Origin of the sequence: cf. Phormidesmis sp. LEGE 11477, from assembly GCF_015207105.1 — a bacterium.
In the GTDB taxonomy this organism is placed as follows: domain Bacteria; phylum Cyanobacteriota; class Cyanobacteriia; order Phormidesmidales; family Phormidesmidaceae; genus Phormidesmis.
The window spans coordinates 1-57,671 of the sequence record NZ_JADEXO010000018.1 but is presented as its reverse complement, the minus strand read 5'-3'; the positions used below and the strand labels follow the sequence as shown (position 1 = coordinate 57,671).

General features: G+C 49.7%; 45 protein-coding genes, 1 tRNA gene and 1 riboswitch (1 of these 47 running past the window's edge). Of the genes, 23 read left to right on the top strand and 23 right to left on the bottom strand.

The window, feature by feature from the left end:
• Positions 1-288 carry the final stretch of a calcium-binding protein gene (locus tag IQ256_RS07965; protein WP_193855007.1) on the top strand. The gene continues 936 nt to the left of window position 1, outside the view, so the window shows 288 of its 1,224 coding nt (coding positions 937-1,224); its start codon lies off the left edge, out of view; the stop codon is at positions 286-288.
• Between the two features lie 77 nt (positions 289-365).
• Here the strand turns inward: IQ256_RS07965 and typA are convergent, their stop codons facing one another.
• On the bottom strand, positions 366-2,159 hold the full coding sequence (typA, locus tag IQ256_RS07960) for a translational GTPase TypA (protein WP_193855006.1): 1,794 nt from the start codon (positions 2,157-2,159) through the stop codon (positions 366-368).
• Between the two features lie 383 nt (positions 2,160-2,542).
• Positions 2,543-5,509 (bottom strand): Ig-like domain-containing protein, encoded by a 2,967-nt coding sequence (locus IQ256_RS07955; RefSeq protein ID WP_193855005.1) that lies wholly within the window; start codon positions 5,507-5,509, stop codon positions 2,543-2,545.
• A 402-nt stretch (positions 5,510-5,911) separates the two neighbouring features.
• Here IQ256_RS07955 and IQ256_RS07950 point away from each other — a divergent pair, with 402 nt between their 5' ends.
• Together IQ256_RS07950 and IQ256_RS30335 are read left to right on the top strand one after the other, a co-directional pair.
• On the top strand, positions 5,912-7,039 hold the full coding sequence (locus tag IQ256_RS07950; RefSeq protein WP_193855004.1) for a glycosyltransferase family 2 protein: 1,128 nt from the start codon (positions 5,912-5,914) through the stop codon (positions 7,037-7,039).
• Between the two features lie 4 nt (positions 7,040-7,043).
• Positions 7,044-8,006 carry a polysaccharide pyruvyl transferase family protein gene (locus tag IQ256_RS30335; RefSeq protein WP_193855003.1) on the top strand — a complete coding sequence of 321 codons (963 nt, stop codon included), beginning with the start codon at positions 7,044-7,046 and terminating at the stop codon, positions 8,004-8,006.
• 108 nt (positions 8,007-8,114) lie between these two features.
• Here the strand turns inward: IQ256_RS30335 and IQ256_RS07940 are convergent, their stop codons facing one another.
• From IQ256_RS07940 to IQ256_RS07925, 4 genes are all read right to left on the bottom strand, one after another.
• A complete protein-coding gene (locus IQ256_RS07940) occupies positions 8,115-10,655 on the bottom strand; it encodes an Ig-like domain-containing protein (RefSeq protein WP_193855002.1) in 2,541 nt (846 codons plus the stop codon).
• Positions 10,656-11,446: 791 nt separating this feature from the next.
• Positions 11,447-11,854, bottom strand: coding sequence for a putative toxin-antitoxin system toxin component, PIN family (locus IQ256_RS07935; protein ID WP_193855001.1), 408 nt, complete (start codon positions 11,852-11,854; stop codon positions 11,447-11,449).
• Positions 11,854-12,093 carry a hypothetical protein gene (locus IQ256_RS07930; RefSeq protein WP_193855000.1) on the bottom strand — a complete coding sequence of 80 codons (240 nt, stop codon included), beginning with the start codon at positions 12,091-12,093 and terminating at the stop codon, positions 11,854-11,856. The genes IQ256_RS07935 and IQ256_RS07930 overlap by 1 nt, the downstream gene beginning before the upstream one ends.
• A 115-nt stretch (positions 12,094-12,208) precedes the next feature.
• Positions 12,209-13,126, bottom strand: a complete 918-nt coding sequence (locus IQ256_RS07925; RefSeq protein WP_228024673.1) for an ion transporter — start codon at positions 13,124-13,126, stop codon at positions 12,209-12,211.
• A gap of 170 nt (positions 13,127-13,296) precedes the next feature.
• Here IQ256_RS07925 and IQ256_RS07920 point away from each other — a divergent pair, with 170 nt between their 5' ends.
• From IQ256_RS07920 to IQ256_RS07900, 5 genes are all read left to right on the top strand, one after another.
• Positions 13,297-14,424 carry a sirohydrochlorin chelatase gene (locus tag IQ256_RS07920; RefSeq protein WP_228024672.1) on the top strand — a complete coding sequence of 376 codons (1,128 nt, stop codon included), beginning with the start codon at positions 13,297-13,299 and terminating at the stop codon, positions 14,422-14,424.
• A gap of 36 nt (positions 14,425-14,460) precedes the next feature.
• Positions 14,461-14,721: a regulatory protein SipA gene (sipA, locus tag IQ256_RS07915; RefSeq protein ID WP_193854999.1), complete on the top strand. Its 261-nt coding sequence runs from the start codon at positions 14,461-14,463 to the stop codon at positions 14,719-14,721.
• Positions 14,722-14,871: 150 nt separating this feature from the next.
• Positions 14,872-14,943: transfer RNA gene (locus IQ256_RS07910), tRNA-Lys, on the top strand.
• A gap of 279 nt (positions 14,944-15,222) precedes the next feature.
• Complete coding sequence (gene fba, locus IQ256_RS07905; RefSeq protein WP_193854998.1) at positions 15,223-16,302, top strand: class II fructose-bisphosphate aldolase; 1,080 nt, start codon at positions 15,223-15,225, stop codon at positions 16,300-16,302.
• 441 nt (positions 16,303-16,743) lie between these two features.
• Positions 16,744-18,246 carry a Rieske 2Fe-2S domain-containing protein gene (locus IQ256_RS07900; RefSeq protein WP_193854997.1) on the top strand — a complete coding sequence of 501 codons (1,503 nt, stop codon included), beginning with the start codon at positions 16,744-16,746 and terminating at the stop codon, positions 18,244-18,246.
• 82 nt (positions 18,247-18,328) lie between these two features.
• On the opposite strand, the gene IQ256_RS07895 is transcribed toward IQ256_RS07900, so the two are convergent.
• From IQ256_RS07895 to IQ256_RS07880, 4 genes are all read right to left on the bottom strand, one after another.
• Positions 18,329-18,733, bottom strand: coding sequence for a TIGR02588 family protein (locus IQ256_RS07895; RefSeq protein ID WP_193854996.1), 405 nt, complete (start codon positions 18,731-18,733; stop codon positions 18,329-18,331).
• The gene (locus tag IQ256_RS07890; RefSeq protein WP_193854995.1) at positions 18,730-19,644 is read right to left on the bottom strand and encodes a TIGR02587 family membrane protein; all 915 of its coding nucleotides are present in this window, start codon (positions 19,642-19,644) and stop codon (positions 18,730-18,732) included. The genes IQ256_RS07895 and IQ256_RS07890 overlap by 4 nt, the downstream gene beginning before the upstream one ends.
• Before the next feature lie 247 nt (positions 19,645-19,891).
• Positions 19,892-20,821 carry a DUF928 domain-containing protein gene (locus IQ256_RS07885; RefSeq protein WP_193854994.1) on the bottom strand — a complete coding sequence of 310 codons (930 nt, stop codon included), beginning with the start codon at positions 20,819-20,821 and terminating at the stop codon, positions 19,892-19,894.
• 11 nt (positions 20,822-20,832) lie between these two features.
• Positions 20,833-23,394, bottom strand: coding sequence for a CHASE2 domain-containing protein (locus IQ256_RS07880; RefSeq protein ID WP_193854993.1), 2,562 nt, complete (start codon positions 23,392-23,394; stop codon positions 20,833-20,835).
• A 705-nt stretch (positions 23,395-24,099) separates the two neighbouring features.
• On the opposite strand from IQ256_RS07880, the gene IQ256_RS07875 reads away from it, so the two are divergent.
• The 3 genes from IQ256_RS07875 to IQ256_RS07865 all read left to right on the top strand — a co-directional run bounded on the left by IQ256_RS07875 (position 24,100) and on the right by IQ256_RS07865 (position 30,444).
• Positions 24,100-25,116 (top strand): hypothetical protein, encoded by a 1,017-nt coding sequence (locus IQ256_RS07875; RefSeq protein ID WP_228024671.1) that lies wholly within the window; start codon positions 24,100-24,102, stop codon positions 25,114-25,116.
• A 238-nt stretch (positions 25,117-25,354) separates the two neighbouring features.
• Positions 25,355-28,162, top strand: a complete 2,808-nt coding sequence (locus IQ256_RS07870) for an S-layer family protein (protein ID WP_193854991.1) — start codon at positions 25,355-25,357, stop codon at positions 28,160-28,162.
• Between the two features lie 14 nt (positions 28,163-28,176).
• Complete coding sequence (locus tag IQ256_RS07865) at positions 28,177-30,444, top strand: CHAT domain-containing protein (protein ID WP_193854990.1); 2,268 nt, start codon at positions 28,177-28,179, stop codon at positions 30,442-30,444.
• Positions 30,445-30,522: 78 nt separating this feature from the next.
• Here the strand turns inward: IQ256_RS07865 and nth are convergent, their stop codons facing one another.
• The gene (gene nth, locus IQ256_RS07860; RefSeq protein ID WP_193854989.1) at positions 30,523-31,266 is read right to left on the bottom strand and encodes an endonuclease III; all 744 of its coding nucleotides are present in this window, start codon (positions 31,264-31,266) and stop codon (positions 30,523-30,525) included.
• A gap of 116 nt (positions 31,267-31,382) precedes the next feature.
• Between nth and IQ256_RS07855 the strand changes: the two genes are divergently transcribed.
• From IQ256_RS07855 to IQ256_RS07845, 3 genes are all read left to right on the top strand, one after another.
• A complete protein-coding gene (locus IQ256_RS07855; protein ID WP_193854988.1) occupies positions 31,383-32,339 on the top strand; it encodes an Rpn family recombination-promoting nuclease/putative transposase in 957 nt (318 codons plus the stop codon).
• Positions 32,340-32,619: 280 nt separating this feature from the next.
• Positions 32,620-33,579: an RpoD/SigA family RNA polymerase sigma factor gene (locus tag IQ256_RS07850; protein ID WP_193854987.1), complete on the top strand. Its 960-nt coding sequence runs from the start codon at positions 32,620-32,622 to the stop codon at positions 33,577-33,579.
• A gap of 160 nt (positions 33,580-33,739) precedes the next feature.
• Positions 33,740-34,576: a glycosyltransferase family 2 protein gene (locus tag IQ256_RS07845; RefSeq protein WP_193854986.1), complete on the top strand. Its 837-nt coding sequence runs from the start codon at positions 33,740-33,742 to the stop codon at positions 34,574-34,576.
• Here the strand turns inward: IQ256_RS07845 and IQ256_RS07840 are convergent.
• The 3 genes from IQ256_RS07840 to IQ256_RS07830 all read right to left on the bottom strand — a co-directional run bounded on the left by IQ256_RS07840 (position 34,521) and on the right by IQ256_RS07830 (position 37,711).
• Positions 34,521-35,750, bottom strand: coding sequence for a glycosyltransferase (locus IQ256_RS07840; RefSeq protein ID WP_193854985.1), 1,230 nt, complete (start codon positions 35,748-35,750; stop codon positions 34,521-34,523). The genes IQ256_RS07845 and IQ256_RS07840 overlap by 56 nt on opposite strands.
• Positions 35,751-35,778: 28 nt before the next feature.
• Positions 35,779-36,945: a glycosyltransferase gene (locus IQ256_RS07835; protein WP_193854984.1), complete on the bottom strand. Its 1,167-nt coding sequence runs from the start codon at positions 36,943-36,945 to the stop codon at positions 35,779-35,781.
• 457 nt (positions 36,946-37,402) lie between these two features.
• On the bottom strand, positions 37,403-37,711 hold the full coding sequence (locus tag IQ256_RS07830; RefSeq protein ID WP_193854983.1) for a hypothetical protein: 309 nt from the start codon (positions 37,709-37,711) through the stop codon (positions 37,403-37,405).
• Positions 37,712-37,833: 122 nt separating this feature from the next.
• Between IQ256_RS07830 and crtO the strand changes: the two genes are divergently transcribed.
• From crtO to IQ256_RS07810, 4 genes are read left to right on the top strand one after another with little or no spacing between them, the layout of a single operon-like run.
• The gene (gene crtO, locus IQ256_RS07825) at positions 37,834-39,510 is read left to right on the top strand and encodes a beta-carotene ketolase CrtO (RefSeq protein WP_193854982.1); all 1,677 of its coding nucleotides are present in this window, start codon (positions 37,834-37,836) and stop codon (positions 39,508-39,510) included.
• 51 nt (positions 39,511-39,561) lie between these two features.
• Complete coding sequence (locus IQ256_RS07820; protein WP_193854981.1) at positions 39,562-40,800, top strand: acyl-CoA dehydrogenase family protein; 1,239 nt, start codon at positions 39,562-39,564, stop codon at positions 40,798-40,800.
• Positions 40,791-41,534 (top strand): PIG-L deacetylase family protein, encoded by a 744-nt coding sequence (locus IQ256_RS07815; protein ID WP_193854980.1) that lies wholly within the window; start codon positions 40,791-40,793, stop codon positions 41,532-41,534. Before IQ256_RS07820 ends, IQ256_RS07815 begins: the two co-directional genes overlap by 10 nt.
• On the top strand, positions 41,534-42,133 hold the full coding sequence (locus tag IQ256_RS07810; protein WP_193854979.1) for an SAM-dependent methyltransferase: 600 nt from the start codon (positions 41,534-41,536) through the stop codon (positions 42,131-42,133). Before IQ256_RS07815 ends, IQ256_RS07810 begins: the two co-directional genes overlap by 1 nt.
• On the opposite strand, the gene IQ256_RS07805 is transcribed toward IQ256_RS07810, so the two are convergent.
• The 3 genes from IQ256_RS07805 to IQ256_RS07795 all read right to left on the bottom strand — a co-directional run bounded on the left by IQ256_RS07805 (position 42,080) and on the right by IQ256_RS07795 (position 44,629).
• Positions 42,080-43,357, bottom strand: a complete 1,278-nt coding sequence (locus IQ256_RS07805) for a glycosyltransferase family 2 protein (RefSeq protein WP_193854978.1) — start codon at positions 43,355-43,357, stop codon at positions 42,080-42,082. The two genes, IQ256_RS07810 and IQ256_RS07805, sit on opposite strands and share 54 nt — an antisense overlap.
• Positions 43,358-43,533: 176 nt before the next feature.
• Positions 43,534-43,857, bottom strand: coding sequence for a membrane protein insertion efficiency factor YidD (gene yidD / locus IQ256_RS30330; protein ID WP_193854977.1), 324 nt, complete (start codon positions 43,855-43,857; stop codon positions 43,534-43,536).
• A 274-nt stretch (positions 43,858-44,131) separates the two neighbouring features.
• On the bottom strand, positions 44,132-44,629 hold the full coding sequence (locus IQ256_RS07795; RefSeq protein ID WP_193854976.1) for a DUF4383 domain-containing protein: 498 nt from the start codon (positions 44,627-44,629) through the stop codon (positions 44,132-44,134).
• A 370-nt stretch (positions 44,630-44,999) separates the two neighbouring features.
• Here IQ256_RS07795 and IQ256_RS07790 point away from each other — a divergent pair, with 370 nt between their 5' ends.
• Positions 45,000-46,757, top strand: coding sequence for a D-alanyl-D-alanine carboxypeptidase family protein (locus IQ256_RS07790; RefSeq protein WP_193854975.1), 1,758 nt, complete (start codon positions 45,000-45,002; stop codon positions 46,755-46,757).
• Positions 46,758-46,776: 19 nt separating this feature from the next.
• Positions 46,777-47,175, top strand: coding sequence for a hypothetical protein (locus IQ256_RS07785; RefSeq protein WP_193854974.1), 399 nt, complete (start codon positions 46,777-46,779; stop codon positions 47,173-47,175).
• A 4-nt stretch (positions 47,176-47,179) separates the two neighbouring features.
• Here IQ256_RS07785 and IQ256_RS07780 read toward each other — a convergent pair whose 3' ends face one another.
• Positions 47,180-47,461 carry a hypothetical protein gene (locus IQ256_RS07780; protein ID WP_193854973.1) on the bottom strand — a complete coding sequence of 94 codons (282 nt, stop codon included), beginning with the start codon at positions 47,459-47,461 and terminating at the stop codon, positions 47,180-47,182.
• An 89-nt stretch (positions 47,462-47,550) separates the two neighbouring features.
• On the opposite strand from IQ256_RS07780, the gene IQ256_RS07775 reads away from it, so the two are divergent.
• Positions 47,551-48,048 (top strand): hypothetical protein, encoded by a 498-nt coding sequence (locus IQ256_RS07775; RefSeq protein ID WP_193854972.1) that lies wholly within the window; start codon positions 47,551-47,553, stop codon positions 48,046-48,048.
• A 457-nt stretch (positions 48,049-48,505) separates the two neighbouring features.
• On the opposite strand, the gene thiC is transcribed toward IQ256_RS07775, so the two are convergent.
• From thiC to IQ256_RS07760, 3 genes are all read right to left on the bottom strand, one after another.
• Positions 48,506-50,008, bottom strand: coding sequence for a phosphomethylpyrimidine synthase ThiC (thiC, locus tag IQ256_RS07770; protein ID WP_193854971.1), 1,503 nt, complete (start codon positions 50,006-50,008; stop codon positions 48,506-48,508).
• Between the two features lie 174 nt (positions 50,009-50,182).
• Entirely contained in the window at positions 50,183-51,799 is a 1,617-nt protein-coding gene (locus IQ256_RS07765; protein ID WP_193854970.1) for a Na+/proline symporter, read from the bottom strand.
• Positions 51,714-51,926 (bottom strand): hypothetical protein, encoded by a 213-nt coding sequence (locus IQ256_RS07760; protein WP_193854969.1) that lies wholly within the window; start codon positions 51,924-51,926, stop codon positions 51,714-51,716. The genes IQ256_RS07765 and IQ256_RS07760 overlap by 86 nt, the downstream gene beginning before the upstream one ends.
• A riboswitch (TPP riboswitch) is annotated at positions 51,913-52,017 on the bottom strand. (Overlaps the previous gene by 14 nt.)
• Before the next feature lie 1,068 nt (positions 52,018-53,085).
• On the opposite strand from IQ256_RS07760, the gene IQ256_RS07755 reads away from it, so the two are divergent.
• Both IQ256_RS07755 and IQ256_RS07750 read left to right on the top strand, forming a co-directional pair.
• On the top strand, positions 53,086-53,460 hold the full coding sequence (locus tag IQ256_RS07755; protein WP_193854968.1) for a hypothetical protein: 375 nt from the start codon (positions 53,086-53,088) through the stop codon (positions 53,458-53,460).
• A 228-nt stretch (positions 53,461-53,688) separates the two neighbouring features.
• Complete coding sequence (locus IQ256_RS07750; protein ID WP_193854967.1) at positions 53,689-56,202, top strand: filamentous hemagglutinin N-terminal domain-containing protein; 2,514 nt, start codon at positions 53,689-53,691, stop codon at positions 56,200-56,202.
• Between the two features lie 168 nt (positions 56,203-56,370).
• Here IQ256_RS07750 and IQ256_RS30325 read toward each other — a convergent pair whose 3' ends face one another.
• Both IQ256_RS30325 and IQ256_RS07735 read right to left on the bottom strand, forming a co-directional pair.
• Positions 56,371-56,748 (bottom strand): DUF3368 domain-containing protein, encoded by a 378-nt coding sequence (locus IQ256_RS30325; protein WP_370623374.1) that lies wholly within the window; start codon positions 56,746-56,748, stop codon positions 56,371-56,373.
• A gap of 262 nt (positions 56,749-57,010) precedes the next feature.
• Positions 57,011-57,671, bottom strand: a 661-nt coding sequence (locus IQ256_RS07735) for an Ig-like domain-containing protein (protein ID WP_228024670.1), incomplete at its 5' end; no start/stop codon positions are given.

Below are 57,671 nucleotides of genomic sequence, written 5' to 3'. Positions count from 1 at the left end.
TTTTCTAACGGCAGCGGCAGCGATCTGTTTGTCTTTGGCAGTGGCGATGGAACAGATACCATTCTCGACTTTGAGGTCGGCATCGACCGGATCGGCCTCGTCGAAGGTGAATTGTTGCTTACTGACTTGACGCTGACGCAAGACGGAGCGAATACCCTGCTGGGCATGACGAGTAGTGGCGAAACTCTAGCGATTCTTAACGGCGTACAGGCGTCGGCGCTGACGGAAAGTAGCTTTGCGATAGTTGCCGATGTCTCAACCCCGGAAGAGACAATGGCTTTGATCTAAACGCTACAGCTTAGCCGCCGTCAGAAACTGTACGGCGGCTAAGTTTTTCTTACTCTACTAGCGCTATCTACTTAAATTTACCGCTTGGCCAGCTTTTTCTTACCAACCTTCCGCAGTCGAATCGACTCTGGCGTTACTTCGACCATTTCGTCAGGGCCGATGTACTCTAGCGCTCGCTCTAGGCCCATCTCCATCGGCGACTGTAGCTGAACGAGTTCATCGCCGGATGCCGCCCGGTGGTTGGTGAGCTGCTTGGCCTTACAGATGTTGAGTTCTAAGTCTTGAGGACGGTTGTTCTCACCGACAACCATGCCCTTGTAGACCTTGGTACCCGGCTCAATAAAGAATGTGCCTCGATCTTCTGCGTTCTTCAGCGCGTAGAAAGTGGCCACGCCTTCTTCAAACGAGATCAGCACGCCATTGCGACGAGTCTCAATATCACCCGACATCGGACGGTATTCTAAAAAGCTGTGGTTCATGATGCCCGCGCCCCGAGTCACACGCATGAATTCGCCCCGAAAGCCAATCAGTCCCCGAGCTGGCACGACAAACTCTAGCTGAGCCCGCCCGTCGCCTGACACCATCATGTCCTGTAGTTCAGCTTTACGCTGGCCCAAGCGCTCCATGCAGCCGCCTACGGCTTCTTCGGGCACGTCTAGGACTAGTTGCTCGTAAGGCTCACACGGAGATCCGTTCACTTCGCGATAGATTACCTGCGGCTGTGAAACTTGGAACTCGTAGCCTTCACGGCGCATGGTCTCAATCAAGATACCAAGGTGCAGTTCACCTCGACCCGAGACGGCAAAGCGATCGGGAGAATCGGTGGGTTCTACGCGCAGGGCCACGTTGGTTTCTAGTTCGCGAAAGAGGCGATCGCGCAACTGACGAGAGGTCACAAAATCACCCTCTTGTCCCGCAAACGGCGAGTCGTTCACTGCAAAGGTCATCTGCAAAGTGGGCTCGTCTACCTTGATTAGCGGCAGCGCCTGTGGATCGCTAGCGCAGGTGATCGTTTCACCGATGTTGGCATCCGCAAAGCCTGCGACAGCGACTAGGTTACCGGCAGTCGCTTCTGGAATCTCCACTCGCGATAGACCTTGAAAGCCCATCAGCTTCGAGATTTTACTTTTGACGATTTTGCCATCTTCTTTGACCAGGGCACACTGCTCACCCTGACGAATGGTGCCGTTGTGAACCTTACCAATTACAATCCGGCCCAGGTAGTCAGAATAGTCGAGCGTGGTCACCTGAAGCTGCAGCGGCTTTTCAGGATCGCCTACTGGGGGAGAGACGTGATGAATAATCGACTCGAACAAAGGCTTCATGTCTTTGTCTTCGTCTTCCATTTCGTCTTTAGCAAAGCCAGTTAGACCAGAGGCAAACAGATACGGGAAGTCGCACTGGTCATCGTCTGCGCCTAGCTCAATGAAAAGATCCAACACTTTATCGACAGCGGTGTGGGGGTCCGCTCTGGGTCGATCGATCTTATTAACTACAACAATCGGACGCAGCCCTTTTTCTAACGCCTTCTTCAGCACAAAGCGAGTTTGGGGCATCGGCCCTTCGTTGGCATCCACAATGAGCAAACAGCCATCGACCATGCCCAGCACCCGCTCAACTTCGCCGCCAAAGTCCGCGTGACCCGGCGTGTCAACAATGTTGATTAGCGTTTCGCCGTAGTACACCGCTGTGTTTTTCGACAGAATCGTGATCCCTCGTTCCCGTTCCAAATCGTTTGAATCAAGGACACAAGTAGGCACCGCCTCGTTGTCGCGGAAGATGCCAGATTGCTCCAGCAAAGAATCGACAAGGGTCGTCTTACCGTGGTCTACGTGGGCGATGATAGCGACGTTACGGATGGGAAGGCTCATAGGGAGTCTCAAAGGTTGGCTGAATAAATAGGCTTAGATAAGCTCTGAAAGCTGACAGCGCAGTTGTCGAATATGGCGCTGAATAGAGGCTGTTCTAAAAGTTACAACTTCTGCAATAAAGGTTTACCAATTGTAACGTATGCGATAGCGACCCAACGCAGCTACGGTGGCTAATTTGCCTAGGTCGTAGAATAAAGGCTGTGACGCTGCTTTTGAAAACGAGTCAAAGCCTTATGCAGTCGGCAAAGTCTCTACTGAATTCAGTCGGCAAAGATAAAAAGTCGAAAAAGAATAATGGCCTGATCTAGTCGCGACAGATCAGGCCATCTTGAGGGTATTGCCATTGCAGGCAGCTAAAAGCCGGGGTCTATAAAGGCAGAGGTCTATACAGTCACGAATGTATCGGCGGTGAGCCCGGTCGTGTCTACGCCTGTCAAAACAGCTAGCGTCTGCTCCCCAAACAAGATGCTTTCACCCTCAAAGGAGAGTGAGCCTAACGTCAGACCGTCTGCCAAGCCAATGAAATCACGTTCGATCTCAAAGTCCACAATCGTATCGGTTCCTTCTCCAGCGGCTAGCACAAAGGTATCAGCCCCTTGTCCGCCAGAGAAGTCATCGCCAGTCAGCGTATCGTTGCCGAGGCCGCCGCGCAGGATGTCGTCACCGTCGTCGCCCCAGATGCGATCGTCATCGTCACCGCCAAAGAGCGTATCGTTACCGCCTTTGCCACCAATGCGATCGCGCCCTGCGCCCCCAAAAATCACGTCATCATTACCAACGCCGACCTGAGACTTGCGTGAGTTCAAATCTCCACGCAGCACGTCATCACCGCTACCGCCAAAGATAGTATCTGCGCCCAAGCCACCCGCAATCAGATTATTCGCATCTACTAGCACTTCCGCCGTACCAGACGCTGTAACCGTCAAACTATCGGCAGTTCCAGTAACAGTCACCTCATTGGTCACCGTTAGCTGTTCACCAGAAAGTGTATCTGCGCCAGGGGTGCCTAGTACCGTGGCATCCGTCCTAGATACAGCGGCTTCGTACGTGACGATAACAGACTCCCCCGCTGCCAGAGTTTGACCCAGTAGCTGACTCGCACCGTCAGACCCACTGTCTACAGCCTCGCTGAGGGTGACTGCAACTTCACCTGTATTGACCACTTCTACTTGATAGACGGCAGGTTCATCTCCTGCCAAATCTTCTTGAGTACCAAAGACGCCATCGCCATTAGCATCTACTAGCTTCTCAACCTGAAGCGATGGTTCCGCTGGCGGCGGGTCGATTGGATCGACGCTAATTGAAACGGTTGCCGTATCGCTCAGCTCACCGTCACTAATTTCGTAGGTGAAGCTGTCTGAACCGCTGAATCCATCACCGGGGGTATAGCTGAAGCTACCGTCAGTATCTAGAGAAAGTACGCCTTCACTCACATCGTTTACTAGTGTGGCAACAAGCGTATCGCCATCAGGATCGCTGTCATTAGTCAGCACATTGCCCTGAACGGCTATGTCAGTCTGCGTAGTAAAGCTGTCTGCTACCGCACTAGGTGCATTGTTAGTGGGCGGTGGGTCGATTGGCTCGATGCTAATTGAAACGGTTGCCATATCGCTCAGCTCACCGTCACTAATCTCATAAGTGAAGCTGTCTGATCCGCTGAATCCGGTGTCGGGCGTGTAGGTGAAGCTACCGTCACTGTCTAGAGAAAGCACGCCTTCACTCACATCGTTTACTAGTGTGGCAACAAGCGCATCGCCATCAGGATCGCTGTCATTAGTCAGCACATTACCCTGGACAGCGACATCAGTCTGAGTCGTGAAGCCATCGGCTACTGCGCTAGGCGCGTTATTGCCCGGTGGCGGCTCGCCCTGACCAAAGACCACATAGGCTAGGCCCGCCGTTCTATCGTCTGGGTCGGCTGTGATGAAGTCATCAATGCCGTCGTTATTAAAATCGCCAATGCCGCTGACCTGCTTGCCGGCTTGCTTGAATTGCTCAGAAAAGCGAAAGCCGTTGTCGCCATTGAGATCGGCAATGTCTAGCGAACCGCTTTGGCCAATGTCGTCACTGCCAAACACCGCATAGCCAAAAGGAGAGAAAACGCTGCCGACTAGCAGATCGGCAATGCCATCGCTGTTGAGATCGCCCGCGCTGCTGACTGAATTACCAAACTGGCTGAAATCATTTTCTCCGTTGATGACAAAGCCATCGCTGCCATCGAGCTGACTCACGTCTAAAAGACCCGTTTGACCTAGTCTGCTTTGACCAAACACGACAAAGCTGCGACCTTCTGGGTTAGCACCGCCATTTGCTGAGGCGGGTGCGCCGACAATAAAGTCGTCAATGCCATCGTTATTGATATCCCCTGCACCGCTGATGGAACGACCAAAATCGCTGCCGCCTAGAAAGTCGTCGCGATCGCTTTGCAGTACAAATCCCTCAGTGCCATCCAAACTAGACAACGTGATCGCGCCATCGCTGCCGACATCACTGCCGCCAAAGATTACATAGCTCTCTCCCTCTCCTGTTGGCCTATTGGCGCTGATAATAAAGTCATTGACGCCATCCCCATTGACATCACCCAGACCGCTAACTGCCCTACCCGAAGCGCCCAAAAGATCGGCAACGCCTTCTAGTACAAACCCATTCGAGCCATCGAGATCAAGTGTGTTGAGCAGCCCATCGCCCGCAATATTATCGCTGCCAAATACTACATAGCTGCGGCCATCGAACCCGCGTCCACCGGTCGCAAACGCCCTAGGCGCACCCACAATAAAGTCATCAATGCCGTCAGCGTTGATGTCGCCGACGCCGCTGACCGCTGAGCCTAGAGACTCACTGAATCTGTCATTGCTTGCAAAGGTGAACCCGTTGCTACTGTCGATCTGGTCTGCAACCAGTTGCCCGTCGAAGAAGTTTGTGCGATCGCCGCCAAACAGAATCTGAACTTGCCCTTTCTCAGCCCCTGGCGTGCCAATTAGCAAATCATCAAACCCGTCATTGTTGATATCGCCCGCGCCGCTCACAGAAGCACCCAGATTATCCAAGTTGGCCGCGCCATAGAGCGTAAATCCGTTCGTGCCATCAAGCGCAGAAACGTCAAAACTACCGTTCTGCCCGACCTCACTGCCGCCAAAGATGACATAGCTTTCGCCCGTCGAGAAAGACAAGGAATTATCCAGGCCATTGCTACCGGCGTTGCCAATGATCAGATCGTCAATGCCATCGCCGTTAAAGTCACCCGCGCTGCTCAGCGATCTGCCTAAGTCATCGCCGCTATTTAGACCTGGGATCTTGAAGCCATTCGTACCGTCTAGGTTGCCGAGATCAAAATCAGAATCAAAGCTCATAGTGTTCAAGGTGAGAATTTCAAAGTGAGAAGTTGTAGCCGAAGCTACTTATCAATATTTCTCGATAGCTTTGGGCTATTCACTGTTTGCAGAAATCTGGCGGGCTCTAGCAGAGTAAGCTTGTAACGATCGCTATACTGCTTAGCCAGACGCCTAGGCCGAGCAGCCCCAATGAATGATGAAGCTGCCATCACTATTGAATCAAAACTCAATGAAGACTTGAACAGATTGACAACTTCAATGAACTGTCCGTTAGTCTGTCTGGTAATCTGCTAATAGGATTGATTTTCAACAAGCCTTTAGGCGTTGGGTCATTCTAAGATCAATGCCGATAAGCTCAATATGTAAGCCCAATATGCCGCTTTGCCTTCTTTCAAACATTGGACTTCTTTCAAACAACTGATGTACAGACAACAGACGCCCGAGATCGAACGAGTGTTAAACGGATATCAAGTGGGCAGATCTCTCTTGCGATCGCTCTGCATAGCGGCTTCTATACTTTCCCCCCAAAGCGCCCTGCGTTTGTTGTCTCTACAGCTTCTGGCGCGGCGAGAGCACGGCCCTCAGCGCATAGCCACCTGCGCTCAGTCAGCGGTTGTGCTGTGCGTGGTTAAAGATGGGGAAAGTTTGGTTCAAGCATTCATCGATCACTATCTAGCGCTGGGGTTCAATCATATTTTCTTTTTGGATAATGGCTCTACGGATAGAACCGTAGAAATCATAAAATCTAACCCAAAGACAACCGTATTCTCTTCTCTCAAACCCTTTAGAAAGCACTTTGTTGTTTTCAAGAATTTTTTGATCAAAACCTGCGGGCGCGGCCACTGGTGTGTAGTGGCTGATATCGATGAGTTTCTACAGTTTCCGCTGGGCAAATCGCTGGCCGATGTGCTGTCATATCTCAATCGTCACAGATATGATGCTGTCTGCATCCAGATGCTAGATATGTTCTCGAAAGCAGGCATACCACTTTCAGAGCAGCAAAACGTTTGGCCATTAGAAAGTTTGAGATCCACTTTTCGCTACTACAACATCGGCGATATGAAGCAAGAACGCTACGTGCGTCGGTTTCAGCCGGACATTTACCCCCGGCTAAAGCTGTTGTACGGCGGCATTCGCAAAATAATCTTTGGCCGAAACTGTTTTCTCACCAAAGAAGCCATGTTTTTTGCCCACCCCGGCACGCGGCTCAAATCTTCCCACATGCTGAACTATGCGAGGCGGGCAGACTTCTCTGCGATCTACTTACACTACAAGTTTGTTGAAGATTTTTATGCGAAGGCACTCGCCGCCGTCGCCGCTGAGAACCACTGGCGTGATAGCGCTGAATACAAAGCCTATCTCACCGTTTTGAAAGAAGCCGTATCGAATCAGCAAACAGTGCTCTCACTATGGCGATCGCACACCCACGAACTCCAGTCAATAGACGAGCTGATTGAGGCTGATTTTCTGGTTGTCTCCGAGCGGTTTCGCGCGGCGGCGGCTCAGTCTGTAGCTACGCCCGTGTTGGCATCAAAGCTAAAGGTATAGCCGCGTGAAACTTTTTTACTATCAGACGCGATCGCCTGCCAACAACTTTGGAGACGCGCTCAATCCCTGGCTGTGGCCGAAGCTACTGCCTGAGCTAGATGATAACGAAAAGAGTCTCTTTGTCGGCATTGGCACTCTGCTCAACGACGCGACGAAGAAATTAATGAGCCAGGCAGAAACTGCTGTTTTTTTTAGCACTGGCGCTGGCTATGGGAGAAGCTTGCGTTTTGAGCCGCCACCAAATTGGAAGATCTACTGCGTTCGCGGGCCGCTTTCAGCCAAGCAGCTAAATTTACCAGAGGCATTAGCCATTACAGACGGCGCGGTCTTGCTCAAGCGCTACTTTGCTCCTGTTGGCGAGGCCGATCGCCGCTATCCATTCTCTTATATGCCCCACTTTCGCCACGGCAGTCCTCACCTATTTCAAGCCGTTTGCGAAAGAGCTGGAATTCACTACATTGATCCAACTGGAGAGATTGAAGCAGTGGTCGCCGATATTTCGCAAACTAAGGTATTGATCAGTGAGGCAATGCATGGTGCGATCGTAGCCGACACGCTCAGAGTGCCGTGGATACCCGTGCGAACGAGTCCTAGAATATTGCCTTTCAAATGGCGAGACTGGTGTGCGTCAATGCACTTGCCCTATCGCTATCAGGTGATTAAGGGAGCAAACTCACTTTCCCGTGCTGATTTTCAGTATTCTATTCGGCCCTATCTACAGGGTCAGTCGTCTGTAGCGGCGCTGTTCGATGGTTTTAGGATGAATAGTTTTTCTAGTGTTTTTGAGAATTCTGTTAGATCGGGCAAATTGAAAGGGATGAAAGAAAGAAAGCTAGATAGCTTAAGTGCTCAGCTGATCTCGATTACTCAACAGACGCCGTTTTTGAGCTGCGATCGCCATCTAGAAAGTCAGGTCGTCAGGCTAGAAGAATGCTTGGCCAAACTGAAGCGAGATCTGACCTGCTGAGCGAGATCTGGTCTGCTATCAGTAGCTCGCCACAGACTGCACCTGCAATGAAGACCTAAGAGAATTTGAATATAGCGGGTACCGAACACGTCCGGTACCCGCTAGTCACTACACTGGAACGAACGAGGTTGCCGTCAGCGCAGTAGTATCTACCCCTGTCAGTATGGCCAGCGTTTGATCATCTAGTGAAATCGTTTCACCGTCAAAAGAGAGTGAGCCTAGCGATAGACCATCGGCCAAGCCAATGAAATCACGATTGATCTCGAAGTCCGTGATCGTGTCGGTGCCTTCGCCATCGGCTAGCACGAAGGTATCAGCCCCTTGCCCGCCAGAGGAGTCATCGCCTGTGAGGGTATCATTGCCCGCGCCACCTCGGATGATATCGTCGCCGTCGTCGCCCCAGATCTGGTCATCGTCATCGCCGCCGAAGAGAGTGTCGTTACCGCCTTTGCCGCCAATGCGATCGCGTCCCGCCCCGCCAAAGATCACGTCATCGCCACCAATGCCAACTTGAGACTTACGCGAATTGAGATCGCCCCGTAAGATGTCGTCACCACCACCACCATCGATAGTATCTGCGCCCAATCCGCCCGCAATCAAATCATTCGCATCGACTAGTGTTACTGCTGTACTGGAGGCAGTAGCGCTCAAACCACCATTCGACGCGGAGACAACCACTTCATTCTCCGCTGGTAGCTGTTCACCAAAGAGGGCGTCTGGCCCATTGGTGCCTATCGTTGTCGCATTAGATCTAGAAACGGACTCCTCATAGGTCACCGTGATAGACTCGCCCGCTGCCAGGGTTTGGCCAACTAACTGGGCTAGCTCAGCAGGACTAGCTGCACTGTCGGTGGCTGCATCAATAGTGATGGCCACATCGCTGGTGTTAACCACTTCTACCTGAAAAGTGACCTGTCCACTATTGGCCTCGACTTCTTCAGTGCCAAAAACGCCATCGCCATTGCCATCTACTAGTTTCTCTACCGTCAGAGTCAGCTCAGATGGCGGATCGATGATTGGCTCGACCTCAACGGTCACCGTTGCGCTGTCAGTCAGCTCGCCATCGCTAACCTCGTAGGTAAAGCTATCTTCGCCGCTAAAGCCTGCGTTGGGCGTGTAGGTAAATGAACCATCCGCATCTAGATCGAGCTGGCCATTGCTGACATCTGTTAGTACCGTTGCAGAAAGATCGTCGCCATTAGGATCGCTGTCATTGCTGAGAACGTTCCCATTGACAACAACATTCTCATTAGTGTTAAACGAATCGTCTACTGCGTCAGGTGCTTGATTCGCGTCGCCGATAGGTAGCACCGACAGCTCAACGGTGTCTGTATCTGTGCCAGTATCATCGTCGCTAATAGAAGCAGAAATAGTCACAGGGCCATCTTCTGCGTACAGATGATCAACGCTGAAGCTGACCTCACCCGTTGCTGCATCAACCGCAGTCACAGTGAATTCGCTGCCGTCACTAGTCGAAGAAACAGAATCTCCTACGCTGAGATCGCCGATAGTAGATAAGGCAAATTCTGCGCTAGTGCCATCGCCCCAATCGATAGTTGCTGTATAGGTATCGAGCGTACCAGGATCGGTGAACATCCCAGTTAGTGTCAATGTGCTGTTCTCGTCAATGTCACCTAGCTGGTCAAGCTCAATGTCTGGAGCAACATTGTTGATTGTAATCGTAGACGAGCCAGAGTCCCGATTAACATTCGAACTGACACCTGCGAACACATCTAATAATTCTTGAATATCCGTGAACTGTACAGCATCAGGGTCTATAACTTGCAAGCTTGATAGACGCGAACCAGTTCCTACACCAAAAGCTCTAAGATTCTGTCCAAGTGTATCTCTAATAGTTTCGCTTTCTAAAGCGCCACCGGAGCTGAATCCATCCGACAGAAAAATGACGCTACCACCTCCAGGAGCAGTCCCGGCAGTCTCAACAGCTGTAATTGCTTGCTGCAACCCTGCGCTGAAGCTAGTAAAACCCCCACTACTGAGTGAATCTAATGCCTGTTCTACATCTAGAACACCATCGTTATCTACGTCCGCACTCGGCGTAGTGAACGTCTGTACACCATCAGTAACAGGGTCTAGATCGAGTAGCACTCCAATGCTGTTATAAGCTGAGATCGAAACCTTAGCAACATCTCCTAATCCTCTGTCAATCAAGTTTTGATTAAGCGCCCTGAATGCGGCAATCTCTGCTTGTAAGATAGAGTCACTACGATTTGAGATAGTCTCGATAATACCGTCACCATTGACATCTATTCCAGAGGAACTAGATGTGCTTCCCGACCTATCAATAACGAAGACAGCATCTGTTCCTGATAGAACTTGCTCTGTTGCTTCAATATCAATATCATAAACATCGAATGGCGTTCCAGAAGGATCGTCATCGAAGTACAGGTTTGGGATGGCAAACTCGATAATGCCATCACCCGCTACTTGGTCAGCGCCTGTACCGTCATCGCTCACAGTGAATAGCTGTGCGGGCGTAGGAGCAGAGAGATCACCAAAGTCGATTGATAGGCTAACATCACTACCTGAAACGCCTAGTCCAACAATGCTGCCTGTAATAGAGGCGATGCCATTTTCGTCAATGGGCGAAAGGGCATCTAGCAACAGTTCAAAAATATCTGTATCCATTTTCGCCTCGTAAAAATATAGTTTTTCTAAACTGAGAGTCAGCAACAATCAAAGTCGAATAGAAGACGATCAACAAACGCGAATTGGAGGCACGCTCTTTCACTGAACGCAAAACAGGCAGCACAGATATTGCTTAAGAAACCAGTGTTCAATAAGCTAGTATTCAACTTGTTGAATACTGAGGCGGCTATGCGTTAGACGTAGCGTTCGGAATATGTACTGCGATCACGTCTAAAAAATATATGCAAGAAAAATGGCAAAAATACATTAATGCAACAATGTTCTGGCACAGATCAACTGAAACGGTTCAGGTTATTTAGATGTTCGCGAGACTCGGAGTATCGACTGCACTAGCTAGAGAACATCGAAGGTTCATCTAACAGCTACAGACAAGTTAAAATACGCTCTAAAGTGTGTCTACTGTGAACAGTCAGGAGACACTATATTCGGAGAACTCTGTTAAATACGGCTGTTGATTCATCTTCTCTAAAAATTAAGCTATCTCGTATCAACACCCTTTGATATGTTGTGGCGAAAGTATTCCTTGCGCCAACATATTTGTTATATCACTGTCATTAGTCAGATGTCAGTATATTTACGGTCTGTATTTACAAAGCTTCAATGAAGCACGTTGATCGCTTCTGCCGTTTCTGCATTTTTGGGAAGTCCGCGCCACAGCGACGGCAGTAGCGAGCGTCTCTTTCGTGACCGATCAGTTCACAGCGATCGCACACCCTAAGCCTCTGTCATCAACTAGACAAACACGTAGCAAAATTAGAGCGAGCTATCCATCAATCCAATAAATCAACAAACTCCGTCGCCTTCACAATTGCAATACTCTGATAGCTTTTCAACGCCAATAGATGCTTGTCCCCTGTAACGATATGAGTCGCATTGCCAACCACCGCAGACTCTATAACCATGTCATCATCTGAATCATCTGGAACTGCTTTGAGGGTTCCAGCAATCTCCACTAGCCGGGAAAACCCACGTATCTCATCTACTGCCATTTGTGTCATCTCTTCGGAGAAGTTAAACTTCATGAGCAGCTTCTCGGCAAATTCGTCTAAAATCTCTTGGCAGGTCACAGATTTGACCTTGCCTATCTTCGCAAAAGCTAAGCACTGAAATGGATTGCCGTTGGTAGAGAGCAGAGCAGATAGCAAAATGTTGGTGTCAAAAACCGCGACGCATTGCATTAATCTTCATGCACCACGCTATCGATAAAGAGTTCACGCTCTTCTTCTGTCATAGCATCCCAGTTATGCCCTCGCTCGTCAGCAGCTAATCTAGCTTTACTAGCCCCATACTGGGATAACGATGCCCATGTTCCCCACTGTTGGAGAAGCAATAGCCTGAACACCTCAACCTGTTGCTGGGCTGGCAACTGTTTGACCAGCTCGACAACCTGCTCATTGCTAAGGGTTACTGTTGGCATCCTTCACCTTAAAGTCTTAATCAGTGCCTTTATTGTAGGCAAAATACGCTCTCGGTCTATGAAGGTATTATCGAATCGTAGCGTTTGAGGAAAGGCATCTTCCATAGCTCTAATTTTATAGAGTATCTGTATGCTGTTCGTTCGTAAGTACTTTAGCTGCCTCTGTGCTTTTGGGCAATTCTGCGCCACAGCGACGGCAGTAGCGAGCGTCTCTTTCATGGCCAATTAGTTCACAGCGATCACACACAACCAGACTAGACCCTCGCACTTTAGTGAACTGCTGAATGAATTCACCTACCTGTGTCGGGATCAACGCAATGCCTGTCATGATCATCATGATGGTCAGCCCTCTGCCTAGCTCTGAAGTTGGGGTGATATCGCCAAAGCCCACTGTGGTCATCGTGACCACGGAGAAATACACCGCATCTAAAAAGGTGCCAAAGTTTTCGGCGTTGACCTGATGCTCTGCTTGGTAGATTGCGCCTGAGTAGATAAAGACGATGGAACATAGGGTGAACAGAATTTTGGCTAGGATCAGACTCTCGTAGCCGTTCATTCGGTTGAACCAGGCTTCTTGCTCAAAAAAGCGAGCAAGTCGTAAGATTCGCAGCCATCGAATCAATCGTAGAAATCGAATATCTAGCGAGCTCAACAGGAATGGCAAGACGGCAAGCAGATCAATCAGACCGTAGAGACTAAAGAAAAACCGGAGGGGTCGTTTGGCAGACCAGAGCCGCACAATATATTCAATAGTGAAGAGCGTGAGGATGACCCGATCGGCAAGTTCGATCCCTAGCCGCAGGCGACTGGGGAGAGGGTAGGTTTGCAATGCAAAGAAGAATGCGGATAGCAAGATTAGAAGCGCGATCGCACTATTAATTACCAGCCCTGTCGTCGACGCTCTGCCGCTGATGGCGATTCTCACCCGCTCGCGCACGGTTTGTTGAGGGAAAGGTTGCTGAGGTGAGTCTAGCTGAGATGACGTCTGCTCAGGCGTCATCTGATCGAGTAAGGGTTGCTCTTGTGAAGTCATGTAGCGAGCCTATCAAATATTTTTTCGCAGGCGATAAAATCACTAAGTCCGCAGAACATCTTCGATATCTCTTCAGATACCTACTGTTTAGGAACACCTAAAGCGTTAGCCACTAACCTAAAGCGTTAGCCACTAACGGAGCCTAGCGTAGGGAACTTTGAAAAATTTATATGGCTTTCATTCAAACATCTGACACGCTAACTACCCAAGCTTCACTATTAAATCCATCGACGGTATCCCCAGCTACGGCATCCCTAGCTACTCCGGCTAAAGCTACCCTGACTAAAGCTACCGTCAATAGCGCTCCAGATGATAGCAGCCTCGTTCAGCCAATTAAGCTCGCCGCGCTACCCATTCAACGACCGCTGCTGATGGTAGGCCATGGCACCCGCAATCCTAAAGGCCGCCAAGACCTGATTGATTTTGCCAAGATCTATCACCAGCTAGACCCCTCGCGGCCAGTCATTCCCTGCTTTCTAGAACTCACTGAGCCCAGCATTCAAGTCGGCGTAGACCAGTGCATCGAACAGGGCTACACCGATATTTCGGTCTTGCCCATTCTGCTTTTCGCCGCGCGGCACAACAAATTTGATGTCACCAACGAGCTAGACAGGGCTAAAAAACGACATCCAAAACTGACCTTTCACTACGGTCGTCACTTTGGCATTACCCCTGCCATTTTGGATCTGTGGAAGGCTCGTCTAGCGCTGTTAGACACCCCCGAGAACAATCCCAACGGCATCACCCGCGAAGAGACGACTTTACTTTTCATCGGTCGAGGCTCTAGCGATCCTGATGCCAATGGAGATGTTTGTAAGCTCGCTCGTATGGTCTGGGAGGGCAGCGGCTATCAGACGGTAGAAACCTGCTTTATCGGCATCACGCACCCTAGACTAGAAGAAGGCTTTCGGCGATCGCACTTCTACCAGCCCAAGCGCATCATTGTCCTGCCCTACTTCATGTTTACGGGCGTGCTAATGGAAAAAATTGGTGCGATCGCAGCCCAGCAGCAAGCGCTTACGCCCGAGGTCGAGATTATCACCCTGCCTGAAATGGGTATCCATCCTCAGCTATTGCAAGTGCTGCGCGATCGCGAAATCGAAACCCAGCTTGGTCAAGTCGCCATGAACTGCGAAGCGTGTAAATTTCGCCTGGCCGCCAAAGAAGACACTAATCATGGGCACGGGCACGGCCACCATCACGGTCACGCTCATCACGGGCACAGCCACGATCATTCCGCCCCCGATCCCTATGCCCAACCCGAAAAATACCATCAGCGTATCTGGCAAGTGCCATAGGGTAAAGTCAGAAGTACAGTCATCATCCATACTCCAATGCCCTCCGCTTTCAACGTCGGCGATCGCATTCGCCTCCATACTCGCCCGCCCTACCTCAAAAGCGCCGAAACCATGCCCATGCTGCGCCCCCCCGATTTAGTTGAAGTGGGTGAAGAGGGCACTATCTTGACTCGCCAGCCCGGTGGCTATCTAGGCGTTCGGTTTGCGCGCGGCAAATTTCTAATCGACGCCCAGTACATAGAGCCTGTTGAATCGCCAGCCGAGTCCTCTACCGATCTTGAATCATCGCCGGAGTAGCTGTTACAGCTGCGAACAAAACTGCGGGCAAAAATTGCCTTTCAAAAAACTTGCGATTGCGTGCAGCACGTGTGATACATTTATAACCCGTGCGGGAGAGAAAAAACTGCTGTAAACACCCCACGACAGCAGGTATCTGGCCGCAAAGAGGGGTCGCTAGCTCAGTGGTAGAGCATTCGGCTTTTAACCGACTGGTCCTGGGTTCGAATCCCAGGCGACCCATTTTTTTCTAATTACTCTGCTCCTAATTACTCTGCCTAGAGAGAAAACCATCATCAATCGAAGAACGCTACGCAACCTTTGAGCGCGCGGCGTTTTTTCGATTTTTTTTTGTGTTCCTGCCGACATAACTCAGCACTCTTAGCAAAACAAATCGTCAGAGGTTTATGTTTTGACTTACTATTAAATTGATAAGAACCTACACCTATCGCAACTTTAGGTAACACTTTAGATAAAGCAGGTGGGTTGACCATCTCGCAGACAAAATTAGGAGGATATGGAATGGCGCTGGTACCTATGCGGCTGATGCTTGATCACGCAGCCGAAAACGGTTACGGGATTCCTGCATTCAACGTAAACAACTTAGAGCAGATCCTGGCAATTATGCAGGCTGCTGACGAAACAGATAGCCCAGTTATCTTGCAAGCTTCACGGGGCGCACGGAAGTACGCAGGCGAAAATTTCTTGCGCCACCTGGTGATGGCAGCGGTTGAGACCTACCCTCATATCCCTGTCGTTATGCACCAAGACCACGGCAACGGCCCAGCGACTTGCTATTCAGCGATCCGCAATGGCTTTACTAGCGTGATGATGGACGGCTCGCTCGAAGAAGATGCTAAAACACCTGCAAGCTTCGACTACAACGTCAACGTCACTCGCGAAGTCGTAAAAGTAGCGCACGCCATTGGTGCGAGCGTAGAAGGTGAGCTAGGCTGCCTCGGTTCGCTCGAAACTGGCCAGGGCGAAGCAGAAGACGGCCACGGCTTTGAAGGCAAGCTCGATAAGGATCAGCTATTGACTGACCCTGAAGAAGCCGCTCAGTTTGTAGAAGCGACTCAGGTAGACGCCCTAGCGGTTGCTATCGGCACTAGCCACGGCGCGTACAAATTTACTCGTAAGCCCACTGGCGAGATCCTCGCAATCGACAGGATTGCTGAGATTCACAAGCGTCTGCCAAACACTCACTTGGTCATGCACGGCTCTTCTTCTGTGCCGCAGAAGTGGCTAGAGATGATCAATGCTCACGGTGGTGCGATTCCTGAGACTTACGGCGTACCCGTCGAAGAGATCCAAAAAGGCATCAAGAACGGCGTTCGCAAAGTGAACATCGACACCGACAACCGTTTGGCCATCACCGCTGCGATTCGCGAAGCGGCTGAAGCCGATCCGAAGAACTTCGATCCGCGTCACTTCCTCAAGCCTTCTATCAAGTATATGAAGCAGGTTTGTACTGACCGCTATGAAGCTTTCGGCACTGCTGGCAATGCTTCTAAGATCAAGCAAGTCGGCGTTGAAGTGTTTGCGGCTAAGTACGAAGCGGGTGAACTAGATGCCAAAGTCAAGACGGCTGCTGCTGTGTAATCAACTGATCGCTCTGGTTATTGGCCTGATCGATTGATTGCCTGCTAGTCAAATTCAAGAAAACGCCTAAAAGCCCTGTGCTTTGTAGGCGTTTTTCTGTTTTAAACATTGCAAAGGCAAGTAGCTGTCTAGGGCTGAAGGCTTTCGATCTAAAAGCTTTACTTCAGCCAAGTAACCGAAGCTATAGAGCCTGAACAAAAAATATCTCTCAATTGCTATTTAACAACCTCTTAATGCCTATTCAGTCAGCTATCATTCGCCCGCTGAGCCGCTTGCCATGATTAAAAAGAAACAAGCAATCTGGTGTTAGCGTCAAAACCTCACCCAATGAAACAAGTTTTATTTGCAACAACAATTGTTCTAACAGCCACATTCAGTTCAATACATCTAGAGCGCTCGATATAATGAGCAGCGTGCCTGTCATCAAATACTCTCAATGTTATGGATAAATTAGATATTCGGCCTGCTGAAGCTGGGGTAGAGACGCCTTTGTATGACGAGTCAGTTTTAGCAGATGAATCCTCAGGGGACGAGTCCTTTCAGTGGACAAAGCAGTGGTACCCCCTAGCGGTGACTGACTGTCTTGATCCGCAGCGGCCCCATGCTATGCAGCTTTTGGGCAAAGATATTGTGCTTTGGCGCGATGGAACCGGCACTTGGCGATGCTTTGAAGATGCCTGCCCTCATCGGTTAGCGCCTTTATCGGAGGGACGGATCGAGGCAGATGGTCGGCTGTTATGTGCGTATCATGCCTGGCGTTTTGATGGGTCAGGAAAGTGCGATCGCATGCCTCAAGCCAAAGATGCAGACACTGAAACCAAGCATTGCAGCAATCCGCAAGCCTACGCGGTGGCCTATCCTACCCAAGAACGCCAGGGGCTGATCTGGGTCTGGGGAGAATCTGGCGTGGCAGCACAGCGCGCTAGTCAGCAGCGATCGCCTCGGACAGTGCCTGAGCTAGATGATGAGTCGGGTAGAGTGGTTAAGGCGAGCTGGAACTTTCGAGATTTGGCCTATGGCTGGGACTTCTTTATGGAGAATGTGGCTGATCCGGCGCATGTACCGGTGTCGCATCATGGGTTGGTGGGCGATCGCTATACGGGCCCAAAGTTCTATGACATGCCGATATCGCGAGCAGTCACTACGCAAGAGGGCTTTGCTTATAACATTACGCCGACACCGGATACGATATCAGCAGCTATTCATGATTTTCGTCCACCTTGTCTGATGCAAATTTCGACTGAGTTCGAAGGGGGCGGACAGTTGATTTTGATTCTGTATGCGACGCCAACGCTGCCTGGCCAGTGTCGGCATATCGGTCAGCAAATACTGGTGAAAGATGACGCGGGTAAAGTGCCAAAAGGACTCGCGTTTTTCTCGCTACCGCTGCCGACCTGGTTAGGCCACGTCCTGGCTTCGCTATTTCTGCATCAGGATATGGTGTTTTTGCACTCTCAAGAACAGGCGTTCGCGAAGAGAGAAAACGCTTGGATACAGGAAGTCTACACGCCTAATCCGCAAGACAAAATGGTGATTGCTTTTCGGCAGTGGCTAGCCAAGCGAGCGGGCGGCGGGGTGCCTTGGCCCAGTTCAGTGACGCTGTCGCCTGCTGATCTGAAGAAGGAGCGGGTCTTTGATGTGTGGCACACTCACACGAAAAATTGCAAAGTGTGTCAGACGGCACTTGCTCGGATAAATTGGGGTCGTCGGATCGCCTACGGAGTGGCTGTTTGCTTGTTTGGCGTAGCGATCATGGTGGATGCGCGGGCGATCGCACTCAGTGCGGCGCTAGATCCAACGGTAGTCAGCAGATGGTCGATGCCGCCTGCGGAATTTTGGATTGCTCTTGTCCTAGCTGGATTGCTGATGGCACTTGGCTATGGGCTTCAGCGCCTACAAAGGCTGTTCTACAAGTATGAGTTTGAACATTTCAAGAATGATTAGTGCCCGTTTAGGTTAGGGAGCGTATCAAACCACAGGGCAAAAAGTCTTCTTTCTACTGGATTAAATGGTTGCAATAGGAGGTCTATGGCTCTGAGTAGCTTGCAACTCTGACGATTAGCTCGCCGTCGGTGGGGTTGCGAACAAAGACAAAGGCACCTTCGGCTTCTTCGTCTCTAGAGAGAAAGTCTATGGTCTGCTCTCCCCATTCAACAATCTCGTTATCGACACGAAGTTCGGCAATGACCTGAACCGTAGTAGCCGTTGTGCCACCAAGGTTGGTAACGGTGAAAGGAACGTAGTAGCTAGCTCGACGCTGTTCGGCGCTGTGAGTAGATATTTCTAAGATAGAGGGAGATTGAGTGCGATCGCTTACCCACAGATAGCCTACGCAGCTAACGATAATGAGCAGAATAGCTAAAGCCAGAAAGAAGCTGACCTGTTCAGCCACCGATCGAGACTCTGGTTTATGTGAGTCTGCTTGGCTCATACGGCTAGTCTCCCAGCCGCGCCGCCGACAGTAGCGGGTAGACCCAAGATCAAAATCTGCTCGAAAGCAAGATCGAATGAGGCAGTAATATCAATTTTTCCGAAGAAGCTTAGCATCAGCGCTGCTGCGGCCAGCGAAAGCAAGTAAGAAAAGACAGTCTCGCTGATTGGCTTTTGAAAAAGGCCAGACTGAAGTCGGCGCTGTTCTTGTCGGGTGAAATTGGCCTGGAAAACGATGCTGTAGGACAGCAAAAGTGAGACAAAAATAATCAGCATCAGCCAGGGTCCATCGATAGCAGCCACGAGCACGGTTACTTCATCGGTCGGCGCAATGCTAAAGGCTACAATCAACGCACCCAGTAGGGTTGCGCCAATGTCTGAAATAGTTTCGTTAAGGTTGTCTTCAGGGAAAAGACGATCCATTTTGCTAAGTTCTGATTGATTAGCAGAAGATGAGTCAGACTTTTCTGAGCTATTGGCATTTCGTAAGAATTGATTGGCAAGCGCAACGCCAAAAGAAAAAGGAACGCTCTCAAAAACAATCTGGCCGATAGTTTCACTCAGGCGAGTCTCGAAGGTAATTTGGCGAAAAATAACTAGCATCGTCAGAGCACAAACAATGCCAAGGGCGAGCGCTTCTATCGCATCTTCGACCGCTTCTCTTTCAGTCGTTACCTGCGATTTACGAAAGCCGCCTGTCCGGCTCAGTAGATAAGTGCCTACCAGCGTCGTTAGCAGCACGCCCGCTAGCTGAGGGGGCGATACCGACGAGCCAATCCACCACACCTCCATCGTATAGAGCAGGGGAATACCAAATAGAAAAGCACCGCAGAGCCCGCGTACCAAGTCATTGAGCTCGCCTCTAAGAGAACTCCCATGCCTTTGCTTTTTTCGACGCTTTGACGATGCCATTCATACTCGAATTAAACTCTCTAGAGATCTTCTCATATTAGTGACGAAGAATACATTTCACTATCTAGATAGTACTCTTTGTAGAGAGGCCCATACCTGCTATTAAGATGCCAGCTATTAAAACGGTAGATGGTAGAAGGCAGTTCAGAAATTGAAGCTTTGAGGTCAGCGGAGTAGAAGGGGCAGTGGGTAAACGTAAGTGAGTTAAGAGAGAGTATTTGCTGCCGCTTCACGGCCATTCATAGCGCTATTCTATCTCACAACAATCTAGCAGGGGCTGTTGAGTCAGGTGTTCGAGATTCGCAGATTCCAATAGGCTTGCCCAATCTCTCAAGATCTCAAGATTTGTCTCGTTGTCTCTATATTGTTCTCCTAGTACTGTCAACGTTTCTTGCCAGATGCCGTTCTGTGCGTACAGTACGGCTTGCTCTCTAGGCGATGCGATCGCTAGCTCATCGGCAAGACTAGAAGGTAAAGGCGATCGCCGAGTTATCCAGCCCTCTACAAAGTCAGGATCGTTCTGCTGGCAATAGGCTAGAAAGAACCAGCGATAAGAAGTCTCTAGCGCTAGTGCAGGCACAGATTCGGGCAGTGCGATCTGAATAATGCCGTGATCGCTATCGAACGAACTGTCTGAGATCTCTCTAGGCATCTCTTTAGAAAGAGTAGCCTGATAAATCGTATTGTTGTTTTCGTCTTGTAGAACAAACTCTAACGAAGTAGTCTCTAGTGAATAAGGAACATAAAACCAGAAAGAGGGATGTCCTTTTGTTGTCAGACTAGAGGCATTGGGAGTGGTGTTCGTTCCTGTCGCAAACGAGGTGGCCGCGCTCGCCTCTACGCCTTCTCTGCTGGGTGAGATGTATCCATCGGCAAAGGGGACTATTGCGGTAAGCGGCAAATCACCGGCTACGTGACAACTGCCCCTACTCGCTCCACCTTCTGATCTACCTGTCGGATGGCCTCGTTCGGGGGGCGGTGGGGGCACAAACCGAAGTGGCGCGGATCCTCCTATCTGCATGAAGGCACTTTCTGTAGAACTAGGCTGGGCTTGCTCGATCAAAGATTTTTCAATCAAAGATTCATTGGCCAAAGCGTCAACTGGATGTGGCTTCGCTATCGCCATGGGTAGCAGAGCAAAAATCAGTAGTGAAAAAATCATCCGAGGGGCTTTCATGATGAGATCTCTTATGAACGTCGGTAGACAGTGAAACTAGATAAGTGGTCTGAGGATGAAGACTGATTGAGGCTCAACGCCGATGAGCGGCTAAGTGCAAGTGTAGTGGTGGCTACGGCTACAGGCGCGATCGCAGCAGGCACCCAGGGCACCCAAATAGCTGCCCTTGACAGCAGCAGCCAGCAGAGGCCAAACAGCGCTAGCTCGCTAATCAGCAGACTCAGCGCTAGCTTACCAAGAAAGTGATTTCGCCTGTGACCTAGCGCCACCATCAGCAGGCTGCCAATTCCTGCCCAAGCCGAAATCCAAAGGATATTAGCCCAGCGGTTCCACGTCGTCAGACAGGGGCGACCGTCTAAAACAGCGCTGATCATCTGGCTAGTCATCTGAGCCTGCATGAAAACGCCTTTGGTTTCCCCCACAACCGAGCTGTAGGGCGTGAGCCACTGATCGTCGTCAAAGCCGCTGGCGGTAGTGCCGATGATGACAATGCGATCACGAATGGCCTCTGGTGAGACTGCCCCCGACAGCATTTCGGTGAGGGTGATTTGCTGTGCGATCGCCTCTGGCTTTGGCAGACTGCGGTAGCTCAGCAACATCTGCCAGCCCTGAGCCGGATTATTCACATAGCCGCCTTCATTCCCTTCGAGCGGCCTGGTTGAAAAGTCGTCCATCCGCAGCAAATCATCTTCACCAAACTCGATGTCAACGCCCTCTTTCATCAGGTAGTCGAACGCCAACAGCGTAGAAAGCCCATACCTAGCGGTGCAAGGAGACACCGGATCTGGCTCTAATGACACTAGCTGCCGTCTGAGCACACCATCTGGATCGGTCAGATAATCACTAAAGCCTGTTCTTTGCGTGCCTACCATCTCCGGTGGCCCTTTAATTCCTTCACTACCCACCTGCTGATCTCGACTTTTACAAACGCCAAAGAAATTGGTTTGCTCGCTCAAGCGGGTTGCTAACTCAGGCAGATTTTCTCTAACTGGATAGTCTCGATAGATATCTAATCCAATTGTACGGGGCTGCATTGCTTGCAAAACTGTTAGCAGTCGCAGCAGGTCTCCGTCCGCCAGTGATCCTCGCCTATCTTCTGGATCTTGCGCTTCCACGTCTGCATCTGTGACGGTGACTACGACTATGCGGGGATCAGGGCTTTCGGCGGGCCGCAGCCGCATCAGTCGATCGAATGCCCGCAGTTCTTCTGCCTGCAACAGCCCCACTGAGCGAACCGTTAGCAGCGCCGCTGTTGTCAACAGATAGGCCGCGCCCGCCAACCAGCGGCTTGGTGAACGAGCCCGATCGGGGACTAGGGGGGCTGTAGGCTGAGTCGGTTGATTAGTCGGCTGAGAAGCGGGTGCTAGTAAACTCGACCAGGTCGGCGGTGCTTCGGCTGGATTTTGATAGAGCGTTGGTAGCCAAGAAGCGCAGGGAAAATCAGATTCTAGAATTTGAAGTCTTTCTCTAGCGTCGCGAACCGAAAGCGCTAGCGATTCACCCTGGGAGAAAGCTTTTAGGAAAGATTTGAGAAAGGTGTGAGCAACTAGATCGGGTACTGGCTCGCGCATGATCAGCACCTGAGAAATTTGAAAGTCGGCTAGGGCATAGGCAAGACCCAAACCATCACAGGAGTTGAAAATAGCAATTTTTAGACCACGCGCCACCGCTTTTTTGAGCGGATTTTTGAGAGAAGAAAGAATTAGCGGTGTAGACTCACTGATGTATAGCTCGCCGTCTGTTGGGATAGAAGGAAAACTAGTCTGCTTTGCTTCTTCAGATGAGTCTAGCTGGCTAGCGTTTTGAGTATCGTCTGTCTGACTGGAATCTGCTTGAACAGATTCTTTGAGAGACTTAGTGGCGCTGTGCCCAGCGAAAAATAGGATATCCCAGCCTTCGGGTTCCCAGAGGCGATCGCTCAGGGTTTTGAGATCGGGGGAAGTGAGAAAGTGAACTTCGGCATCGGGCAGGCGGTTGAGCAGATCCTGATCGGTTTTGAGATCGATCCCCTGGCTTTGGCCAATGATGGCGAGGATGCGGATTTTGCTGCGGGTGCGGCGGCTAAGAGCAGGACTTTTCTCGTAGGTGGCGGCGCTGAGGGTAGTTTCCAATTTGGGATAGCGATCGCACACTTCCCACAGATGCCAGGGCAATCGCTGTACAATACCAGGCTCAGTCTGCAAAATCAGCCGGACGACATCTTTGACATTGAGGTGCTCTAGCAGCTTGTCGCGGATATGCTGAAAAGAATCGGCTCGCAGCCACTGATTGAACGCAGCACATAGCTGATTGGCTAGATCATCGCAGTCGCCAACGAGTGAAATGTTAGTCGCATAGGCCACCGGGTCAGCCTCTAATCGGGTAGCACTACCACTGACCTCGCCGCTCGCTCCACCCAGGTGTCGATAGGCCGACTGCCACTGCTGATAGAGCGTGCGAAGATGCGGCGCGGCTGGCAGTCGGCCCGAGATATCTACAGACGGCATCGCCCCTTCGTCACCGATCAGCAAAGTGACTGAAAACCCTGACGATAGGCTACCTTCATTCAGTTTTAGGGTGACCCTTCTATCCATTGACACGACCTTAGCAGCGGACCTTAATGCATGAGCTTGGCAGATGAACTTCAGAGTAGACGCAATTTAGACGGATGGAGCTTAGAGAATTGCTCAAATAACCTATCAGTCTAAAACTAAGAAATTCTGCAGCTCTTTTATTTTTGTGACGTTAATCTTTTGCTGCTGAATACTTATTTTCTACGTATCTAATTTTTATTGGCCTGTTTTTACACATGGCTGTACTTAGATTGCGATTGAATCTACTAACAATATTACATATGTAGAAGATTAAGACTTCAGCGATCGCGATAAAACAGCGCGTTGCCTATTGTAGAGGCAGCTGTTATCAAATCACCTCTTTAGAATGTTCGTCTTCTTTGGATATTTTTGAAGCGATCGCAGAAAACTACAGCAACCTTCTGATAGGTAGAAGACGCTGCTGAAGCTTTTCATAGCAGTGATTCAACAGTCTTTAGACTTTGTAATTCCACGAGTCTACTTCTTCCTACACCCCTTTGTAAGCTTCTATACCTTGTTCCTGAAAGGATACGAACCATGAAACTAGTGCCTATAGTTATGCGCCGTATGTTGGTGATAATTCTAATCGTCACGCTCTTGCTTGTAGATGGTTCCCCGGCACACGCAGGCCGTCGAGGACGTATAAAACCCCCACCGAAACACCCAATAGAAAAGGGGTGCGTTCCTCCAACGTGTGGCCCTTTGATGATGAAAGGTGCTAAAACTATCAGCCCAAGAACACTAAGACTCCAAGATCCACAGTTAGTCCAGCCCAACCTTGTAGAGGGGATCGAGGGTGCTTCAGCTAACCCAGCCGACCTCATCAATCTAGTCGATAAAGCAATTATGGTATGGGAAAGTGCTTTTGATGACTCAACGATCCCACCGTTTGAAGTCACCGTATCTTGGGCTGACTTTGGTGCTGGCGATCAGAACCCCGCAGACAGTGTCCTTGCTGGTAGCCTAGTAGGTGGTATCAAAACTATCAGTGAAGGCGATCTGCAAACGCTGGAAGATCTAGGCCAATCGCCCTCAACAGAATTTCCAGCGATAGAAGACGAAGCGCTTGCAGTACATATCTGTGGCGCACCAAACAAACCTGACAATGGTGCTTGTAGCGAAGCTGATCGTAATGAATCGACCATATTGTTCAATAGTAATCTGTTGAGTGTTCATCAAATCGATGCAAATGGTCAATCGAAAGACGTTCCTGTGAAGCTGTTCTTAGATTCCGACCCGCTCAACTCTTCTGTGTTTGGTCCTATTGAAGAGATTGCAGCCTCATCTCCTAGAGCAAGGCGTAGCACCAAACTGTTTGAAGAGATGCCTGATGCTTATGTGGTTGATCTGTTTACGGTTGCGCTACATGAGGTTGGTCATGCAATGGGCTATTCTACAGCAAATGAACAAATTGAGGACGTATTGGCTTCTCATATTGGGGTCACCGACATGCCGGATGTACTGAGCCCATATGCGCCGTTTTCTACGCGCAAGTGCCCTTCTATTCGAGAAGTGAAAGCGCTTGCAGAGGTAGGCTCGTATGCGGCTGAAGCGCCGCCTTATCAGGTGGTGTCTGACAATCCCTGTCTAGTCGCTAGTGCGGATCTGCACAAGAGCTTATCCTCTAAACCTGATACAACAGAGTCACGCCTCAGCGCGCTTTGGCATTCTGTCGCTAGAGAAATTCCAATTTTTCTGACAATAGACGATACGGCAGTTTAACCGAATCTATAGATTCGTAGCCAGTTCATCATTAAGAAAAAAAGGCTTGGTAGGGTTAAAGTGATAGCTCTATCAAGTCACTTTCAGCTTTTGCAGCAGGAATATAGCCGTGCTACCTATAAAGTTTTGCTTGAGCGGTATTGATTCATCAGTGCGATATCGCAATAGACAGGCTCCGCGATGGCGTTTGGCTTTTGCGTTAGCTTCAGTATTGCTCTTTGGTCTTAGCGGAACAGATGTGACTGCTCAAGCCCCTCTAGTTGTGTCAGATGAAACAATGCCTGGCGAGAACACTGACGTAGATCATTTAGATAACATCTACGAAATCGGTGGCGGCGCAGAGAGAGGTGAACTGTTGTTTCATAGCTTCGAGAGCTTTTCAATTAGAAGTGAGGAAGTGGCCGAGTTCGTGACTGCCGACAATATCAGTACTATTTTTAGCCGAGTGACGGGCGAAGAGTTCTCAGACATCAAGGGGAAGATCAGAGCGGACGAAGTTGATCTGTTCTTTATCAATCCGGCAGGGGTGACCTTTGGATCAGGTTCAAGTATTGAGATAGGTGGCTCTGTGGTATTCAGTACTGCCGAATCGCTTGTCTTTGCAGAAGACAACAGTGAGTTTAGTAGCATTGACCCTCAAGATGCACCCATGTTGACTGTGAGCCAGCCAATTGGACTATCAATAGGAGAAAAGTCTAAAGGAATCACTCTTGAGGGCGCGATACTAGATGATGGATTCAACGCAGGCGAAACCGTTTCATTAGTCGGTCATGGTATTGAATTTAGAGGCGGCGGCATTTATGTGGACTCTGGTCAAGTTGAGCTAGTAAGTCTAGCGCCCGGCAGCAGAGTTGACATCCTACCCAGGCAGAATACTTTTTTTTCGCCTTTAGGGATAGATGACTCAAATTTCACGAATCTAGAACTGAGGGATATCCGACTGCTACCTGGAGAAGAGCCTGAAATACCCCCCAGCTTTATTGAAGTTGACACCGACAGTAGCGAAGCGGGTCGTGTTCTTTTAAGAGGTCGTCAGATCGAACTAGAAGGCAGCCAAATATTTAACAGGAACTTTAGCGATCAGCTAGGAGGAAGCATATCTATTATCGCCTCGGAAGAGCTGACTATTGACAATTCCATAATATCAACAGATACCTATAGTGCGGGAGACAGCGGCAATATCTCGATAGAGGTCAACGGTGCTTCAGCAGATTTGAATATAGCCAATGCTTCCACAATATCGGCAGATACTTATAGTGCGGGAGATAGCGGCAATATCTCGATAGAGGTCAACGGTGCTTCAGCAGATTTGAATATAGCCAATGCTTCCATAATATCGGCAGATACCTATAGTGCGGGAGACAGCAGCGATATCTCGATCAATATTCGGAGGAACTTGAACATACAAGGAACAAGTCAACTGCGATCGCGCTCTGTAAATGCGACGGGTGCAGCCGGTACAATCAAAATACACGCAGAAAACTTAAGTGTTCAAGATGGTTCAATAGTTTCTACTTCAGCTTTAGTGACTTCTCCGGCATTGGCTTCTAATCCAGATTTAGGAAATGCAGCGGGCGGAATATTGGTTATTGCGACCCCTAACGGTTCTATAGTTCTTTCTGGTACCACAGGAAATGCTGGCGAAATGACGGGCAGCAGCCTATTTTCGAGGACGCTTGGGGAACGAGCTGATGAAGAACAATCTAATGAAGCGATTTCGATCAACGCGCGGAAGCTTTCTGTACTCTCAGGTGGGCGGATCGATGCCGGAACCGATGGTAGTGGTGATAGCCAAGGAATTTCGATCAACGCAACTGAATTGGTTGAAGTGAGAGAAGAAATAGATAATCTAAATAGAACGAGAGCAAGTGCTATCAATACTGCTAGCGACAGTGTAAGCACCGGAGATTCTGGCCCGCTCAGCATCGTTACAAGCCGCCTTGAGATCACAGACGGTGGTCAAGTTTTCACCACTACGAGTGGAACAGGAAATGGGGGAGATTTGATAGTTGAAGCAGACAAAGTTGTCTTGTCTGGCTCAGGGACTTCTCCTGAGGAATTTAGCCTGTTTGGTCTGTTTGCGAGAACGAGAGGACGCGGAGATTCTGGGCGGTTGAGTGTAACAACAGGATCGTTAGAAGTAAGAGACGGATCAAGGCTAACAGTGAGTACCCCTAATCCCGAAGAGCCCCTGCCGCCACCTGAAGAGCCCTTGTTGGCAGAGAATTTCGGTACGGTTAGAGACGCTTTCATCAGAGCTGATAGTATCGTGCTAGATGATGGCAAAATTACAGCAGAGTCTCGCTCGGGGGATGGTGGCAACTTGAACCTAGAGGTGCGAGATTTTATACTATTGCGAAACAACAGCCTGATTTCAGCTACGGCAGGAACGGATGGTTCTGGCGGTGACGGTGGCAATATTACTATAGGCAACGTTGATATGCCTACAAGATTCATTGTTACAGTCCCCAATGAAGACAATAATATTTTTGCCAATGCATCTTCAGGGAGTGGCGGAAAGATTAATATTGCGGCTCAGAGTATTCTAGGATTTCAGAACATTATAGGATTGCCGTCAGACGGGACGGCCAATATCGAAGATATTCAAGAGAACATTACCAACGATATCGCTGCCATCTCTGAAGATGGTGCTGATGGCACAGTGTTGATTAACAATCTCGAACTCAATCCAACTGAGGGTACTGTTGACCTACCAACCCAGACAGTCACACTTGGACAAGTTGCCCAGCGCTGCTTGGCTGATAGCGCCGGAAATAATGCCTTTGTTGTTACGGGTCAGGGTGGCGCAACGCCTAGCCCTAGAGATATCATCCGTAATGAGAATCTTGCTGCGAGCGGAGTCAGCGGCGAACTAGGAGATGCGAACGCAGCCGCTATCGTAGAGGCAGATGGATGGCATCGCGCTTCGGACGGGACTGTTGTTTTTGTCGCACAGGTACCACAAGCAGCAGTGGCCGACGGGTCTCACTATCACTCTTGTATTGGTCAGGGTGTTGCTCAGAGCCTAGCTGAGAGCAAAGAATGAAGCGAGGCGTGAGAATGAAAAGACTGTGGCATCGAACCTGGTATAAACTCTCAACGCTGACTATCTGTTTCTGTGTTTCGTTGGCGTTGAGCTTTGCACCTTTTTGGACAGTAGCGGCTTCGATGCCTACTGTGGCCCAAACGCCTTCGACGGTTGTTTTTGAGGCTCAACTTCAGGCTCAGATCGCTCAAGCACAGGAACTACAATCACTTGGGTTTTATCGCCGCGCGCTATTGCAACTAAGCGATCTTGATTTGCCTGGACAGCCAGACTCGCCTATCAAGGTGCGCGGACTTCATTTGCTATCAGACCTTCAGCGTACGGTGGGTGATTTAGCGGCGGCAAAGGTAACGATTGAAAACGCGATCGCAACTACCCAAGCCATCAACGCTCAAACCCCAAACGCCATAGAGATCGCCCCGATGCTGCTAAGCCTCGGCCATATCGCCGCCGCCGCTGGAGACATAGAACAAGCCCTAGAACAGTACGAAAGCGTCAGTGCGATCGCCTCCGACCCTCAGTTAAAATTGCGATCGCACCTCAGCCAGCTTCCTTTACTCACAGAGACTGACAATCAGCCACGAATCGAAGCGCTCTACGCAGACATTCAATCCCTCATAGAACGTCTGCCCGTCAACAAAATCACCGTAAACGCCAGATTAGAGCTGGCTCGTCACTACATAGAAAATTCTATAGAAGGCGATATTGTTACACCGCAGGTGATCGCACAAAACCTAGCCACTGCTAGAGACCAAGCTCAAACCTTGGCAGACAGCTACGCCGAATCCTATGCGCTTGGTTATCTAGGAGAGCTATATCTTGAGCAACAGCAGCTATCTAACGCTGATACTGCCTTAAGTCAGGCGTTGGAGATTGCTGAAGCAGTGCGATCGCCCGAGCTAGCCTATCAATGGCAGTGGGCGCTGGGCAAAGTGCATGTGCAACAGAACCGGACAGCGCTGGCGCTAGGTAACTACGAGAATGCAGCGGATAGCCTGAAGACGCTTAGGGGAAATTTGATTGCGATCGCGCCCGACCTGAGATTCGATTTTAGAGAACAAGTAGAACCTGTCTATCGAGAATGGGTCGATCTGCTATTGAGTAGTGAAGTTGCCGGAGATATAGGCGAAGAGACAGCCGCAGGTTCGTCTAACCTCCGAAAAGCGCAGATCGCGATCGAATCACTTCAGCTGGCCGAACTTGAAAACTACTTTGCCGAACCCTGCGTTCCCCTCAGTCAAGACATTAGCCAAATTATTGAGAATACGACCTCTCCTACCGCCGTTCTCTATCCAATTATTCTGCCGGGTCGCCTTGAAATACTGCTCAAGCTGCCCGATCAATCTTTACAGCAATACACGGTTGCGATCGCTCAGCTAGATCTCGAAGCACTTCTCAACCAGTTGCAAATTGATCTGCGCCTACCCTTCTCAATCAACCAGCTCAGAACGCTTTCAGCCCAGCTCTACGACTTGCTCATTCGCCCTACGCAACCAGCCTTAGCGCAAAACAACATCGACACTCTCGTCTTTGTTCTAGACGGCTCCTTGCGAAACGTCCCTATGGCTGCGCTCTACGACGGCCAGCAGTACTTAATCGAAAACTACAGCATCGCCCTCGCCCCTGGCCTTCAGCTTGTAGCCCCCCAGCCTATCGCCAACAGAAAGCTGACGACCCTAATCGCCGGACTAAGCGAAGCCCGTCATGGATTTTCTACGCTGCCTTTCGTCAAAGCAGAAGTCTCTCAAGTCCAACAGACTACTAGCAGCCGCGTGCTTCTAAACGAAGACTTTACCGAAGATCAACTCACGACGCTACTCAACAGCGCTGACTATCAGGTTGTTCACCTAGCAACTCACGGCCAATTTAGCTCCGACGCCGAAGATACCTTTATTCTCGCTTGGGATAAGCCTATTCAAGTCGATGAATTCAACACTCTGCTGCGTCAGAGCGATCAAACTAGCGATCGCGTTATAGAGCTGCTGATCCTCAGCGCCTGTGAGACAGCTTTGGGCGATCGCCGTGCTGCGCTAGGAATAGCAGGTGTTGCTGTTCAAGCCGGAGCCCGTAGCACCCTCGCCACCCTCTGGAACCTAGATGACGAAACCGGCGCACTTTTCTCCAACTATTTCTATCAAGCACTGCAACAGCCCGACACTTCTAAAGCCCAGGCTCTGAGGCTTGCCCAGTTACAGATACTCAGCGGCGGCGAGAGCGATAGTCAACGCTATCAGCATCCTCGCTATTGGGCTTCGTACATTTTGCTGGGAAACTGGCTATAGCACTTTAGCGAGTGGATTGTGAAAGTGACTTCACCGCAGCAAGCACTTTTACTGGCTCTGCGCGCGAGGTCTCAAATCCTAATGTTTGCCACCGTTTGTGCCAAGAGCCTGCTGACCGAAGAGACAAAGATCTAGAATGGTGCAGCGATCGCACGCCGGACTTCGATAGTGACAACAGCGCTGACCGTGCAGCATCAGCACCTCGTGATTGTCGTACACCTGCTGAGCAGTCCAATTTTCTGGCAGTTGCGCTTCGAGAATGGCATGAGAAGGCCCAACGCTAACTTTTTTGGGAATTAATCCCGTTCTTACCGCAACGCGGTGATGGTGGCTATCTACGGGCAGAGCTCTACGTCGCAAGGTGCTAAAGGCCAAAACGGCAGCGCTAGTTTTAGGCCCTACGCCAGTCAGGGTTTCCAACCAGGCTCTCGCTTCTGCAACAGAAATATCAGCGAGAAAGTCGACTGAGAGCGTTCCTCTTTCTCTCGTAATCTGCCGAAGAATTTGTTGAATGCGAGGGGCTTTTTGTTCTGGCCAGGTGCAGGGTGCGATCGCCTTTTTTACCGCCTCCGTATCTGCATCTCGAACAGACTCCCAGTCTAGAAACGCTGCTCTTAGCTGCTTAAAAGCGCGGCCAGAATCTTTGTTCTTCGTCCGATGAGACAGTAGAGAAGAGACCAGCTCACTGAGCGGATCGAGATTGTGAAAGTAAGCAATCGGACAGCCATATTCGACACAAAGCTTTTGGTGGATTGCGATCGCTTTGCCAGTCAAATTTTCGCTTTGGTTTGGGCTTTGATCTGGAGTAAGACTGAGTTGCAAAAGAACATAACGAACGCGACTGATTAATACAGTAATGAACTGTGCGCTTAGTTGCGTCTGCCTATGGACTAGCGATGAATATCTGATAGGATCGGATGTACTAGCAAAGTACTATCATGCGTAGAGATTCGATTTTCTATTATCTCTTTCGGCAGGTGCCCACGCTCTTGTTCGAACTTATTCCCGAGTCGCCTGCCAATGCAGACGCTTATCGATTTGACTCAGTAGCAGTCAAAGAACCTAGATTCGAGATTGACGGCGTCTTTCTACCACCAGAAGGGGAACCAGGCCCCGTCTTTTTCGTGGAAGTGCAATTTCAGAAAGATCAACGGCTTTACGAGCGCATCTTTGCTGAGACGGCGCTCTACTTCTACCGCAGCCGAGAATGCTTTACTGATTGGCAGGTCGTCGTCATCTATCCTTCGCGCAGTACTGAACAAAGCAATTCTTTTCCACACCGCAGCTTTTTGCACGGTGGACAGGTGCATCGAATATACCTCGATGAGCTAGGTAGTATTCGGCAGATGCCTTTGTGGGTCAGCTTGATGATGCTGACTACTGTAGACAAAGCCCAGGCAGCTGAAGAAGCTATAGATTTGCTGAGCCGAGCACAAGCGGTACCAGCACCTGAAAGTCGTGCCATCATAGATATGGTTGTGACCATCATTTCATATCGGTTCGGACAAATTACCCGTCAGGAAGTAGAAAGGATGCTGAATATTACTTTTGAAGAAACCGGCGTCTACCAGGAAGTCAAAGAAGACGCCATGAGAGAAGGTTTGAAGGAAGGCTTGAAAGAAGGACTTATAGAAGGCTTGAAGGAGGGCCGACAAGAAGGTCGCCAAGAAGGTCGCCAAGAAGGTCGCCAAGAAGGTCGCCAAGAAGGTCGCCAAGAAGAAGCGGCTAGACTTATTATTCGTCTGCTCAGAAAGCGCTTTGATGAACTGTCAGCAGATGTTCAAGCGTCAGTCACAGCGCTGCCATTAACTGTTCTAGAAGATCTAGGCGAAGCACTGCTTGACTTTTCAGATATTTCTGAGTTAAGAGGTTGGCTAGCAGCTCATTCTAGCTAGGGTACGACTGATTACTAACTGACCGCCACATAACTGACTGCCACATAACTGACTGCCATAGTAGTAGACAGTTATATTGATGAACGCATCCGTCTACGAGCGCTTGGCGATTGGTGGCTTTCTTATCTGTATATATATGTTGCGGCATATGTATGCGGCGCTGAAAAGACCTTTTCACGCCTATTTTGAGCAGAAGTCCAGATCTACCGCTTTAGGGTGATGCCCTACTTTTCTAAATATGTCAATATTCCTAAGTAGATAAATCTGAAATCAATACTTTATGAATAGTAAGTCTAGCTCTTCTAACTTAGTCAGCAGATATTTGAAGGGGATTGGCCGGTTCCCTTTGTTGACTCATGAGCAAGAGATTACTCTAGGAAAAACTGTACAGCAACTAGTGAAGCTTGAATCGATTCGAGATGAGCTAACTGAATCAATAGGCAGAACGCCTACTTGGGCTGAATGGGCCGAGGCGACTGAGTTCTCTCCAGAAGAGCTGGAAAAAACTGTCGAGATCGGGCTGCGAGCAAAAGATAAAATGATGCGCTCGAATTTGCGTCTGGTGGTCTCGATTGCGAAAAAGTATCGGGGCAGCAAGCTCGATATGATGGACCTGATCCAGGAAGGAAGTTTGGGTCTGTGCCGTGGCGTTGAGAAGTTTGACCCGCTCAAGGGCTATCGGTTTTCAACCTATGCGTACTGGTGGATTCGTCAGGCGATTACGCGAGCGATCGCAGATACTGGTCGCACCATCCGTCTGCCTATCCACATCAACGAAAAGCTATCCAAAATTCGTAAGGCTCAGCGCGAAGTTTCTTTAGAGCTAGGTCGCCCGGCTACTGTTTCTGAAGTCGCTGAGAAGGTGTCTCTACCCGTCGAAAAGGTTCGCGAACTACAGAGACAGAGCAGACTGCCGCTTTCGCTAAATATGCGAATTGGCAGCGAGCAAAATACTGAGCTGGGAGCGCTGATAGAATCAGAAGACCAGTCGCCAGAAGAATATGCAACGCAGAGTTTGTTGAAACGAGACATTAGTCAACTGCTTGCTAGGCTGACAGAGCGCCAGAGAGACGTAATCAGCATGCGCTTTGGTTTAGATGATGGCAGAAAGAAAACGCTGGCCCAGATCGGTCAAAATTTAGACATCAGCCGGGAGCGTGTTCGCCAGATTGAGCGTAAGGCGCTAAGGGTACTACGTCGTACGGGGCACGGTCTAAAAGAGTATACGATGGCCAGCTAATCAGCAGTCGGCGAGGCGCTAGCTAAAGCCGCCGGATATAACAAGCCGAAACGGCAAGCCGAAGCAACAGGAGTGTTGAGGCTGCTCTTGGGATAGATGCATTGAGAGAATTTCTCTAGAATAATGAGCGGATTGCTTTATAGCTGCCGCTCGTTTTTTCGTGAATAAAATTTCTGTTCTAACGCTGACTCGCGATCGCTCTAGCCATCTCCAAAATCTCTTAGCAGGGCTTGCCTGCTCTAGGCGTGTACCAGATGAATGCGTAGTCGTTCATATGAATGAACCAGCAGAATCTTTGGGCAACTGGCCTTTTGCCTGTCATCATCGTCGATACGACAGCGGCGATATTGCATTGCCCCTAGCCCAAGCCCGCAATTTTGCAGCACAGACGGCAGTCGGAGACTTGTTGCTGTTTTTAGATGTTGACTGTATACCAGGCGCAGGTCTAATAGAGGCTTATGAACAAGCTTACAACCAAATGCCTACGGCGATCGCGATGGGTGCTGTTCGATACTTGCCAGAGTTTGTAGATATTGATTGGAAAAACCTAGAAACGGAGTCTTTACTTTATTCACAAAGTAGACCTAATGCTAAACGAGATGTTTCCGATCTGAACGGTCTATCGCCAGAGACTAACTACGGCCTATTTTGGTCGCTTTCTTTTGCGCTATCTCGCTCCATATTCAATCAGCTAGGCGGCTTTAGCAATTGCTACCCTAGCTATGGCGCAGAAGACACAGATTTTGCCTGGAAAGCAAGAGAGCAAAATGTACTGCTATTCTGGGTGCCAAAGGCAATAGCTTATCACCAATATCACCACAGCACTGTTCCACCCTGGCACAATTTCGACAGCATTGTCCACAATGCTCAAGTCTTCTATCAGCGCTGGCACGAATGGCCAATGAGCGCTTGGCTAAAGGTATTTGCCGATGAGGGATACATCAAATGGTCAATAGCGGGCGATCGGCTTGAGGTGCTGCGATCTCCTTCTCTCTAGTCTGAGTTACTTCAGTCTGATTAGCAGATGAATCGGTAGATGAATCGATGATATCTAAGGTGTCTTCTAGATTAGTGTCTTCTAGATCTGGATGTTTGGCGCACTGTTTAACGCCTTGTCTGGCGCACTGTCTAGCGATATCGGCAATATGCTGTGCGGCACGTTTAGGCGCATCTGGGTCTTGAAGCGACTGCCACCGGGTTGAAGAAAGTGCGATCGCCCGCTGCCAAAGCTCAGGCCAGTCGGTGGGATCCGGCCACTGGCGAGAAACAACGCTCAGGCTCATAGCGTCAATCACTGCCGCTTTACAATCTTGTTCGTCAAAGTATCTCTGAGCTGGAATGCAGATAGAAGGCACCCCCGCCGCGCCAATTTCCATCGTAGAATTGTGTCCAGCATTCGCAATTACTAGGTCGGCCTGGCAGAGATAAGGCCACACATCTTGAACCAGTCCAGGCGAATGGATAAAAGGCGACTGGATCAAATCTGCGCCCAAGAAATGCCACCGCCACTGTGGTGTAGACTCGGCGGCTGTAATAACATCCTGCGGTGTGATCTGTGTACCGCCAAAGCCTGTCATTACTAGGATGTTTGGCTTTTCGGTGGCGTAGTTCGGTGGCGCTGTTCGTGCTTTTTCTCTGCCTGCGAACCGACTAAACCCGCCACTATAAAAGGTTTTCTCTCTAACCCACTGCGGACAATCTGATTGTTCTAGTTCTTCAGAAAACGGTGCTAATAGAGAACAGGCCCAGTCGTAGGCTAAGGTGTGTCCTTTGTCCCATCGCCGACCGTGCTGCCTACCGTAGATGACTGGAATGCCGCACATCCTCGCTAGGATAGATGCCTCCAATCCTACGTCTGAAACCACCAGATCCGGCTTCCATCTGCCGAGGAAAGAGACCATTGCGACCGTAAATGGCGTATTGTCTCCGTGATTCACTAAAAAGTCGTGATACTCGTGGGCAATCTGTTGCTGCACAAACGGATTATGAGATTGAGGGCCGTAGCTAGGTACGCTGACTCGCTCGATTGGGCGATCTAAGGCTGCGACCTGTGGCGGGCCGTCCATTCCTACTACTGCTAGCTCAAAGTCTGAAGGAAGATGGGGTGCGATCGCCTCAAATCGTCGACAGTGCCCAGCCCCTTGTAGATTCAAATAGAAGGCAACTCTCATACTGCTCACTGGCCTGCTAACTAATTTACTAACTGGCAATGCCTACTAAAGACTGCATTGGCTCGATTACATGATGTGGCTTGCGTTGATCCAACCGGCGCTGAGTCACAACCAGTTGGCGATACCGCTTTTCATAGCTCTCTATCATCGCGTCGATATGACAGAAAGTCGCCGCCCGTCTTCGGCAGTCTTGATGGGATAGCTTTGCTGCTGCCGATACAGCTCCTGCCAATGCTTCAGCCGTTCTCTCTTCTACCATCACACCACATTGAGAGGTCAAAATCTCTTCTGCTGCGCCGCTGCGGAAAGTAGCCACAGGCGTTCCCGAAGCTAACGCTTCGGCATAGACAAAGCCGTAAGGCTCTTCCCACATAGGCGTATTGACAAAAACAGTTGCTTGTAGAAGTGCTTGCTTGATCTGTGCGTGCGTTAGGTGGCCTAGATAGGTCACTCTGTTGCTGCCTGTTCTTCCTACGCGCACATCTTCTAGCAAGGGTGAGATCTCTTTCTCGAAATAATCTTGATCACCAATTGGCCCTGCGATCTCGATGTTATATCCCGCTTTAAGCGCGGCTCGCATAGCTAGGTGGGGAGCCTTCTCCGGCACAAACCGACCATACCAAAGTGCTTGCTTCGCTTGCTTTTTAGCCAGCGTGTTGGCCGACATAGGCCAACTTTCAACATCGATGCCGTTATAGACCACATCAGAATCAATTAGTGGTTTCCAATCCTTTGCCAAACTATTAGAAACAGAAACAGCCAGCAGTCTATTGAGCGTATTTCTAGCTGAAGCGTATCGAACCGCGTCTGCTAGCTCCTTATACACAGGGGTGTGCAGTACTGTCAGCATAGGCATGGGCAGATCAGCCGCGCTCAATAGCAAGAACGGATGGAGAGCATTGTTGTGTACAACGTCAAATGGCTGCTGACAAAGCTGTCTGATTACACTAGCGTAGGCTGACATGTTGCAAGCCTGACGGCCCAAGAGCGTCTGAGCGTTTAGATTGTTAACAAACGCATGTTCGATGCAGGACCAAAGTCCTAGCTCAGGATCAGAATCACCACTCGCGAACAGGGTGACATCGTGACCTTTTTCGATTAGTTTTTTGGCGAGCCACCACGTATGAGATTCCATTCCCCCTGCAAAAGGCTCGGCAATAGGGTGGTGTAATAGTCCAATAATGGCAATCTTCATCGGAGCTCTTTAATACAGTTGGAAGAGATAACAGACGAGCACAAGCAGGCCGGGTAGAAAGTTTACGGCTTTCTTCTGTCAACTAAGCCAGGCTTATCGGTCAAAACCATTAGGATCAAAACCATTAGACAGTAGGCTGCTTGAAATAGGAAAAATAAGAATGCACCCTCACTTTTCTACAGGTGTTAAAGCCTTTATTCGAGCTGTTTTATTAAGACCTAATTTTATTAAAAGTGTATCTATAGAGCGAAAGCGTATCTAAAAATAGCCAGATGGAGCTCTGCACTAGATTGAGCTACCACCGTCGACCGCTAAAACTACGCTAGACAAAATGTAAATTATTTATTAAAAAACTTCTATCTACCGTAAGGAAAGGCTTACGTCTGTCGGTAGGTAGACATATCTGAGCGCATCTATAGTGAATTCAGCCACGAACAGATTTGTTTCGATTAGCGACTTATTCTCTTAGTTTGCCTCGCCAGTGCAAACTGTTTCGATTGAGCTGACGAACTGACTCTGGATTGCTTAACATCTCTTCCGCGATTGCGATCGCTTGCGCTAACTGCTCCTCGTTCAGTTGCTTGTAGGCAGGTAGCTGTCGAGACAGATACTCATACCAGCACGCCTCAAACAAATTATCTAGAATGATTCTGGCAAAACAGTGATTGAAGCGTACGGGCATAGAAACCTGTTTTGCTTTCTCAGGAAGCTGTTCATTGATAAGAGACAGATATTGAGCTCTTAGACTATCGATCGCGTCATTCATTTATCTACCAGGCTTCTTTCTACCGAGCTCTTTAAACAACTCATCACTGGGACAGAGCACGTATACCAAAAAACTTTGCTAAACGTAAAGCTCTAGATCTTTATCTTCGGAACGAAGCTGGCATGGAAAACTACGACGTAGTTATTATTGGCGCGGGTCACAATGGCCTTGTTTGCGCCGCTTATCTGTTGAAAGAAGGGTATAGTGTAGCGCTATTAGAGAAGAGCTCGATTCCAGGTGGAGCGGCAACAACCGAAGAATTAATGCCGGAAGAAGCACCAGGATTTATGTTCAATCGCTGTGCTATTGACCACGAATTTATTCATCTTGGTCCGGTTATTGAAGAACTAGAGCTAAACAAATATGGACTAGAGTATTTATTTTGTGACCCAACTGTATTTTGTCCACATCCAGACGGCAAGTACTTTCTATCACACAAGTCTGTAGACAAAACCTGCAATGAAATCGCTCAGTTTAACCGTCGTGACGCCGAAAAATACAGAGAGTTCATTGATTTTTGGCAGCGATTCACTAAAGCAATTCAGCCCGTATTCAACGCCCCCCCACAGGCTATTTTCGATATTCTTGGTAACTATGACATCAAAAGCATTCAAAACCTACTGAGCATCTTGGGCGGACCTCATAAGTCCCTCGATCTAATTCGCACCATGCTAACGAGTCCTAAAGACCTTTTAGAAGAGTACTTTGACTCTGAGTTCATTAGAGCTCCGCTTGCCAGATTAGCTTCTGAATTTGGCGCGCCGCCTTCGCAAAAGACTATCTCTGTCGGCGGCATGATGATGTCGATGCGGCACAACCCTGGAATGGCCCGCCCCAGAGGTGGCACAGGAGCACTGATACAAGCTTTGGTCAACCTGGTGAAGGCAAAAGGAGGGGCTATATTGACTGAGCAAAACGTTAAGCGTATCTTAGTTGATGGAAAAAGAGCGGTTGGCGTAGAGGTGCAAAATGGAACAGAATATCGGGCGAAATACGGCGTGATCTCGAACATTGATGCCAAACGGGTATTCTTGCAGCTTCTAGAGCCAGGAGATGTGGCAGCGGTTGACAAAGATCTCAGAGAGCGACTAGATAGAAGAATTGTTAACAACAATGAAACAATCTTGCGAATTGACTGTGCGCTCTCGGAAGTGCCTCGATTTGAGCATCACAACCATAGAGACGAGTACCTGGTTGGTTCTGTTCTAATTGCTGATTCGGTGCGCCAGGTTGAGATTGCTCACCAGGAACCTGAGGTTGGCAATATTCCCGATGCCGATCCTTCTTTCTATGCAGTCGTGCCGACAGTGCGAGATCCGAGTATGGCTCCTGACGGGCAGCATACGCTATGGGTAGAATTCTTTGCACCGTACCAAATTAATGGAGCGCAGGGGACCGGCTTTGCCGGAACTGGCTGGACAGATGAGCTAAAGAACAAGGTTGCCGATCGCGTGATTGATAAGCTGGCAGACTATGCGCCAAATATTAAGCAGTCGATCATCGCTCGAAACGTCGAGAGTCCGGCTGAGCTAGGCGATCGCCTGGGCGCGTACAAGGGCAATTACTACCATGTCGATATGACACTCGATCAGATGGTATTTTTCCGACCGCTGCCCGAGATTGCTAACTATACTACGCCGCTTGAAGGACTTTATCTAACTGGTGCGGGTACCCATCCAGGGGGTGCTATCTCTGGTATGCCAGGGCGTAACTGTGCTCGCACTTTCCTTAACCAGCAGCAGCCCGTTCTCAATCGCCTACGAGAAATTGGCAAAACGGTTTTCCCTAAGCTGTCTTAGGCATTGCCTACTAGTAGTTTCTAGTCTTACTAACTTCTCTATAGGCACCTTATGACTGCTACCTCAACCTACTCTCGACAGAAATCCACTAGTGATCGCCCGCTCTCATCGTCACCTAGTTTATCGTCCCAATCGTCTAGTTCAGCTGCAGAGCTGTTGCAAATGTCAGCAGAGATTGCTGAAAAAGCAGCGCTAAATGCGGCTTCGGTTGATTGTATCGGGGGGTTTCCGGCAGAGGATTTTAGCGCTCTAGCTGAGGCAGGTCTTTTGAGCGCGCCGCTACGTTCGGACTTAGGCGGGGCAGGGTTAGGCTTTGACGCTAGCCAGATGGGCCTATTGCTACAAATTCTCAAGCAGATAGGTCGCGGCAACTTATCGCTAGGACGGGTGTTTGAGGGGCATGTGAATGCGCTTCAGCTTGTTCAAACCTTTGCGACAGAAGAGCAGATTCAGACGTTTGCCAAAGATGTTCATCATCAAAAGGTGTTTGGTGTTTGGAATGCGGAGGCGGCGGATGGGGTAAAGCTACATCCGCTAGGCGCTAGGCGCTATCGGCTAGAAGGCAGTAAGACTTTTTGTTCGGGGTGCGGCTATGTAGAACGGCCTTTTGTGAGTGGAATGCTACCGGATGGGGGTTGGCAAATGTGCATCGTACCTATGGAGAAGGTGGAGGTAGCTGTAGACCCGGACTGGTGGCAGCCGCCAGGAATGCGAGCTTCTGCTAGCTATAAAGTTGATTTCACTGGGGTAGAAATTGGCCCAAACGAGGTGATTAGCGAGCCCGGTGATTACTTTCGGCAGCCTTGGCTCAGCGGCGGTGTGGTCCGATTTGCAGCGGTGCAGCTAGGCGGAGCAGAGGCGCTGTTTGATGCAACTCGTGAATATTTGCAAGATTTAGGGCGCACGGATCATCCGCATCAGCAGGCACGGTTGGGGAAGATGGCGATCGCACTCGAACAAGGCAATCTCTGGCTACAGGGCAGTGCTGCTCAGATCGAAAGATACGCCGCCATTTTTGGAGGAATGCCAAGCCAACCCCATCCAAACAGCGCTCAGCTAGTGGGCTACTGCAACATGGTGCGAACTGCGATTGAACAGATTTGCATGGACATGATCCAGCTCTCAGAGCGCTGTATCGGCACCCAAGGATTGCTGCCACCGCACCCAATGGAACGAATTATTCGAGACCTGACGCTGTATCTTAGACAGCCTGCTTTTGATGCTTCTCTCACGGGAATAGGCGAGTATGTGCTATCGAGCGAAGTGCGAGCGATGGAGCTATGGTCTTAGCGACGGCCCTGCCAGTCAAAACAATAGATGCGCTCTTGGAAGAGTACTCACCAGTGCGCCGGGTCGTTGTGGTTGCGCCGCACCCAGATGACGAAACGTTAGGCTGTGGCGGGGCGATTGCTCACTTCTGCCAGCATGGCATTCCGGTTCAGGTGATGATTATGAGCGATGGCACCCAGTCCCACCCTAATTCCAAACGCTTTCCGGCTGAAGCGCTAAGGCAGATAAGAGAATTAGAAACGGGCGAAGCTCTGAAGCTGTTAGGCACTGAAAACATGACGTTTTTTCGATGGCCAGATACGGCGGTTCCCAGTTTAGGAGAGTCGCTCGGTCAACAAGAAAGGTTTGCTAAGGCAGTCCAGCGGTGCGATCGCTATTTTCGTGCTTATTTACCCGATCTAGTTTTTTTGCCCTGGCAGTACGATCGGCACTGTGATCACCGAGCTACCTGGCAAATCGTTCGTTACTGCCTAAAGTCGTGGGCACAGCCGCCCCGCCAGCTAGCCTATTCGATATGGGGCGATGACACTGCTGGTCTAGCGTCTTTGCCAGCAGGGGAAACGGGCTGGCGGCTAGATATTCGCTCAGTCGAGAATCTGAAGCGGCAGGCAGCCTTTGCCCATCGGTCTCAAACAACAGGTTTGATCGACGACGATCCCGCTGGCTTTCGGCTCACTGCGGAAATGCTCAACAACCTAATCCAGCCCTATGAAACCTACCTAGAGGTCAAATAATGTCTTCATCGCATGATGCAAAGTCCGCTTCTGTCCCGCCTGACTATTTCGAGAAGATGTATGCGGCTGATCTGGATCCTTGGGACTTTGAAACGAGTGAATACGAAGCTAAGAAGTATGCAGCGACGATATCAGTACTGCCGCGATCGCGATACCAATCGGCCTTTGAGATTGGTGGATCGATCGGTGTCCTCACAGAAAAACTAGCAGCCCGCTGCCAGTCTTTGCTCTCTATCGACGTTTCAAAACAGGCTCAAGGACGGGCAATAGAGCGCTGCCGGCACCTACCCCAAGTCGAATTTAGTATTTTGCAAGTACCGCATCAGTACCCCACGCGCACTTTTGATTTAACGGTTGTTTCCGAAGTTGGCTACTACTGGGGTAAGCAAGATCTACAAACGGCCCAGCAAAAAATTGCCGAGCATTTAGAACCCGGCGGTCATCTGTTGCTAGTTCACTGGACACCGTATGTAGAAGATTATCCGCTCACGGGTGACCAAGTACATGAGGCTTTTTTGCAGGAGGTGGGCACGGTTTATCACTCGTTAGTGAGCCGGCGAGAAGAGCGGTATCGCCTGGACCTGTTGGAGCGCTTTTAGAATAACTACAAGACTTGTCCCGGTATAGTGAGGTCGACTTGAGTCTTTAGAAGATTGACAAATTGCCTGTAGGCGTTGACGCAGCCGCATATTAGCCGCGCTGATTTCAGTGGTTGGCCGAAGCTGACAAGCATCTGTCTGATGAGCCTGATAGTCGGAGACTGTAGCGACTAATCTACCAAAAGTAGAGGCAGTTTCTATGCATCTTTGTAGCCTGGCTTCTGGCACCCCTAAGCCCTTAGCCAGAATATCGGTTGTTCTAACGTAGTCTTTGATGTTGAAGCTGCGATCGCTTTGCAATATAGCCCATACCTGCCGCAGATGCCGCCGAATGAGTATACGACCTTCGGTAATTTCGGGCGATTCCACAAGTACCGTCTGACCTGTCTGACTAGCGTTCGTGAGCGTTTCTAGTAGTTCTGCTAGTCCGCCAGTTGCTCTACCGACCCGGCGAGCGCTAGTAAAAACGCGCACATCTGGGCTATGCCGAATTTTGGCATCGGCCAGCCTTAGCCGCTGATACAAAGCAACATCTTCCTCATCCTTAACTAATGGCAGTCCGCCAACGTGGCCGTACATCTCCGCTGAGATTGCCATATTCGCTCCATAGTACTGGAAATGACGTGGCCAGCAGTCGTGCATTTGAGGGTCGAGAGAGCACTCCATCTGAGCCGAAATATAGGCATGGGCGATATGACGCAGGTAGTAAAGTGAGACTTTTGGGTCGATATCTAGAGTCCTCGACCGACAGGTGATAATTCGACCCCCCACTGCGTCCACGCCTTTATCAAACTCGTTTAGCAACGCGCTGATCCAGTTAGAAGCGACTTGGGTATCCCCATCGGTAGAAGCAATAATGCGATTCTGTCGTCCGATCAGCGAGAGTCGTCGGTAGGCTTCGTCCATCGCCATCTGACGCGCTTTGCCCACGTGCGCGATCTCTTTTGGAAGAGAGGCTTGAACGATCTGAAGCTGCAGGAGTGGATAGCAGGCGCTGAGCTGTTTGGCTACCTCTACTGTATTATCAGTACAATTGTTAGCAAGTACTAGAGTTTCATAGCTATTAGGGCTCAACACATCTCCCCGGCTGTCTACTTGATTTGCTAGCGCTTGGATAACTGCGGGTAGGTTTTCCGCTTCATTGCGAACGGGAATAATGACGCTGACACGACAGTCTGCTAACGGTGGCGAACTAGTTAAGCGGGGAAGCAGAGTTGTTTGCAAACGAGAGCAACCTGAAGAATCATTTGATTCAACAGGCGTCAAAGTTGAAGAATACACAAAGGAACAATCCTTTAAGAGACTTAGTATCTAATTCTCACAGATTGTCTAAGTCTGTTTCTCTTCACAAAGTTGTATCTAGCTACGTCTGTGTACGCAAGCTAGTGATGGATCTATCGCTAGATAGGAATACAGCAGGGTATAACAATGCAACCGCTCTGCAGCTTTGTCTTCAAGTTTATTTTAACTAAGTTTGTTTCACTTGAGCTGAGGGTGACGGCGGCTTGGTGGCAGGCTCGAAATCGAGTAGACGCCATTTGCACAGCGGATAATAAATCCTGTTGCTTTAGGGTTTGCTTGACGTGTTCTGAGCAAGATTCGCCTCGGTAGAGTACTCTGTGGGGACATGAGAATCCCTTACGAGGCGATAGATAGCGCTGATAGGTGTTGATGCTAGAGATGGCTGTGCGGCAAGCAAGCTGGTCAAAGGTATAGACTGGCATCGGCTGAACTGTAGGGAATGCCTGCCTTTTTACCGCAGCGCCAGTGAACGCAACTCCCTCATAAGGCGCATTTGAACGCTACTTTTAGAAGGTAGGGATGATAAGGTGTCATAGCAAAATCGCTCTCACCTCCCAATAGATGAAAGACAAAAGCAATTTGCATTCCTATGATGGACTTTTGATAGCTCGATGCTTCAGATTAGTCTTTTGCAGATCAAATCATCAATAGATCAAAGCGGGCTCAGATCGTATGAGTTGCCTATGAATGAGCTGCCTACGAGTCAGAGCGAAATGGAGTTCGAGAGAGTGGCTCAGGCTTCAGGTCATCAGGAACAGAAGGGTCTTGATCTCGGCGGCCTCGATCGAGGTAGAAGCCAAAGTAGGCAGCGGCGATCGCACTACCCAGATGCAGCCAAACATCGTTGCCATACAGCGGCATCAAACCAAAGAAAGTATTAGCTACAGGAATAAGACCTAAGATTCCTATAAAGCCAAGCCAGACAGCCAATGTATCGACGCATAGGCGAGCGAATGCTTCTGTCCCTGCTACATAGCCAGCAATGCCTGTTAACCCTACGACTAGATAGAGAGAGGCTTCAAAAGCGTTGATTGGAAATAGGCCGTAGAGATAGCCAATGCCGTCAGTGACACCGACCTGTTTCATAATCTCAGGGATCTGAGCGGCTGGAGATACGAGAGAAGGAATTAACCCTGTAAAGCCAAGGACTGAATAGATCAGACCTATAACGAGTGAAAAATAGCGAACTGCCATCGAGATAGATATCCTCTGAATAAAACTACCTTATTAGTACAGCGATTTTCACTATGAACAACCTTGGTCGAAGGGAGTAGGTTTGAACTATCGAAGGACTGGGAATGCTGTCTCAGTTTGCCCTTCTTTGAAGAGCAGCGTAGTCAAACTATAGATGTCAAAAGTAGAACAAGAGATACCGAAGGTAAAACAAGAAACAAAATTATAGAAGAGATCGGTTAAAGCGGAGAAAATATTAGCTGCTATTCACAACAAAATTATTGAAAAATATGACGTGGGGAAAAATTGCGTCAGGAAATGTGGCAGGAAAATAAGTATCGGACGGTGAAGTTACGTATGGTAGTGGTATAGATGATTTTTCTACTGGCGAATGAGTACGCAGATATTGAAAGACCGATTTGAGCTAAAAAAAACGCTGGTCTGTACAGATTTCAGAACGGTTTATTTGGCGTGCGATCGCCATCATCCTCAGCGTCCGCCGTGTCAGGTGATGGCTATTCAATATCGTCAGCGCGAAATTCGTCATCGTTTAGAACGTGAGGCTCAGATTCTAGAGCAGCTAAGCCAGTCTGCCGCTGTTCCTGAACTGATTGCCTATTTCTACACGGAAGCTGAACATACGCCAGCTACGAAAACCGGCTCTGCAAAAACCAGATCCGCAAAAACCGAGTTCGCAGCGACTAAATTCGCAGAAACCAGCCAGCCTTATGAGCAAAATCTCGACCGCCAAAATACTTTCTACTTTGTGCAAACACATATCTCTGGGCACCCGCTCAGCGTTGAGATTAAGCCGGGCAAACGGCTTAGCGAAAGCTATGTCGTCAAGCTTATCCAAGATGTTTTAGTCAGTCTGAATTCTATTCATGCTCAAGGTGTGGTTCACCAGCAGCTACATCCTCAGCATCTGATTCGACAAGACAAGGACGGTCAAATTTTCCTGACTTACTTTGCTGATCTTTCTCGATTAGAAAGAAGTGAGGTAGACGCCAGCGGCAACCTATTCACGGTTGTGCCAATGAGCCCTCATGCATACGTTGCGCCCGAACAGCTCCAGCCAGACTACGACCAGAATCCTCAGCCCGCGAGCGATCTGTATGCGTTAGGACTGATCGCAATCGAAGCGTTGACAGGCCGCTCTCACCACGACTTTAGCTACGATCCCGTTAGAGGACTGATGTGGCGAGAAGGCGTAGAAGTGAGTCTGCACTTAGCAGAGTTTATCGATCGGCTGGTGCGGCAAGACTGGCGCGATCGCTTTGATAGCGCCAAGCAGGCAATGGATACTTTGAGTCAGGGATGCGATCGCCAAAGAATTGCTCAAAATAGCCGTTTACCTACCGTGATTGCCGCCCCAGGCGCTCAGCCATACAAGACCGCTATTCAACCTGGTCGATCTAGTGCTAACTGGCCGTCGCTTCCGCCCAATCGCAGTGGTGGCGGCAGTGGCGGTGCAGTGGCGAAGGCCGCCGCTAGCCCGCCTGCAAGTCCTACCAGGTTCTCTAGGCCCCAGCCGCTCAATCCTCGCCTCTTCAAAATTTTTGTCACTGGTGTCGCTGTCCTACTGATGCTTGGCCTCAGCGTTAGAGCTTACCAGTGGGGCCGATACCGTCTATCTCGCCTGCCTCAAGACTGGCAAAGCTGGACTGCTAATGTTCTGCCAGCATCCGATTCGAACGCGCCAGATAACGCAGCAACCAATGTAGCGACCAATGCTGCTAAGCCGTCCCAGCTTACTAATCTGCTAGAAGACGGTAGCATCTTACTCAGGCCCGAGGCGGCAGATGCCTACTGGAGAATGTTTGCGGCAGCTAGAGCAGAAGGCATCGAACTATACGCCCTATCCGGCTACCGCGAACCGGCTCAAACGGCAGAGGGTGCTTCAAATGATGACGCTTCATCTGCGAGCGTCAGCGACTATCATACGGGATACGCCGTTGATATTGGTGGCAGTGAAAAATCAACCGATCGACAGCTCAGCTTCAGAAGAACAGAGGCTTTTCGGTGGCTAAAGGCAAACGCTCAGACCTACGGCTTTGAACTGTCCTCTCCCAAAAGAGGGCTGATAGGCTCTTCTCCTGAGCCCTGGCACTGGCGATACAATCCGCAAGCTGACAAGTCCAAGAACTAATTTAAGAACTGATTCCTCCATGCAACCCGTCGATTCATCGCAGCGCTTGATGGCTTACTACAACAAGATACCCAGTACACTTTTGCTGGCGGGTGGGATAGCAGGCACTGCTTATTATCTTTGGAGCGCCACTCAGATAGGCAATAGTCTTTCTCCTTTGACTGGACTGGCAGTTGGATTCTTTGGTTTGGGCTGCTACTGCTTGCAACGCCCCTATTTCTTACTAGAGTCCCAGCGACTGACCGTGTACAACTTGCTAGGAATGGAAAAGAAGCGATACACCTTTGAATCTTGGGACGTTGTGAAAGCAGATAGTCGTCGGATTTATATAGACGATAACGGCATTACCAAGAAGGTGCCTGTCACGCCTTGGCTAGTTAAAGGAGACGATTGGGCGGTGATGCGAAGCCTGCTATGAGATATTAGGATGCTACAGCTCGTAGAAGCTGCTCAAGCCCAAAGTTTTGCTTAATACAGTCAATATCAATTGAGCGGCCACCAGACCATACCTGGACGGTGGATAGCTGCGCGTCAGTCGGCCTTGGCACTGCTTTTAATTGCCCGTCTTCCCATAGTTCCATCACCAGCAAATCGACAGGCACCAGCAGTTTAGATCCGTTATCAAGCGAGATCTCAAAGCACCGTCCCTTTGCTTCATAGCTGACAGACTCAATCAGCGTTGTGATGGGTTTAGTTGCGAGCATCTTAGGGTCAAAGTTGTTTTGCTGATAGCTGTGCCGTCATTAGGAGGGTATACCCAGAAGAGTCTATTATAAAAGGCTAAGGAGGAGCTATGGCTGACAGTTCTGAACCGCAAGGCGAAAATACTCCAACTGAAGAGCGTTTAGAGATTGAATCTCAGCTCTTGCGAGACTATCTGGCAGACATGGAAGAACATATGTCAGCTCAGGCAGAACGTTGTCGGATAGAAATGAGAGAGTTGGAATCCCAATGGAACGCTAGGTTAGCCGCTGCAGCCAAACGGACTTCAAGCAGTATCAACGCAGGGGCTCTGACGCAAGTTTCAACTACATATGCCATTCCCCAGTCGAAAAGAAAGGGGTGGATCTCTGACATTTTTGATTTTCCATCTTTTTTGTTGGCTTCCTTAAATGGCGAAAACCGGCTTGCCAGGAATCGTCAACTTCAAAAGAAATATATTGAATTCCTTCCCGAATCAATTGCAAGATTTGAAACTCGCATTCAACAGCGACAGTCCGAAAGTGCGAAGTTGAGGGAAGACACTCAGGATATGCTATCTAGCCTAGCAAAGATAGTTGCAGAGCTATGAGCCTTTCAGATATAGCTACCTTCGGAAAAAAGTTGCTTTTCTTGACTGAGCGAGTAGACAAAAATGCCGAAGAGATTAGAGCCCTCCGCTAAGACCTCAAGACATTAACGGATTTCACCCAAAAAGTAGCTTATGCAGTTAAACGGAATCAAGCGAGTGCAGAGGACAAGGATACAATTCTAGTCCAGAAGCTAGAGAACGAGTTACTCAAGCTTGAAAACCGACTGCTGTCCTCAAACCAGTGCCCTCCACTAAAAGATGGGAGCGGTCCGCGTCCGACAACAGAGTCATCGGACCAGTAACCCTTGTCTTACTGGTCTTTGGCGGGGTTCAACCTCCGAGGTATCAGTATTACAGGAAAGACCTTTCAGCTCTCTTCTGACAGTAGTTTTGGGCTATAGTCTCAAACCTAAACCGTCCCCCTTTGCTGAACCACGCCTTCTATTCTCTCTATCTCTTAATTCTTCGCCAAGAACTTCTCTAGCTCGCTCAGCTTCTCCGCATCAATCTTCGTTTGCATCGGACAAAACTTTGGCCCGCACATAGAACAGAATTCGGCTGTTTTATAGATATCAGCGGGTAGCGTTTCATCGTGATACTCACGGGCGCGATCGGGATCTAGAGATAGTTCGAACTGTTTGTTCCAGTCGAAGTTGTAGCGGGCACGGGAGAGTTGGTCATCGCGATCGCGTGCGCCCGGACGGTGACGGGCAATATCAGCCGCATGGGCCGCAATCTTGTAGGCGATCAGGCCATTGCGAACGTCTTCTGCGTCGGGCAAGCCCAGATGCTCTTTGGGGGTGACGTAGCACAGCATCGCCGTACCATGCCAGCCTGCCATCGCCGCGCCAATAGCAGAAGTGATATGGTCGTAGCCCGGTGCAATGTCTGTTACTAGCGGCCCTAGCACATAGAAAGGCGCTTCAGAACACTCTTCCATCTGCTTTTTCACATTCATTTCGATCTGGTCTAGCGGGACGTGGCCAGGGCCTTCTACCATCACCTGCACATCGTGCTTCCAGGCTCTACGGGTCAGATCTCCTAGTGTCTTTAGCTCGGCAAATTGGGCTTCGTCGGAGGCGTCATGCTGACAGCCAGGCCGCAAAGAATCACCCAAACTAAAAGAGACGTCGTAGCGCTTGAAGATCTCGATAATGTCGTCGTAGTGGCTAAAGAGCGGATTTTGCTTGTGATGGTGAAGCATCCACTGGGCCATGATGCCACCGCCGCGCGACACAATGCCTGTCAAGCGACCCTTTACCAGTGGCAAGTGCTCAATCAAAATGCCCGCATGGATAGTCATGTAGTCTACGCCTTGCTGCGCGTGCTTTTCGATGATGTGCAAAAAGTCTTGCGCGTCTAGATTCTCAATGCTGCCGTGGACGCTTTCTAGTGCCTGGTAGATCGGTACAGTCCCGATGGGAATCGGCGAGCTGTTGATGATGGCAGTGCGAATTTCGTCGAGATTGCCGCCGCCAGTAGAGAGATCCATCAGCGTGTCTGCGCCATATTTGACCGCTAGATGCAGCTTGGCAACTTCTTCGTCGATATCAGAGGAGTTGGGAGAAGCGCCAATATTGGCATTAACTTTGCACTTACTGGCGATGCCGATGGCCATCGGCTCTAGGTTGGGATGGTTGATATTAGCAGGAATGATCATCCGGCCTCTTGCTACTTCGTCTTTGATCAAAGAGACGGGCAGATTTTCTCGTTTAGCCACATACTCCATTTCTTCGGTGACTAGCCCTTGGCGGGCGTAGTGCATTTGAGTCACGTTCTTTTGACCCTGGCGCTTGGCGATCCAGCTAGTGCGTAGCGCAGCAGATGGCGTAGAAGGTTGAGTCGAATCCGTATTGAGTGATGGGACATGAGCATTTGTTGTATCTTTTGTGGTTTGTTCTGGTGAGAGATTTGCTGATTTGGCTGGAGCTGACTGTTTGGAGTTCAATTGACCCGTCATTGCGAATTACCTATTGGGGGTTGGATAGTGAGTTTAGACACTGTCTAGACGTTCTTATCCCAACCTTTGCTGTGCCTAATGAGCAAAGGTTGTGGACTCAGCACTTTTCCTTTCAAGCATTTACCTGAACTTGAGTAAGAGAAAAGGTGAGGGGATGAAGATTAGTAAGTTGTATTAGTAAGGTTTTACCTGAGCTAAATCGCTGTAGTTAAAGGGTTTGATTTTGTCTCTTTTGAAGCGTTTGTTTATGAGCTGACAGAGAAGCGTAATCAGAACTGAACTGAATAAAGCAGCGGCAAAACTGTTGAGCAAATCGCCGCCGCCAGGAATGGCAAATAAGGGTGAAAAGTCTGGTTTCGGGAAAAACAATGTGCCGATCGCAATGCCAACAACAGAACTAATAAAGGCATCGCTGGCGCTTTGATAGCGGCTGTATAAGCTGAAGATGATGGGGAACAGGAGCGCGGCGCAGATCAGGTCGGCAACGAAAAAGAGATAGAGGACGCTGTAGCCTTGAGCTGCGATCGCAACTGCCAAAAGACCCACAGCCACCGTCAAAATGCGAGAAATCATCAGCACCTGAGCCGGTTTTTGAGACAGCCGCAGCAAATCCACCGTAAATACAGCGCTGATGCCGTTGAGCATCGTGTCTAGGCTACTCATCACTAGCGCCACCGCCAGCAGTACGACTGCCCCGAGTAGCCAGCTAGGAATGGCTAGGGTTTGCAGCAGATCAAAAAACGCTGTCGTCCCGCTCAGCTCGAAGCCAGCCGCGATGACACCTAATAAACCTGAGAGGAACAGCAGCGGCAAAATCACCAGCGCCGACCCCAAAAAAGCGCGTCGAACCGTCTGGTCATCTTTGCAAGCGTATACTCTTTGCCAGTTTCCTTGATTAAACAGTTCAGCGGCAATGATGGCAATAATCAGCGTTGCGCCGAACCGAAGCCCACCCACATTACCAAAGGACAACAGCGCTGGCAGATCCTCGGCAACAGGTGCAAAAGCGGCAGTCCAGCCACCGAGCGAAATGATCGTAGCCACAAAGCAAATCAGCAGTAGCGGCACAATCAAGATGAACTGAGCGGCGTCAGTCAGGATAGTAACTTTGAGGCCGCCGTAGGTGGTGTATAGAAAAACGGCAGTGATCACGACTAGAGAGGTGGTTAATAGCGGTACGTTGGCCACTAGCTGGAGGGCCTGGGCGATCGCAGTCAATTCCGCCGCCAAATAGACAAACATGTATAACAACATGACGCTGACAGTCAGTAGATACATTGCCTGTCCCCAAAGATTACCGCTCGTTGTGAGCTCCTTGCTTGGTTCGTTCCTGAATTCAACTAAGGTGATGTGCTGAGGACGCGCGGAGAGTGGGTCTCTAGATGCCTGTTGACCGAGTGCCTGCTGACCGGGTGCCTGCTGACCCAATACCTGTTCCACTGGCTGACCAAAGCGATAGCGAACATACTCATTGAGCGAATGGCCCCACGGCATAATCTGTCGTAGCCTAGGACCGACAAAACAGAACACAAACACCGCCGCCGCCGATCCAATGCAATAGCCCAAAATTGCGCTCAGGCCGCCGAAAGTAGACCCGGCCTCCGCCGGACTAAACAAGATCCAAGCACCCAAAGCAGAGGCCGTGATCGTCGCTAGCGCCATCGGGCCGCCGATCTGGTTACGGCTGACCATATAGTCTTCTAGATCAACCGTTCGCCTGCCTACCTGGGTCAATCCCAGCAGGGCAAAGGTAGCCGTCGCCACCAGCAAAATCAGCAAACTCAATCCCATGCTTCAACGCCTCTTCGTACGCCTGATATAGCCACAGCGCATAGGAAGATCGACGTGAGCTAGTCAAGCTCGCTGACCAAAAAGTCAGACTGCTCGAACTCGAATCAATCATTGAGAAATTTTTCATGCTTTCCTCCGCTGGTATTATCCAGGTTCAGGTTCAGAGGGTATATTCTCAGCCTTATTCCTTCCGGGTTAAGGCACCCCTAGCGCTTATTGACTCAAATGCTATCACTTCCGCTGAGCTTGGCTACAGGCCGTTAACAATCGCAACAAACTTAGCGACAGGCTGTTAATAATTTCATAGATTCCGATGAATCCCTTGACACCACAAATTCACTTGGAAACCAGGTTTTTGGAGCACAAGAAAACTCGATGCTTGGTTCGGACATTTCGTTGTTCACTCAACTATCGGAAGCAGTGACGTTTGAGCATCAGAAAACTGAGGCGTTGAGTTCTACTTTAGTCAAAACCCACTACCTTAGAAGCAGATAGTGATTCTAAGCGAAGATAGTACAGACTCACCAAACTGAAAACGAGGCTTTTCGGAACGATAGAATTGTTTCAAAACTCATAGCAGCTATCATTTGTGAGACACGCTACGAAGCCGAAAAGGTAGAGCATATCTGTGTTTCCTACTTCATGAGCAGTAATAGATTGAAAGTCCAAAAGGAAAGGTTTTTGGGATCTTTCACCACATAGAAACCACTCACGGAAAGTGGCTTACATTGAGCATTCAGCTGATTGAATAACAACGAGAATAAGCATTATCCGCTATCTAGGTCGGTTTGGCAGTTATGAATAAGCGTTCAGTGGTTGCGTTACGCAATTGTCTCAAGGATCTACTGGTTGCGCTCGTCTGTACTTTGTCTGGCTGCTTGTGGTCGGTGATAGGCATACAGTGCTTGCAAGCTACTCACTTTCCCAATTTCCGCGTGATGGACTTTGTTCTATACGCTTGGTTTTCCATAATTGGGTACGCGTGGACAGGGTTAGTTATGTACTCACTGGGAGTCTATAGCGCGGCTTGGCTAATGAGGCAGTTCTACCCTCGCCGCAAACCTGGCTTTGGACCGTCATTTTTAGTCTTGAGCGGGGGCTTCGGTCTAATATTGGGATGTTTGTTGCAATGGACCTGGCAAAAACCAACAACTTACCTCGTCTGGCATATATGTTCATGGGGCATCGTCGGTTCTTCCTTAGCAATATGGGCAACCTGCCAAAGCAAAAACTTTATGATAGGCAGGCGGCAGCTGAGACTTCGAATAGATGTTCCTTTACTACTAATGCTCTCGGTGTTTTGCCTTACTTACACTGGGTTCCCTGGTGCTAATGCCACTCCTCAGGTCAGAGAGCAATGGGGCCTTGAACATCCATCGGGTATGTACGGTGGCGTGAGTACCTTTAAAGGCTGCAAGCCGATTGTAGATAGGGTAGGTAATATTCAGTTTGTAGCACCTACTGAAGGGCCTAACTTTTATGCTAGTGATTATGGGTCGAATCACGGCGAAGGTGAGGTTACATTAGAGGTCGTTGGCAGCCGAGGGACAGGAATTGCTAATTATAAGCATTCTGGGTGGGGGGTATCGCTTTCTCCAGGCAGTAGCAACGTATCATTTACCTATCAAGGCAAGACAGAAAATATCTCCTGCCATAGCTAACTCGTCTGTTCTGTTGAGAGTTTTGCACTTTGCTGATAGGAGTTTGAGTAAGATGGACTAGCGAGGGGTCGGGTAGGTCGGGAGCGTTACCACTCCCTTCCCCCCGCTGGTCTATGTATCTCAATCGTTTGATGTGAACTAACAATTCAGAGATACATCAATAAAATAGGGAAAATTAGTCATAGGCATTCGCTACGGATGCCAAAAAATTATCTGTGGCTATCTTCAATGACCGTCTATCCCCGTCTACTTCATACACGCTGTCACTGGTGTTTCGTCCTGTTTGTGATTACTGCCTTTCCCTTTGTATATCGAACACCCGCGATCGCTCAAGTTAGCGCTGATACCTCTCTTTCGACACGCGTAGAGGTGTCTAATGGCTCCACATTTACTATCACAGACGGACAGCAAGCCGGGGAAAATCTATTCCATAGCTTTTCAGAATTTTCTGTTCCCACTGGCGCAGAGGCTATTTTTGCGCCTGATGCTAGCGTTGGGCGTATTATCAGTCGCGTGACTGGGGGAAATCTTTCTACTATCGATGGGACTGTAGAAGTCAGAGGTAATGCTGATCTATTCTTGTTGAATCCGAGTGGCATTCTCTTCAATGACAATGCTCAGCTCAAGCTAGAGGGTTCATTTGTGGGGTCAACGGCCAGCAGTATTAGTTTCACAGATGGATTTGTGCTGCCAACAGCGCAGACCTCCGCTGCTCCACTCCTTACCGTCAGTGCGCCAATAGGGCTACAGATGACACCAGCATCGGATGAAATTACGGCCCGTAATAGTGGCCATCATCTATCGTTTTCAGATCCCATTACTGACCAATTAATTACGAGGATGCCAAATAACGGCCTATCTGCTGGTGCTGGACGCACAATGGCATTCCTGGGCAATCGCATCAACTTCGAAGGGGGTATTGCAACCGCAGACTCCGGCAATATCGAGTTGGCTAGCGTGACAGAAGGAAACGTACACATTAGTTTCGATAGCAATCAAATTGCGCTAGATACGTCTACCGTAGAGCGCTTTAGTCATATCAGTATGACCCAGCAGGCTTTAGTCAATACCAGCGGTACTGGGAACAACGGAGTACATCTATGGGGAGATCTTATTGAGCTATCCGACAGCTCGATTGTGTTGGTTCAAAACCAAGGCAGCCAGTCAGGCTCCGAACTGTCAGTCACAGCAACAGAGGCAGTTAAATTAGCGGGAATAACCTCAGACGGTAGCTTGGGTAGTGGATTTTTTAGTGAAGCTAGCAGCACTGGAAACGGCCCGCAGATTAATGTGTCAGCGCCGCAGATGTCTATGCAAGGCGGCGACATTCGCTCAGTGACGACAGGCAGTGCGACAGGCGGTGAACTGTCGCTACAAATCGCAGACAGGGTCGAAGCCGACCGCTTCTGGCTCAGCGATTCCGTTTCTAAAGGAAGTATCATTTCTGCTCAGACCTCTGGGACAGGGCAAGCTGGAAATATCGATTTAGAGACTGAGCGGTTTATTTTAAGCAATGGTGGGTTGTTAAGTTCGTATGCCAATGGTGCGGGCGATGGCGGCGCAGTGAATCTAACAAATTTGCGATCGCTAGAACTCATGGCACAAAGGCAAGTCCCTCGACCTAGCGTTATCAGCTCTGCCAGTTTAGGCAATGGCAATGGCGGACGACTATACATACAAGCTGAGCAGGTGACACTGCTCGGATCTGGCGTGATTTCATCCTCTACTTACGGCGCTGGCAATGCCGGAGACGTTGTGATTGACGCCACAGAGTTTGTTGAAATCAATGGCGACCAGCCCGGAGCCGATATTACCAGCCAGATATCATCGACCAGCGAGCGCTTTGGCCAAGAGTTTGTTCGGCGAGCGCTAAGACTACCCACCGTACCCAGTGGTGATGCTGGCAGCGTCGAAATTAATACAGCTCAGCTGAGTGTCATTAACAATGCCGATTTGTCGGTTAGCAACGACGGTACAGGCAACGCCGGAAATATCACAGCCTCAGCAGCCGAAATCACCATTGCTCAAGCAGGAAACATCACCGCGACAACCCGCTCTGGAGAAGGTGGCGAGCTAGACTTAACGGGCCGCGACGTCATACTGCTCAGAAATTTAGGGTTAATCTCTTCTGAAGCAGGAGGTACAGGTAATGGAGGAAACATTATCTTGAGATCTCCGGTTGTACTAGGCGTCGAAAACAGTGACATTGTTGCCAATGCCTTTCAGGGTGACGGTGGCCGCATTACGATTGAATCGATTGCTATCCTCGGGCTAAGGCTTCGCGATGCGCTCACTCCTGGGAACGATATTACAGTCAGCTCGCAGTTTGGGACTAGTGGAACAGTCGAGACTAGCGTACTTGTCAGTAATCCATCCGACGGGACAGTTTCCCTTTCAGATGATGTCGTTGAAGTCGATCAGCAGGTAGCAGCAGGATGTTCGCAGCAACAAGCTAATCAATTCATCACCTCTGGGCGCGGAGGCATACCGGTAAGTCCACATAGTTATCTTGCAAGTAATCGCCCGTGGCAAGATCTTCGCATCCTCCAAGATTTATCGAGTCACCAAGTTGATACTCGCACCTCTGTCTATAATCAGCACACTGGCTCGGAACCGATTAATGTTCAAGAAGCCACTGGGTGGCAACAGACTGAAGCAGGAGAAATTGAACTTATGGACACGGCATCCTCTCCTCTTTCCAGTATGTCGACCACATCTTGCCTAGCGAACTACGATACATAGAAGAGAGAATGCAAGAAGCATTAGTTGTTTGCACTAATAGTCTTATCAGCAGATTCTTGACTATAAACCCAATCTCATTGTCTAGACCTTTTGAGCCATGAGGAAAAACGTATCTCTTTCTGTGTCTCAAAATAGCGTTCTCAAAAGCTTATAGAAGTTTTGAGAACGCTATTTTGAGAGTTCTTTAGCAAGCGTTAAGACACGCTGATAGAGCTGAGAGCTGATACGAAAGCCAGCTTGATTGCTCAAGGCATCCATGACAGGTTGAACTTTGAGAATAAGGCTCCTTTGCTTAGCGATGAGCAGAACACCCAGGATGTCGATGATTGACAGCCCGAGCCGAACCGCTTCTTGCCGTCCTAGTCTTTCATCAATGAGTAGATCATCAGCTTGCAGCTCAAGCGTCAGCGCGATCGCATTTGCTTCTCCAGCATCGAGCCCACGGCCTTGTTGCAGTTGATTAGCCAGTTGAGACTGAGGCAGCGGTCTCGTTTGAACCCAGTTCAGTTTAAGGATAGCTGGAATAGCTGGGTTGCTAGCTGCCACAAGTTCGCTAGCAACTACGTCGGGAACAATGACGGTCTGGTAGATAGCTTCTAGCAGCTAGAGATGCTCGACCACAGCCAAATTGGAAAGAGCGGAGGTATCGCTGACAATAATTACAGCCAGCCCCCGTTACGGAGGCGCTGAACATCCTACTCAAAGTCTTCCACATCATCGTTGCTTCGAGCATCTGCCCTTCGGTGATGCTCTTTTTCCTACCACCTTTACGGCCTTTGGCTCTCGCTGCTAGTCCTGTCAGCGTGCGTTAGTCGTCTACGCTGTCTTGCTCTGCTGGGTATATGACTAGCTGCAGCGTGGCCAGAAATGATCCGCCTCGGCCATCGACCAGTTCATACTGAAACCGATTCGCCACAGGTCTAGCAAGAGGTGCTCTGCTTTCCCGCTCCCAGGGGATGTAGGTGACACTACCATCGCCGTTGTTGACGAGCTGACCGCCGATAGAACTGTTATTGCCAATAGCGCCTAGGCTGACGATATCCTGTAAATCAGGGTCGTAGGCACCTTCTAAAAGGTTGATTGTGATACCTTCACCTTCTCGGAGATCAAAGGAAAGGCGTGGACCGTCGGGTGGCCTGTTAGGCACAGGTTCTGGTTCTGGTGGTTCTGGTTCTGGTGGTTCTGCGATCGCAATGACAACGTTAGCAGTGGCGGTTTCACCCGCTTCGTCTTCAATGGTGTAGGTAAAGCGATCGCGACCCTCCCCTTCACCCCCGTGGTAATAAACAACGCCGCCATCGTCGATGCCGGTCTGTCCAAACTGACCTGGCGAAACATCGATAATACTCAAGTCGCCTGCTGCGGACTCATCATTGGATAGAACGTCAATATAGGTTGATCCTCCGCGTGAAACAGTGCCTCTATCATCCGCTGCCTGAGGAGAGTCTGGTTCTGGCGTGGGTGTGGAC

Bases quoted from the DNA above. Each gene is read 5' to 3' on its own strand.
- typA (WP_193855006.1), bottom strand. From the start codon at position 2,159: ATGAGCCTTCCCATCCGTAACGTCGCTATCATCGCCCACGTAGACCAC.
- IQ256_RS07955 (WP_193855005.1), bottom strand. From the start codon at position 5,509: ATGAGCTTTGATTCTGATTTTGATCTCGGCAACCTAGACGGTACGAAT.
- IQ256_RS07950 (WP_193855004.1), top strand. From the start codon at position 5,912: ATGTACAGACAACAGACGCCCGAGATCGAACGAGTGTTAAACGGATAT.
- IQ256_RS07940 (WP_193855002.1), bottom strand. From the start codon at position 10,655: ATGGATACAGATATTTTTGAACTGTTGCTAGATGCCCTTTCGCCCATT.
- IQ256_RS07935 (WP_193855001.1), bottom strand. From the start codon at position 11,854: ATGCAATGCGTCGCGGTTTTTGACACCAACATTTTGCTATCTGCTCTG.
- IQ256_RS07930 (WP_193855000.1), bottom strand. From the start codon at position 12,093: ATGCCAACAGTAACCCTTAGCAATGAGCAGGTTGTCGAGCTGGTCAAA.
- IQ256_RS07925 (WP_228024673.1), bottom strand. From the start codon at position 13,126: ATGACTTCACAAGAGCAACCCTTACTCGATCAGATGACGCCTGAGCAG.
- IQ256_RS07920 (WP_228024672.1), top strand. From the start codon at position 13,297: ATGGCTTTCATTCAAACATCTGACACGCTAACTACCCAAGCTTCACTA.
- sipA (WP_193854999.1), top strand. From the start codon at position 14,461: ATGCCCTCCGCTTTCAACGTCGGCGATCGCATTCGCCTCCATACTCGC.
- fba (WP_193854998.1), top strand. From the start codon at position 15,223: ATGGCGCTGGTACCTATGCGGCTGATGCTTGATCACGCAGCCGAAAAC.
- IQ256_RS07900 (WP_193854997.1), top strand. From the start codon at position 16,744: ATGGATAAATTAGATATTCGGCCTGCTGAAGCTGGGGTAGAGACGCCT.
- IQ256_RS07895 (WP_193854996.1), bottom strand. From the start codon at position 18,733: ATGAGCCAAGCAGACTCACATAAACCAGAGTCTCGATCGGTGGCTGAA.
- IQ256_RS07890 (WP_193854995.1), bottom strand. From the start codon at position 19,644: ATGGCATCGTCAAAGCGTCGAAAAAAGCAAAGGCATGGGAGTTCTCTT.
- IQ256_RS07885 (WP_193854994.1), bottom strand. From the start codon at position 20,821: ATGAAAGCCCCTCGGATGATTTTTTCACTACTGATTTTTGCTCTGCTA.
- IQ256_RS07880 (WP_193854993.1), bottom strand. From the start codon at position 23,394: ATGGATAGAAGGGTCACCCTAAAACTGAATGAAGGTAGCCTATCGTCA.
- IQ256_RS07875 (WP_228024671.1), top strand. From the start codon at position 24,100: ATGATGAAAGGTGCTAAAACTATCAGCCCAAGAACACTAAGACTCCAA.
- IQ256_RS07865 (WP_193854990.1), top strand. From the start codon at position 28,177: ATGAAAAGACTGTGGCATCGAACCTGGTATAAACTCTCAACGCTGACT.
- IQ256_RS07855 (WP_193854988.1), top strand. From the start codon at position 31,383: ATGCGTAGAGATTCGATTTTCTATTATCTCTTTCGGCAGGTGCCCACG.
- IQ256_RS07850 (WP_193854987.1), top strand. From the start codon at position 32,620: ATGAATAGTAAGTCTAGCTCTTCTAACTTAGTCAGCAGATATTTGAAG.
- IQ256_RS07840 (WP_193854985.1), bottom strand. From the start codon at position 35,750: ATGAGAGTTGCCTTCTATTTGAATCTACAAGGGGCTGGGCACTGTCGA.
- IQ256_RS07835 (WP_193854984.1), bottom strand. From the start codon at position 36,945: ATGAAGATTGCCATTATTGGACTATTACACCACCCTATTGCCGAGCCT.
- IQ256_RS07830 (WP_193854983.1), bottom strand. From the start codon at position 37,711: ATGAATGACGCGATCGATAGTCTAAGAGCTCAATATCTGTCTCTTATC.
- crtO (WP_193854982.1), top strand. From the start codon at position 37,834: ATGGAAAACTACGACGTAGTTATTATTGGCGCGGGTCACAATGGCCTT.
- IQ256_RS07820 (WP_193854981.1), top strand. From the start codon at position 39,562: ATGACTGCTACCTCAACCTACTCTCGACAGAAATCCACTAGTGATCGC.
- IQ256_RS07815 (WP_193854980.1), top strand. From the start codon at position 40,791: ATGGTCTTAGCGACGGCCCTGCCAGTCAAAACAATAGATGCGCTCTTG.
- IQ256_RS07810 (WP_193854979.1), top strand. From the start codon at position 41,534: ATGTCTTCATCGCATGATGCAAAGTCCGCTTCTGTCCCGCCTGACTAT.
- yidD (WP_193854977.1), bottom strand. From the start codon at position 43,857: ATGCCAGTCTATACCTTTGACCAGCTTGCTTGCCGCACAGCCATCTCT.
- IQ256_RS07795 (WP_193854976.1), bottom strand. From the start codon at position 44,629: ATGGCAGTTCGCTATTTTTCACTCGTTATAGGTCTGATCTATTCAGTC.
- IQ256_RS07790 (WP_193854975.1), top strand. From the start codon at position 45,000: ATGAGTACGCAGATATTGAAAGACCGATTTGAGCTAAAAAAAACGCTG.
- IQ256_RS07785 (WP_193854974.1), top strand. From the start codon at position 46,777: ATGCAACCCGTCGATTCATCGCAGCGCTTGATGGCTTACTACAACAAG.
- IQ256_RS07780 (WP_193854973.1), bottom strand. From the start codon at position 47,461: ATGCTCGCAACTAAACCCATCACAACGCTGATTGAGTCTGTCAGCTAT.
- IQ256_RS07775 (WP_193854972.1), top strand. From the start codon at position 47,551: ATGGCTGACAGTTCTGAACCGCAAGGCGAAAATACTCCAACTGAAGAG.
- thiC (WP_193854971.1), bottom strand. From the start codon at position 50,008: ATGACGGGTCAATTGAACTCCAAACAGTCAGCTCCAGCCAAATCAGCA.
- IQ256_RS07765 (WP_193854970.1), bottom strand. From the start codon at position 51,799: ATGGGATTGAGTTTGCTGATTTTGCTGGTGGCGACGGCTACCTTTGCC.
- IQ256_RS07760 (WP_193854969.1), bottom strand. From the start codon at position 51,926: ATGAAAAATTTCTCAATGATTGATTCGAGTTCGAGCAGTCTGACTTTT.
- IQ256_RS07755 (WP_193854968.1), top strand. From the start codon at position 53,086: ATGCTCTCGGTGTTTTGCCTTACTTACACTGGGTTCCCTGGTGCTAAT.
- IQ256_RS07750 (WP_193854967.1), top strand. From the start codon at position 53,689: ATGACCGTCTATCCCCGTCTACTTCATACACGCTGTCACTGGTGTTTC.